The sequence below is a fragment of the Streptomonospora halophila genome, from assembly GCF_039542725.1.
GTDB classification, from domain to species: domain Bacteria; phylum Actinomycetota; class Actinomycetes; order Streptosporangiales; family Streptosporangiaceae; genus Streptomonospora; species Streptomonospora halophila.
This window is the reverse complement of the sequence record NZ_BAABIK010000007.1, coordinates 170495-211621: the sequence shown is the minus strand read 5'-3', so window position 1 is coordinate 211621 and position 41127 is coordinate 170495. Positions and strand designations below refer to the sequence as shown.

38 protein-coding genes and 1 pseudogene are annotated in these 41127 nt (G+C 75.3%); 23 read left to right on the top strand and 16 right to left on the bottom strand.

From position 1 onward, the window contains the following. A partial coding sequence (locus ABEA15_RS08825) for a sulfite exporter TauE/SafE family protein (protein ID WP_345556233.1) occupies positions 1-928 on the bottom strand: 928 nt, incomplete at its 3' end. Positions 929-1141: 213 nt separating this feature from the next. On the opposite strand from ABEA15_RS08825, the gene ABEA15_RS08820 reads away from it, so the two are divergent. Further along, positions 1142-2638 carry a carboxyl transferase domain-containing protein gene (locus ABEA15_RS08820; RefSeq protein ID WP_345556232.1) on the top strand — a complete coding sequence of 499 codons (1497 nt, stop codon included), beginning with the start codon at positions 1142-1144 and terminating at the stop codon, positions 2636-2638. Between the two features lie 150 nt (positions 2639-2788). Continuing rightward, on the top strand, positions 2789-3985 hold the full coding sequence (locus ABEA15_RS08815; protein ID WP_345556231.1) for a CaiB/BaiF CoA transferase family protein: 1197 nt from the start codon (positions 2789-2791) through the stop codon (positions 3983-3985). Positions 3986-4065: 80 nt separating this feature from the next. Here ABEA15_RS08815 and ABEA15_RS08810 read toward each other — a convergent pair whose 3' ends face one another. Together ABEA15_RS08810 and ABEA15_RS08805 are read right to left on the bottom strand one after the other, a co-directional pair. Further along, positions 4066-4290, bottom strand: a complete 225-nt coding sequence (locus tag ABEA15_RS08810) for a hypothetical protein (RefSeq protein ID WP_345556230.1) — start codon at positions 4288-4290, stop codon at positions 4066-4068. A gap of 73 nt (positions 4291-4363) precedes the next feature. Continuing rightward, positions 4364-5137: pseudogene (locus tag ABEA15_RS08805) on the bottom strand (glycoside hydrolase family 3 protein); the annotation flags it as partial. A 165-nt stretch (positions 5138-5302) separates the two neighbouring features. On the opposite strand from ABEA15_RS08805, the gene ABEA15_RS08800 reads away from it, so the two are divergent. After that, positions 5303-5983 (top strand): TetR/AcrR family transcriptional regulator, encoded by a 681-nt coding sequence (locus tag ABEA15_RS08800; RefSeq protein ID WP_344143227.1) that lies wholly within the window; start codon positions 5303-5305, stop codon positions 5981-5983. 11 nt (positions 5984-5994) lie between these two features. Beyond that, a complete protein-coding gene (locus ABEA15_RS08795; protein WP_345556229.1) occupies positions 5995-8052 on the top strand; it encodes a tetratricopeptide repeat protein in 2058 nt (685 codons plus the stop codon). A 22-nt stretch (positions 8053-8074) separates the two neighbouring features. On the opposite strand, the gene ABEA15_RS08790 is transcribed toward ABEA15_RS08795, so the two are convergent. Beyond that, positions 8075-8275, bottom strand: coding sequence for a DUF397 domain-containing protein (locus ABEA15_RS08790; RefSeq protein ID WP_345556228.1), 201 nt, complete (start codon positions 8273-8275; stop codon positions 8075-8077). A gap of 146 nt (positions 8276-8421) precedes the next feature. On the opposite strand from ABEA15_RS08790, the gene ABEA15_RS08785 reads away from it, so the two are divergent. The 3 genes from ABEA15_RS08785 (at position 8422) to mmuM (ending at position 10952) form a co-directional block, all read left to right on the top strand. Beyond that, entirely contained in the window at positions 8422-9069 is a 648-nt protein-coding gene (locus ABEA15_RS08785) for a ThuA domain-containing protein (RefSeq protein ID WP_345556227.1), read from the top strand. Positions 9070-9125: 56 nt separating this feature from the next. Continuing rightward, positions 9126-9974 (top strand): urea carboxylase-associated family protein, encoded by an 849-nt coding sequence (locus tag ABEA15_RS08780; RefSeq protein WP_344143223.1) that lies wholly within the window; start codon positions 9126-9128, stop codon positions 9972-9974. An 87-nt stretch (positions 9975-10061) separates the two neighbouring features. Next, complete coding sequence (gene mmuM / locus ABEA15_RS08775; protein WP_345556226.1) at positions 10062-10952, top strand: homocysteine S-methyltransferase; 891 nt, start codon at positions 10062-10064, stop codon at positions 10950-10952. A 46-nt stretch (positions 10953-10998) separates the two neighbouring features. Here the strand turns inward: mmuM and ABEA15_RS08770 are convergent, their stop codons facing one another. Continuing rightward, on the bottom strand, positions 10999-11664 hold the full coding sequence (locus ABEA15_RS08770; protein ID WP_345556225.1) for a sulfotransferase family protein: 666 nt from the start codon (positions 11662-11664) through the stop codon (positions 10999-11001). Positions 11665-11969: 305 nt separating this feature from the next. On the opposite strand from ABEA15_RS08770, the gene ABEA15_RS08765 reads away from it, so the two are divergent. The 3 genes from ABEA15_RS08765 (at position 11970) to ABEA15_RS08755 (ending at position 13706) form a co-directional block, all read left to right on the top strand. Then, on the top strand, positions 11970-12608 hold the full coding sequence (locus tag ABEA15_RS08765; protein ID WP_344143218.1) for an NAD(P)-dependent oxidoreductase: 639 nt from the start codon (positions 11970-11972) through the stop codon (positions 12606-12608). 67 nt (positions 12609-12675) lie between these two features. Then, positions 12676-13329: an endonuclease gene (locus ABEA15_RS08760; RefSeq protein ID WP_344143217.1), complete on the top strand. Its 654-nt coding sequence runs from the start codon at positions 12676-12678 to the stop codon at positions 13327-13329. Positions 13330-13424: 95 nt separating this feature from the next. Beyond that, positions 13425-13706 carry a DUF2277 domain-containing protein gene (locus ABEA15_RS08755; protein WP_344143215.1) on the top strand — a complete coding sequence of 94 codons (282 nt, stop codon included), beginning with the start codon at positions 13425-13427 and terminating at the stop codon, positions 13704-13706. A gap of 300 nt (positions 13707-14006) precedes the next feature. On the opposite strand, the gene ABEA15_RS08750 is transcribed toward ABEA15_RS08755, so the two are convergent. Next, positions 14007-15215 carry a cytochrome P450 gene (locus ABEA15_RS08750; RefSeq protein WP_345556224.1) on the bottom strand — a complete coding sequence of 403 codons (1209 nt, stop codon included), beginning with the start codon at positions 15213-15215 and terminating at the stop codon, positions 14007-14009. Positions 15216-15578: 363 nt separating this feature from the next. Here ABEA15_RS08750 and ABEA15_RS08745 point away from each other — a divergent pair, with 363 nt between their 5' ends. From ABEA15_RS08745 to ABEA15_RS08735, 3 genes are all read left to right on the top strand, one after another. Continuing rightward, entirely contained in the window at positions 15579-16547 is a 969-nt protein-coding gene (locus ABEA15_RS08745) for an ABC transporter ATP-binding protein (protein ID WP_345556223.1), read from the top strand. Next, positions 16544-17398 (top strand): ABC transporter permease, encoded by an 855-nt coding sequence (locus tag ABEA15_RS08740; protein ID WP_345556222.1) that lies wholly within the window; start codon positions 16544-16546, stop codon positions 17396-17398. Before ABEA15_RS08745 ends, ABEA15_RS08740 begins: the two co-directional genes overlap by 4 nt. A 151-nt stretch (positions 17399-17549) precedes the next feature. After that, entirely contained in the window at positions 17550-17762 is a 213-nt protein-coding gene (locus ABEA15_RS08735) for a helix-turn-helix transcriptional regulator (protein WP_344143272.1), read from the top strand. Positions 17763-18231: 469 nt separating this feature from the next. Here ABEA15_RS08735 and ABEA15_RS08730 read toward each other — a convergent pair whose 3' ends face one another. Beyond that, complete coding sequence (locus tag ABEA15_RS08730; protein ID WP_345556221.1) at positions 18232-19569, bottom strand: Dyp-type peroxidase; 1338 nt, start codon at positions 19567-19569, stop codon at positions 18232-18234. Positions 19570-19834: 265 nt separating this feature from the next. Continuing rightward, the gene (locus tag ABEA15_RS08725) at positions 19835-20488 is read right to left on the bottom strand and encodes an SCO family protein (RefSeq protein WP_345556220.1); all 654 of its coding nucleotides are present in this window, start codon (positions 20486-20488) and stop codon (positions 19835-19837) included. 490 nt (positions 20489-20978) lie between these two features. On the opposite strand from ABEA15_RS08725, the gene ABEA15_RS08720 reads away from it, so the two are divergent. Then, positions 20979-22163 (top strand): low temperature requirement protein A, encoded by a 1185-nt coding sequence (locus tag ABEA15_RS08720; protein WP_345556219.1) that lies wholly within the window; start codon positions 20979-20981, stop codon positions 22161-22163. A gap of 27 nt (positions 22164-22190) precedes the next feature. Here the strand turns inward: ABEA15_RS08720 and ABEA15_RS08715 are convergent, their stop codons facing one another. The 3 genes from ABEA15_RS08715 to ABEA15_RS08705 form a co-directional block, all read right to left on the bottom strand. Next, positions 22191-22730, bottom strand: coding sequence for a DUF1697 domain-containing protein (locus tag ABEA15_RS08715; protein ID WP_345556218.1), 540 nt, complete (start codon positions 22728-22730; stop codon positions 22191-22193). Between the two features lie 146 nt (positions 22731-22876). Then, a complete protein-coding gene (locus tag ABEA15_RS08710; RefSeq protein WP_345556217.1) occupies positions 22877-23992 on the bottom strand; it encodes an enolase C-terminal domain-like protein in 1116 nt (371 codons plus the stop codon). Next, positions 23989-27108 carry an FAD-binding and (Fe-S)-binding domain-containing protein gene (locus tag ABEA15_RS08705; RefSeq protein ID WP_345556216.1) on the bottom strand — a complete coding sequence of 1040 codons (3120 nt, stop codon included), beginning with the start codon at positions 27106-27108 and terminating at the stop codon, positions 23989-23991. The genes ABEA15_RS08710 and ABEA15_RS08705 overlap by 4 nt, the downstream gene beginning before the upstream one ends. 492 nt (positions 27109-27600) lie before the next feature. Between ABEA15_RS08705 and ABEA15_RS08700 the strand changes: the two genes are divergently transcribed. From ABEA15_RS08700 to ABEA15_RS08680, 5 genes are all read left to right on the top strand, one after another. Then, entirely contained in the window at positions 27601-28632 is a 1032-nt protein-coding gene (locus ABEA15_RS08700) for a sigma-70 family RNA polymerase sigma factor (protein WP_345556215.1), read from the top strand. A 102-nt stretch (positions 28633-28734) separates the two neighbouring features. Continuing rightward, complete coding sequence (locus ABEA15_RS08695) at positions 28735-29181, top strand: DoxX family protein (RefSeq protein WP_345556214.1); 447 nt, start codon at positions 28735-28737, stop codon at positions 29179-29181. Between the two features lie 284 nt (positions 29182-29465). Next, on the top strand, positions 29466-29669 hold the full coding sequence (locus ABEA15_RS08690) for a cold-shock protein (RefSeq protein WP_311545090.1): 204 nt from the start codon (positions 29466-29468) through the stop codon (positions 29667-29669). Positions 29670-29822: 153 nt separating this feature from the next. Further along, complete coding sequence (locus ABEA15_RS08685; protein WP_344143199.1) at positions 29823-30371, top strand: GNAT family N-acetyltransferase; 549 nt, start codon at positions 29823-29825, stop codon at positions 30369-30371. Between the two features lie 29 nt (positions 30372-30400). Further along, positions 30401-30817 carry an ACT domain-containing protein gene (locus ABEA15_RS08680; protein WP_345556213.1) on the top strand — a complete coding sequence of 139 codons (417 nt, stop codon included), beginning with the start codon at positions 30401-30403 and terminating at the stop codon, positions 30815-30817. Between the two features lie 14 nt (positions 30818-30831). On the opposite strand, the gene ABEA15_RS08675 is transcribed toward ABEA15_RS08680, so the two are convergent. The 3 genes from ABEA15_RS08675 to erm all read right to left on the bottom strand — a co-directional run bounded on the left by ABEA15_RS08675 (position 30832) and on the right by erm (position 35725). After that, on the bottom strand, positions 30832-31644 hold the full coding sequence (locus ABEA15_RS08675; RefSeq protein WP_345556212.1) for an SWIM zinc finger family protein: 813 nt from the start codon (positions 31642-31644) through the stop codon (positions 30832-30834). Beyond that, the gene (locus tag ABEA15_RS08670) at positions 31641-34739 is read right to left on the bottom strand and encodes an SNF2-related protein (protein ID WP_345556211.1); all 3099 of its coding nucleotides are present in this window, start codon (positions 34737-34739) and stop codon (positions 31641-31643) included. Before ABEA15_RS08670 ends, ABEA15_RS08675 begins: the two co-directional genes overlap by 4 nt. 95 nt (positions 34740-34834) lie before the next feature. After that, positions 34835-35725 carry an ErmE/ErmH/ErmO/ErmR family 23S rRNA (adenine(2058)-N(6))-methyltransferase gene (gene erm, locus ABEA15_RS08665; protein WP_345556210.1) on the bottom strand — a complete coding sequence of 297 codons (891 nt, stop codon included), beginning with the start codon at positions 35723-35725 and terminating at the stop codon, positions 34835-34837. Between the two features lie 768 nt (positions 35726-36493). On the opposite strand from erm, the gene ABEA15_RS08660 reads away from it, so the two are divergent. Beyond that, positions 36494-36796 carry a hypothetical protein gene (locus ABEA15_RS08660; RefSeq protein WP_345556209.1) on the top strand — a complete coding sequence of 101 codons (303 nt, stop codon included), beginning with the start codon at positions 36494-36496 and terminating at the stop codon, positions 36794-36796. Between the two features lie 7 nt (positions 36797-36803). Here the strand turns inward: ABEA15_RS08660 and ABEA15_RS08655 are convergent, their stop codons facing one another. Beyond that, entirely contained in the window at positions 36804-38006 is a 1203-nt protein-coding gene (locus tag ABEA15_RS08655; protein WP_345556208.1) for an erythromycin esterase family protein, read from the bottom strand. A gap of 57 nt (positions 38007-38063) precedes the next feature. On the opposite strand from ABEA15_RS08655, the gene ABEA15_RS08650 reads away from it, so the two are divergent. Beyond that, complete coding sequence (locus ABEA15_RS08650) at positions 38064-38795, top strand: TioE family transcriptional regulator (protein WP_345556207.1); 732 nt, start codon at positions 38064-38066, stop codon at positions 38793-38795. Positions 38796-39105: 310 nt separating this feature from the next. On the opposite strand, the gene ABEA15_RS08645 is transcribed toward ABEA15_RS08650, so the two are convergent. Continuing rightward, positions 39106-39882 (bottom strand): nucleotidyltransferase domain-containing protein, encoded by a 777-nt coding sequence (locus tag ABEA15_RS08645; protein WP_345556206.1) that lies wholly within the window; start codon positions 39880-39882, stop codon positions 39106-39108. 42 nt (positions 39883-39924) lie between these two features. Here ABEA15_RS08645 and ABEA15_RS08640 point away from each other — a divergent pair, with 42 nt between their 5' ends. Continuing rightward, on the top strand, positions 39925-40680 hold the full coding sequence (locus ABEA15_RS08640) for a HipA family kinase (protein WP_345556205.1): 756 nt from the start codon (positions 39925-39927) through the stop codon (positions 40678-40680). Then, positions 40677-41084 carry a DUF3037 domain-containing protein gene (locus tag ABEA15_RS08635; RefSeq protein WP_344143186.1) on the top strand — a complete coding sequence of 136 codons (408 nt, stop codon included), beginning with the start codon at positions 40677-40679 and terminating at the stop codon, positions 41082-41084. The genes ABEA15_RS08640 and ABEA15_RS08635 overlap by 4 nt, the downstream gene beginning before the upstream one ends. The last annotated feature ends 43 nt before the right edge of the window (positions 41085-41127 follow it).

The following is a 41127-nucleotide window of genomic DNA, read 5'->3' as shown; positions in this document are numbered from 1 at the left end:
GGGCGCGGCCGGGCCCGCCGGCGGCGTCCGCCGGGGAGCTGGGCGCCGGGGCGCCTTCGGGAGCGCGCTCGGCCAGGTGCGCACGCACCGACCAGGCGACCGCCGCCGCCCAGGCCGCGGCCAGTGCGACGTAGACCGCGGTGAGGGCGCCCGGCGCCGCCTCGGGCCACACCGCCTCCAGCAGGCTGCGGGTGTTGGTCAGCACGATGAGGCCGCCTACCGCCGAGCCGAGCACCCGCGGCGGCACCCGCCGCACGATCCACGCCGCGACGGGGGCCGCCACGACGCCGCCGATCAGCAGGCCGCCCGTCCAGAGGGGGTTGATCCCCGCACCGCCGAGCCCGACGAGAAACCCGGCGCTGGCGGCGAGGGCGACGATGAACTCGCTGGTGTCGATCGAGCCGATCACCTTGCGGGGCTCGATGCGCCCGCCGGCCAGCAGCGCCGGCGTGCCCACCGGCCCCCAGCCGCCACCGCCGGTGGCGTCGAGGAACCCGCCGGCCAGGCCCAGCGGCACCAGGAGGCGCCGTCGGACCGGCGTGCCCAGCCGGGCGCGCGAGAGCGGCCAGAGCGTGAATCGCACGAGCACATAGGCGCCCAGCACCAGCAGCACGACCGACATGAGCGGCGCCGCGGCCGCGGTGGACAGCCCGCTGAGGAAGGTCGCCCCGGCGAACGCGCCGATCGCCCCGGGCAGGGCGATGCGCCGGACCACCCGCCAGTCGACGTTGCCCAGCCGCCAGTGCGCGGCGCCCGAGGCCAGGGTGGTGCCGATCTCGGCCAGGTGCACCGTCGCCGAGGCGGCCGCGGGCGTGGTGCCCGCGGCCAGCAGCAGGGTGGTGGAGGTGACGCCGTAGGCCATCCCCAGGCTGCCGTCGACGAGTTGGGCCAGCAGCCCGACGAGGGCGAAGATGACGAGTGTCTGCATGCCGTGCCGCTTCCCGGTGAGGAACCAGATTTTCCCTATAGGCTCAGTGGGATATTAACCCCGTTTTTCCTACCGGACAATAGGGGAATTGGGGGTGCGGGGCCGCCGCGCCGCCTCCCGCCGCTGACGCCTCGGACGGGCCGCGGCTAGAGTCGATCACCCGGCCGTGCGCGGCCGGGGCGGCGACCGGCCGCGACTGCCGACGGAGGTGCCATGGGCCGCGGGTACGGCGCGCACGAGCTGCTGGAGGCGACACTGGACGCCGGCTCGTTCCGCTCCTGGGACGGACCGCCGCTGGACGTCGCGCCCGACCCCGGCTACGCCGCCGAGCTGGCCCGGGCCCGCGAGCGCAGCGGCTGCGACGAGGCCGTAGTCACCGGCGAGGGCCTGCTGCGCGGTCGCCGCGTCGCCGTCGTGGCCTGCGAGTTCGACTTCCTCGCCGGCTCGATCGGGGTCGCCGCGGCCGAGCGGCTGACATCGGCGGTCGAACGCGCCACCGCCGAGCGCCTCCCGCTGCTGGCCGCACCCGCCTCCGGGGGCACCCGCATGCAGGAGGGCACCGTCGCGTTCCTGACCATGGTAAAGATCTCCGCCGCCGTCGCGGCGCACAAGGCGGCCGGCCTGCCCTTCCTCGTCTACCTGCGCCACCCCACCACGGGCGGCGTCCTGGCCTCCTGGGGCTCCCAGGGCCACGTCACCGTCGCCGAACCGGGCGCGCTGATCGGCTTCCTCGGCCCCCGCGTCTACGAGCAGCTCTACGACCGGCCCTTCCCTGAGGGCGTGCAGTCGGCGGAGAACCTCCACCGCCGCGGCCTCGTCGACGCCGTGCTCGGCGTCGACGACCTGCCCGGCACCGCCGACCGCACCCTGAACGTGCTGCTCGCCCGCGCCGGCGCGCTGCCCGAGGAGCCCGCGGTCCCCGAGGAGCCGACCGCCGAGGTGCCCGCCTGGGAGTCGATCACCCGCTCCCGGCGCCCCGACCGCCCCGGCGTGCGCGAGCTGCTGCGGCGCGCGGCCGGCGACGTCGTCCCCCTCAAGGGCACCGGCGAGGGCGAGGCCGACCCCGGCCTGCTGCTGGCCCTGGCCCGCTTCGGCGGTGCGCCGTGCGTCCTGCTGGGCCAGGACCGCTCCCGGCAGACCAGCGACCACCCCCTCGGCCCGGCCGCGCTGCGCGAGGCCCGCCGCGGCATGCGCATCGCCGAGGAACTGGACCTTCCGCTGGTCACCGTCATCGACACGCCCGGCGCCGCGCTCTCCCGCGAGGCCGAGGAGCAGGGCCTGGCCGGGCAGATCTCCCGCTGCCTGGCGGAGCTGGTCACCCTGCGCGCGCCCACCCTGGCCGTGCTCATGGGCCAGGGCACCGGGGGAGGGGCGCTGGCCCTGGTACCGGCCGACCGCGTCGTCGGCGCGCAGCACGCCTGGCTGTCGCCGCTGCCGCCGGAGGGCGCGAGCGCCATCGTGCACCGCACCACCGATCGCGCCCCCGAACTCGCCGAACGGCAGGGGGTGAGCACGGCGCGGCTGCGCGCGAACGGCATCGTCGACCGCATCGTGGCCGAGCGCCCCGACGCCGCCGACGAACCCGCGGCGTTCTGCGCCCGGATGGGCGCCGCGCTGCGCCACGAGCTCGCCGCACTGCTGCGCGCCGACCCCGACCGGCGCCTGGCGTGCCGCCACGCCCGCTACCGCCGCCTGGGCCTGCCCGGCTGAGCCGCGCCCGGTCGGCCCGGCGCCTCGCCGGGGGCCCCGCTGTGATCACGCGCACAGCGCGTCGGCACAATGACCAGACAACACCGGACACCACGCGGCGGCGCGACCGGCGCGGAGCAGTCGAAGGGGGCCCGTCCTGTGGCGGAGCGAGTGAGCACATCCCAGGGGCCATTGAGCGGAATCGTGGTGGTCGACCTGTCGCGGGCCCTGGCCGGGCCGCACGCCGCCATGCTGCTGGGCGACCTCGGCGCGCGCGTGATCAAGGTCGAGCAGCCCGCGACCGGCGACGACACCCGCGGCTGGGGGCCTCCCTTCGCCGGGCCCGAGGACGAGCGGATCAGCACCTACTTCCTCTCCTGCAACCGCAACAAGGAGTCGGTCGAGCTGGACCTGAAGTCCGAGGACGGCGCCTCGGTGCTCACCCGCCTGGTGCGCGCCGCCGACGTGCTCGTGGAGAACTTCCGCCCCGGCGTGCTCGACCGCCTCGGGTTCTCCGCCGAGCGCCTGGCCGAGCTCAACCCGCGCCTGGTGCTGTGCTCCATCAGCGGCTTCGGCCACGACGGGCCTGAAGGCGGGCGCGCCGGCTACGACCAGATCGCCCAGGGCGAGGCCGGGCTGATGAGCCTCACCGGCCCCGGGCCCGAGGAGCCCACCAAGGTGGGCGTGCCCATCGGCGACCTCCTGGCCGGGATGAACGGCGCCTACGGCGTGCTCAGCGCCCTCTACGAGCGCGAGCGCACCGGCCGCGGCCGCGTGGTGCGCACCTCGCTGCTGTCCTCCATCGTGGGCGTGCACGCCTTCCAGGGCACCCGCTGGACCGTGGGCGGGGAGGTGCCCCGGGCGATCGGCAACCACCACCCCTCGATCGCCCCCTACGGCGCCTACACCTGCGCCGACGGCATGCTGCAGGTCGCGGTCGCCAGCCAGGGCCAGTGGTCGAAGTTCGCCGGGCTGCTGGGTATCGACGCCGCCGACCCCCGCTTCGCCGACAACGCCTCCCGGGTCGCCAACCGCCCGCAGCTCAACGAGGCCGTCGAGGCCGTGCTCGCCACCGCCCCCCGCGACACCTGGCTGGGGCGCATCGGCGCCATCGGCATCCCCTGCGGCGCCGTGCGCACCCTCGACCAGGTCTACGAGTGGGACCAGGTGCGCTCCCAGGGCCTGGTGGCCGAGGTGGAGCACCCGGTGCTGGGTTCCATCGAACTGCCGGGGTCCGCCGTGCGCTTCGCCGACGCCGGCGACCCCGCCTCCGAAACACCGCCCGACTACCGCCCGCCGCCCCGCCTCGGCGAGCACAACGCGTCCGTGCGCGCCTGGTTGGACACCCTCGACGGCTCCGGGGAGTAGGCCGCGGCGACACGCAGCCGGGGCGGGCCCCCGCGGGAACCCGCCCCGGCCACGGTGCCGATGCCGTCCTCGGCGCCGCCTCAGGTCTTCTGCTCCACCTCGACCCAGTCGACCTCGGCGCGCACGCCGCCCTGGGCGATGCGGTCTACGCTGGACTGCGGCAGCCCCCAGTAGGGCTCCTCGACCTGGTTGTGGCCCGCCGGATAGGCTCCGCCCAGCGCCAGGTTGAAGATCACGTACTGGTCGCCGTCGAAGACCCACTGGCCGCGGGTGGACTCCAGCTTCTGGCGCGTGGTCCTCTGCACGATGCGCCCGTCGGCGCTGAACCGCATCACCTCGGGACGACTCGGCGACCTCGCCCGCGCGCACGGCCGCGACGAGCGCGTCGCGCCAGGGCCCCAGCGGCCCGGGCATCACCAGGTCGAGCCCCGCCGCGGCGGACTCGGCGGTGGTCGTGGCGGCCGACCAGTCGCTGACCACGACCCCGTCGAAACCCAGCTCGCCCTTGAGCAGCCCGGTGAGCAGGCGGCGGTGTGCGGTCATCGGCGCGGCCTCGGTGCCGTCGTCGGCGCCGTTGTAGGCCGCCATCACCATCCACGCGCCGGCCCCGCACACCGCGTCCTCGAACGGCGGCAGGTAGACCTCGCGCAGGGTGCGCTCGTCGAGGCGGGCGAGGTAGGAGGTGCGCCGGTACTCGGTCTCGTTGCCGATGAATTGCTTCACGCACGCGCCCACGCCCTCGCCCTGCAGCGCGCGGACGAAGGCGGCGCCCATGCGCCCGGTCAGCAGCGGGTCCTCGGAGAAGCACTCGAAGTGGCGGCCGCCTGCGGGGGAGCGCTGGAGGTTGACCACGGGCGCCAGGACCGCGTCCACCCCCTGGCGCCGCGCCTCGGCGGCGAAGAACCGGCCCACCCGCTCCATCAGGTCCTCGTCCCAGGCCGCGGCGATCCCGGTGGGGCTGGGCAGGCTCGCGGAGTGGTCGGCCTCGGTGCGTTCGCCGCCCCGCACGCCCGCGGGCCCGTCGGAGAGGGTGACGGGCAGCAGGCCGGCCGCCGGGGCGCCGTGCAGGACCCATGCGGTGCGGCCCGTCAGAAGGGCGACCTTGTCCTGGAGGCTGAGCGCGGCCACGCGGGCGAGCAGGTCGTGGTCCATGTGTCCTTGCCTTGTGATGTACGTCTCTACCGCCCGGACCTTACTTACTGAACATTCATTAAGCAAGACTCCCGTGAAACACTCGGATAGCGTGAACCCGGGCCCTCCACCCGCTCGGGCCGCCCCAGCAGGTCCCCCGCGTGCGAAGACCAGGAGTTGAGCAGCATGAGCGAGCCGGCGCAGCAGACCCCGGCGGCCACGCCGGGCAACACGCCGGGCAAGCGGGTCAACCGGCGCGAGGAGATCCTGCGGGCCGCCGCCGACGTCTTCGCCTCGCAGGGCTTCCACAACGCCTCGCTCGCCGACATCGCCGCCACGCTGGGCATCACGCCCGCCGGGGTGCTGCACCACTTCGGGTCCAAGACCGACCTGCTCACCGCCGTGCTGGAACTGCGCGACAGCGCCGACCCGCCGCCCAAGGGCCGGCGGTTCCTGGACCACCTGGTCGACACCGCCGAGCGCAACGCCGCCCGGCCCGGCACGACCCGGCTCTACGCCGTCCTCTCCGCCGAGAGCGTCACCGAGGGCCATCCCGCCCAGGACTGGTTCCGCCACCGCTACGCCGAGCTGCGCGCCGACGTCGAAGCGGCCGTCGTGGACCGGCTGGACCCCGGCGCCGCCGTCCCCGCCGCCGACGGCGTGCCCGAGGCCGCCCGCCCCACCCGCGAGGCCGCCGCGGCGATCCTCGCGGTCATGGACGGCCTCCAGGTCCAGTGGCTGCTGGACCCCGACGCCGTCGACATGGCCGCCGTCACCCGGCTGGTCGCCGACGCCCTGGTCACCCACCTCGCCGGCACCGGAGACGGGCCCGCCGCCGGCCCCGGCGCCGCCGACCGCACCGCCTGAGGCGCCGCCCGGTGCCCGAACCCACGCCCGAGACCCCCGCGCCCCGGCAGCCGCAGCACAACACGGCAGCGGTCGCAGCCGTGCACGGCACCCTGCTGCAGGCCCGCGACATCCACGGCGGGATCCACCTGCACCCGCCCGCTCCCGCTGAAGCGCCCCCCGACGTCAGCCTCGACGCCCCCCGCCCGCCCGAGCCCCTGCGCGGGCGCGACGACCTGCTCGCCGAGCTCGAAACCGCCGCGGCCGAAGGCGCGGACCGCCCTGCCGTGCTCACCGGGCCGGGCGGTATCGGCAAGTCCGCCGTCGCCGCCGCTCTCGCCCGGCGCGCCGCCGACCGCGGCCGCGACGTGTTCTGGGTCCGGGCGGGCACCGTCGCCCCCGCCCTGCTGGAGGCGGCCGTCGAGGCCGGCGGCTCCCGCGCCGAGGCCGACCGGCTCGCGTCCTCGCCGCGGCGCGCCGCCCGCTGGGCCTGGCGGCACCTGGACGCCGCGCCGCGGCCCTGGCTGCTCGTGCTGGACAACGCCGACCGCCCCGACGAACTCGACCCCGACCACCGGCCCGGCGAGGGCCTGGGCTGGCTGCGCACCAGCCCCCGCGGAGGCGTCGTCGTCACCACCCGCATCGGCGACCCCGCCCTGTGGGAGCCCGCCCTGATCCGCGAGGTCGGCGAGCTCGCACCGGACGACGCCGCCGCCGTGCTGGCCGACCGGGCCGGCCCGGTCGGCGCCGCGGGCGCCCGCGGCCTCGCCGACCGCCTCGGCGGCATCCCCCTGGCCCTCACCCTGGCCGGCGGCGCCGCGGCCTCCCACCCCGCACTCTTCGCCGACCTCGGCGCGCTGGGGGAACACCTCTCGGCCTCGGTGCTGCGCGTGGACCGCCTCTCGCGCCCCCTCACCCACCCGGGCCGCCGGCCCCGCCGCAGCACACTCGCCGGCGTCTGGGAGGCCTCCATGGAGCTGCTGGACACCGCGCCGCACGCCACTGGTCTGCTGCGGCTGCTGTCCGTCCTGGGCGCCGACGGCCTGGAGGTCCCGCTGCGGCGCCTGCCCCTGTCCCTGCTGCGCGGTGGCGACTGGGGCAGCGGCGGCGAGCCGTACAACGAACACCTCGACGAGACCGCGCTGGCCGCCGCGCTCAACGCGCTGGCCGTCCACGGCCTGGCGGCCCTGACGTCCGTCGGCGGCGAGCGCGCCCTGCGCATCCACCCGCTGATCGGCGAGACCATCCGCGAGGGGCTCGGCGACCGCGCCGCGCCCGTCGCCCGCACGGTCGCACTCCTCCTCGACCACCAGCGCGACCGCGACCCCGCGATGGAGCGGGCCGCCCACCGCGCCCTGGTCGAGGTGTGCTCGGCCGCCCTGGGCCCGGACCACCCCGACACCATCGGCGCCGAGGTCGGCATCGCCCGCCGGCGCCTCCAGCGGGGCGACGCCTCCGGCGCTGCGGCGGAGCTGGCCGGACTCGCCCGGCGCGCCGCCGGCGCCCTCGGGGCCGACCACCCGGTCGGCCTGCGGGCCCTGCACCACCGCGGCGACGCCCTCATCGCCCTCGGCCGCCTCGACGAGGCCGACAGCCTGTTCCGCGACCTGCTCGCCGCCCGCACCCGCGCGCTGGGCCCCGACGCGCCGGATACCGACGAGGAGCGCCACCAGCTCGCCACCGTCGCCCTGCGCAGGCACGATTGGGAGACCGCCGCGGCCGAGCTGGAGACCGTGCTCGCCCACCGCGCGAGCGACCGGGCCGCCGCTTCTCCGGGCGTGCTGTTCGCGCGCGTCAACCTCTGCTACGCACGGCTGCGCCAGGGCCGGCACGCCGCGGCCGAAGAGGGCCTCCGGCGCGTCATCGCCGAGTCCGGTGCGCAAGAGGGGACCGAGGAGCCCGCCGTCACCCTCGCGCGGCTCTACCTCGCCGTCAGCCGGATGGAGCGGGGCGAGGCCGGGCCCGCCGAGGAGGGCTTCGCCGACGCGCTGCGCCGCAGCGAGCACCGGCTCGGCGCCGACCACCCCGAGCTCGCCGAGATGCGCGCCCTGTTCGACGGCGCCCGCGCCGCCGGCGGCGCGCAGGGCTGAACCGGCGCCGCCCAGAGCCCGCTCAGCCGCCCTCGACCGGCGCGGCGGCGGCGCTCCAGCGCACGAACTCCGCCCATGCGCCGGGCGCGAACTCCAGCTGCGGCGGATCCGGCGTCGCCGAGTCCCGCACCCGCACCGAGTCCCCGGTGAACGCCGCCTCCACGCAGTTGCCCACCGCCGACGAGCGGCGGCTGCGCACCCATCCCGCCTGAGCGACCAGCACGGCGCCTCCCCGGATCCGCCACGCACCGCGGCCTTTGCCGCGCACCCCCGAGTGCACCACGCCCCGCCCCGCCCCGCAACGGCGCCGCCGGGCGCCGCGTGCCCGCCCCGCGGGGCCGTGACCGCCCGCGAGTAGCGTGTGGACACATGGAACGAGTACTCGTGTTCAGCCGCACCGCCGGATACCGCCACGACTCCATACCGGCCGGAATCCGCGCGGTCGAGGAGCTCGGCCGGAGCCGCGGATTCGCGGTCGACGCCTCCGAGGACCCCGCCGCCTGCCACCGGTTGCACGGCTACAGCGCCGTGGTGTTCCTCAGCCCCTCCGGCGGCGTCCTGGACGAGACCGGACGGGCCGCACTGGCCGACTACGTCTGCTCCGGCGGCGGCTTCTGCGGCGTCCACGCGGCCTCCACCGCCGAGCGCGACTGGCCTTTCTACGCCGAGCTCGTCGGCGCCCGCTTCACCCGCCACCCCGAGGTCCAGCCCGCGCGGGTGCGCGTCGAGGACGGCGACCACCCCGCCACCGCCCACCTGGGCGCGACCTGGACGCTCACCGACGAGTGGTACGACTTCGACCGCGACCCGCGCGCGGACGTGCGGGTCCTGCTCGCCGTCGACGAGGCCAGCTACCAGGGCGGGGGCATGGGCCCGGGCCACCCCGTCGCCTGGTGCCGCGGCGTCGGCGCGGGGCGCTCCTTCTACACGGCCCTGGGCCACCCCGCGTCCGCCTACGACGACCCGGGCTTCCGCGCCCACCTGCTCGGCGGTATACGCTATGCCGCCGCATGGTAACCGCTGGTCGCAGCGCACGGCGTCCGGAACCGGGCCGATCCGAAGGGAGAACGACGATGGCATCACCGCCCGCCGCCTACCAGGGGTCCGGCCCCGGAGGGGCCCTCGACGTGGACCGCGCCTTCTACGCGCGGTTGGCCGCCGCCGAGTGCGCGACCGCGGAGTCGTTCACCCTGCCCATCCGCTCCGGCCGCGCCTGGGAGGTGCCCGCCGGCCACCTGTGCCGGATCAGCACCCCTGAAGGCCCCCAGGTGGGCGATCTGAACATCTGGAACCGGCACGACCCCCGCGAGCGCCTGTGGGCCTCGCGCACCCGGCAGCTGCAGGCCGCCCACATCACCACCTACGACCGCCTGTGGTCCACGCTGCCCTTCCTGCGGCCGCTGGCCACCGTCACCGCCGACACCCTCGCCGACCACGGCACCGACGCCGACGGCGGCCGCGTCCACGACCTGCTGGGCACCCGCTGCGACCCCTACGTCAACCGGATGCTCACCGGCGGGGACTTCGACTTCCACTGCCACTCCAACCTCACCCGCGCGGTCATGCCCTACGGGCTCACCGAGTTCGACGTGCACGACGTCCTCAACGTCTTCCAGTGCACCGGGCTCAACGACGAGGACCGGTACTTCATGAAGGCCAGCCCCGCGCGGGCGGGCGACCACATCGCGTTCTTCGCCGAGACCGACCTGCTGATGGCGCTGTCGACCTGCCCCGGCGGCGACCTGTCGGTGGACCTGTGGGGCCCGAACGCCGGCGACCCGCTCCAGGTGTGCCGCCCGCTGGCCGTGGAGGTGCTGCGCCCGCCGGAGGAGCTGCTCGACGGCTGGTCGCCGCCGCGACGGGCCGACTACGCCGGCCTGCACGGCCTGCACCGGCCCCAGTGGGGCGCGGACGCCGGCTGAGCGGCGGCGCGGGCGCCCGTGGACGGTCCGACCGCGGAGGACCGGTTGGCCGCGGCCGGACCGCTCGACGCCGCATACGCTGGCGGTATGGACGCCCTGCCCGGCGAGCGGACGCTCGTGCTCGACGGCGGACTGGCCACGCGGCTGGAGGACCTCGGCTGCGACCTGCGCGACGAGCTGTGGTCGGCGCGGCTGCTGCACGACGACCCCGCCGTCCTCCGCCGCGCCCACCGCGACTTCTTCGCGGCCGGAGCCGACGTCGCCATCACCGCGTCCTACCAGGCCTCGGTCCCCGGGTTCACCGCCCGCGGGCTGAGCCGCGGCGAGGCCCGCGCCCTGATCGCCCGCTCGGTGGAGGTGGCCGCCCAGGCCCGCGACGAGGCCGGAGGCGGGATCGTCGCGGCCTCCGTCGGGCCCTACGGCGCCGCCCGTGCCGACGGATCGGAGTACACCGGCGACTACGGCCCGCGGGCGGGCACCGCCGACGCGCTGGCCGACTGGCACCGCGAACGCTGGCACCTGCTCGCCGAAAGCGGCGCCGACCTGCTCGCCTGCGAGACCCTGCCCTCCTGCACCGAGGCGCAGGCCCTCGTCCGGCTGCTGGCGGAGACCCCCGGTGTGCGCGCGTGGTTCAGCTTCAGCTGCCGCGACGGCGAGCGCATCAGCGACGGCACGCCGCTGGCCGAATGCGCCGCCCTGCTGGCCGGACACGACCAGGTGGTGGCCGTCGGCGCCAACTGCACCGCGCCGCGCCACATCCCCGAGCTGGTCAGCGGGGTCCGGGGCGTGCCCGCGGTCGCCTACCCCAACTCCGGCGAGATCTGGGATGCCGGCGCCCGCACCTGGCGCGGCGCCCGCGCCCCCGCGGCGTTCGGCGCGGCGGCCCGGGAATGGCGGCGCGCCGGCGCGCGGCTGATCGGCGGGTGCTGCCGCACCACACCCGAGCACGTCCGCCGGATCCGCGCGCACCTGGACTGAGCGCCCGGTCCCGCCGAGCCGGGGACTGCGGGCCCGTGCGCCGCCCTCAGCCGAAGGGCGGCGCCACGTCCCCGCCCGCCCGGACCTCGCCCATCACCCGGTGCATCACCTCGGTCTCGTTGAGGTGCGGGAACGGGGTGGAGGGCTCGTCGGCGCCCAGGAACCCGCACAGCGGACCCCAGCCCTGGCCGAGGCGGTAGACCAGCAGCCGCTCGGCGGGCACCGCCTCGACGACCTCGGCGCGGTGCCGCTCGAACGCCGCGAGCGCCTGCTCCCGACCGGGGACGCCGGCCGCCTCGCCGAAGAGCGAGCTCCAAATCGGGTGCAGGATCTCAAAGAGCTCCGCCTCCCGCGGGCCGGCGGAGGTCCCCGCGAGCATCCCCTCGGCCATCCGGAAGATCGTCGCGGACATGCTCGCGTACCAGCGGCGCGGGTCGCGGTCGGTCAGCACCACCTTCGCCCGGGGGTAGGCCGCCGCGAGCTCGCGCCAGAAGTGGGAGAACGGCCAGTCCACGCCCGCCCGGTACCCCCGCACGACGGAGTCCCAGTCGACCGGCTCGGCCTCGAGCGCGTGCTGCCACCGGGAGAGGTGCCCGGGATGGGAGAGCAGCTCGAACATGTGGTAGCAGGGACCGTAGCCGAGCTGCTCCAGCGCCGCCTTCATCGAGCTGGTTCCGGTGCGGGGCAGCCCCGCACCGATGATCTGGACCATCGTCCGCCCTTTCCGTCCTGTCGGGGTTTCGCGCAGTCGTCCTTCCCGCCGGGCCCGCGCCAGGACGGTGCCGCACCGGCCGGATCGGGCCGCCGCGAACAGGTCTGGGCCGGGCCGGGGGAGGGTAGCCGCGGCCGGTGCGGCCTCCGCGGTCCGGACGGCTACCGGCGACGGTGCTGGGTAGCGGAACCGCGCGAGCAACGACGAGGGAGTTCCGCCCGCACGCGCAGGGGCCCGGCGCGGCGCCCGGTCCGCGTCCGCGCCGGGCCCCGCCGCGGGCGCCGACGACGAAAGGCAGGCCCGCCATGGCCAACATCGCCGTTTTCGGAGCGAGCGGGATGATCGGATCCCGCGTGGTCGACGAGGCCCTCGCACGCGGCCACGGGGTCACCGCGCTGGCACGCGACCGCACGCGCCTGCCGCACAAGGGCGAGCGGCTCGCCGTCGCGACCGCCGACGTGCTCGACCCGGGCGACGTGACCGCGGCGGCGCGCGGCCAGGACGTCCTGGTCAGCGCCGTGGGCGGCGACGGCCACCGCAGCGTCGTCGAGCCCGCGGCCCGCACGATCGTCGAGGCGCTGCGCAATCTGGAGGACCGGCCCCGGTTCATCATGGTCGGCGGCGCGGGAAGCCTGGAGGCCGCCCCGGGCAAGCGGGTGTGGGACACCCCCGGGCTGCCCGAGGACGTCCTGGCGACCATGCACGCCCACGGCGAGGCCCTGGAGTTCCTGCGCGGCGTCACCGACGTCGGCTGGACCAACATCAGTCCGCCGGCGGTCGTCGAGCCGGGCGAGCGCACCGGCGGCTACCGCACCGACACCCACCGGCTGGTCGCCGACGCCCAGGGCACCAGCCGCATCAGCGCCGAGGACTACGCCGTGGCGCTCGTCGACGAGATCGAGTCGCCCCGGCACCCCGACGAGCGCTTCACCGTGGGCAACTGAGCGATCCGGCGCCGCCCGGCCGGGCCGCCGGAGGCCGCAGGGCACCGACGTCAAGGAGGAGGCCGCCATGGCCGCCAAACGCGAGAAGGACATCGCACGACAGGTGATCAGCGAGGCCGGGGGCACGATGGCCCGCGAGGCCGGTATCCGCCTGGCGGACCGGCCGGCGCCGCTGTGGCAGCTGCTGGTACTGGCCAACCTGGCCTCGGCGCGCATTTCGGCCGACATCGCCGCGGCCGCCGCGCGGGAGCTGAACGAGGCGGGCGGCACCACGCCCGACGGCATGGCCCGGCTCACCTGGCAGCAGCGCGTGGACGCGCTGGGGCGCGGCAGCTACGTCCGCTACGACGAGAGCACCGCGACCAGGCTGGGCGACTGCGCCGAACTCGCACGTGAGCGCTACGGCGGCGACCTGCGCCGGATCGCCGAGGAGGCGGAGGGCAGCCGCACCCGCCTGGCCAAGGCGCTGCAGGAGTTCAAGGGGGTGGGGCCCACGGGCTCCGACATCTTCTGCCGCGAGGTGCAGCACGTGTGGCCGTGGCTGCGGCCCTACGTCGACAAGCTCGTCCGCAAGGGCGCCGCCCGCGTCGGTCTGCCCGACGACGGCGGCGCGCTGGCCGAGCTGGTCGGCGGCGACGAACTGGCCTCCCTCTGCGCGGGCCTGGTGCGCGTCGCCCGCCGGGACGACCTGGCCGAGCGGGTGGCGCCGCAGGCGGCCTGACCTGCTCCGGCACCCCGTCGCGGCGAGGCGGGCGCGCCGGAGCGGCCGCCTCGCCACAAGCGGCGAATGTCGGCGGCGCGGCGTAGCGTGGAGGCATGTGCCGCAACATCCACCGCCTGTACAACTACGAACCGCCCGCCACCGAGGACGAGGTCCGCGAGGCCGCGCTGCAGTACGTCCGCAAGATCAGCGGCAGTACGCACCCCTCGGCCGCCAACCGCGCGGCGTTCGACCGCGCCGTCGAGGCGGTGGCCGCCGCCACCGGCGAGCTGCTGGGGTCGCTGACCACCACCGCACCGCCGCGCTCGCGCGAGGAGGACGCCGCCCGCGCCCGCGAGCGCGCCCGGTCCCGCTACGGCGACGCGGCGTCGGCCTGAGGTACCGCCGCCGATCGGCGGTCGCCCGGCGGGCGGTCCCGGTTGCGGGTCGCGCACGGGTGGCGAGGCGCTCGCGGGGGCGCCGCCGTCGTGCTTACGCGCGCCCGGATCGGGCAAGCGGACGCCGGGGCCGCGCCCGGTGGCGCCGGCGGCGCGCTGACGCACCGCGCCGCGCGGGTCGTGCGCCGCCGCGACCGGTTCAGCATGCGCGCCCACGCGGTTTCCGGGGTGCCGGGCACGTGCGGCGACGATCGCGGCCGTCCTCCGCAACGCCCGGCCCTCATGCGCCGGGCGCTCCGCTCACCACCGCACGTCCAGGCGCTCGGGGGAGCGGTGGATCATGGTGGGCAGCATGCTGATCCGCGCGTGGGGATCGAGCCGCGCCCCGGGCAGCCGCCGGGTCAGCTCGCGCAGGACCGCGCTCAGCTGCGCGCGGGCCAGGCGCGCGCCCGGGCAGGCGTGGACGCCGTGCCCGAACCCCAGGTGGCGCTGCGGGCGCCGGGTGATGTCGAGGCGGTCGGGCCGGGCGAACTGCGCGGGGTCGCGGTTGGCCGCACCGAAGGAGACGAACAGGACGGCGCCCTCCGGCAGCGCCGTACCGCCCAGGACCGTCTCGCGCACGGCTCGGCGGCGGAACCCCTGGATGGGGGAGTCGAAGCGGGCGCACTCCTCGACCGCGTCGGGGATCAGCCCGGGGTCCTCGCACAGCGCCTCCCACTGCTCGCGCCGGCGCAGCAGGTGCAGCAGCATCGAGGCCATCAGCGCACTGGTGGTCAGGTGCCCGGCCAGCAGCAGGTTCTGCAGCGACGAGACGCACTCGCCGCTCTGCTCGCGGGTGAGCTCCTGCGCACCGGGAGCCAGCGCCCGGACGAAGGCCGTGATGAGGTCGTCGCGGGGCTCGGCGTGGCGGCTGCGCACGTAATCCTCCATCCGGCGCTGCAGCCGTGCGATCTCCTCCGCGGCCGCGACCTGGCCGCCGGTGTCCAAAGGGCGAAACGCCAGGTCGGTCGCGAGGTAGCCGCCGCGCACGACCGCCGGGACGTCGCCGGGGTCCAGGCCCATCAGGTGCCCGATCACCTCGCCGGGCAGCCGTCGTGCGAGCCGCTCCACCAGGTCGGCGCCCCCGTCGGCGGCGAGGCCGTCCACGAGACGGGCGGTGCGCTCGCGGATGAACTCCTCTGCCGCGTCGACGCGGGCCGCCGAGAGGCCGCGCGTGTGCGGCGCGCGGTAGCGGCGGTGCGCCGGTCCGTCGGAGGAGAGGACCACGCCGCCGGCTCCGGCGCCCTCGGCCAAAGCCGCCCGCGCCTCGGGCCCGGGGACGGCGTCGGGGCGCAGCGCTCCCGCCGAGGAGAAGTCGTCGGGGCGGGCCAGCGCCTCGCGGACGTCGGCGAAGCGCGCCACCAGCCACGCGTCCAGCTCGGGGACGAAGGTGAGCCCGGGCTCTCGGCGGGCCCTGGCGTAGTGGGGGTAGGGGTCGCGCTGGAAGGCGTCGAGCGCGGCGAAGTCCATGCGTCCTCACCTTTCTTCTGGGAGTCGGTCCCTGACCGCCGGGTGGGTCGGCAGAACCCCGGCGGCGCCGGGCTCGGCTGGTCTGCGTTCGCCGCGGGCAGGGCTGAAGCGGACGGGCCGCCCGGCGCTCCGCGACGCGTCGGCATCGGGGGTCTCCTTGCGGCGGCGGGCTGGGGGCGGTCTCGCTGCGGCGATGATGGCCGAGCAGCACGGCCCCGGCAAGCGCGCCGCCGTCTCGGCGGTGCGCGTGCGCCTCGTCTGCCGCCGGAGAACCCCTCACTTGCAGGTTCTCGTACACCTTGGCAATTACGTAGTAGGAGTGCTATAAACAGTAGTCGTCGATATATGGGAGATAGGAGTTATATGGCCATGGTGGACGAGGACACGCGCGCCGAGGCGCCGTCCGGCGCCCCTGGCGGCGCCGCCGCCATCGAGGTGTCGGGACTGCGGATGCGCTACGGCGACCACGACGTGCTCTGCGGTGTGGACCTGCGCGCCCGCCGCGGCGAGGTCGTCGTGGTGCTGGGGCCCAACGGCGCGGGCAAGACCACCACGGTGGAGATCCTGGAGGGATTCCGGGCGCGCTCGGCCGGCGAGGTCGCCGTGCTCGGCGCCGACCCCGCTACCGGCGACGAGCGCTGGCGCGCCCGGCTGGGCGTGGTCATGCAGTCCTGGCGCGACCACGGCCGCTGGCGGGTCGACGAACTGCTCGCGCACGTCGCCCGCTTCTACGCCCCCTACTCCGAGCCCGGCCGGGTCCGGCCGCGCCCCGTTGACGAGCTGCTGGAGACCGTCGGGCTGACCGACTGCGCGCGCCGCAGGATCAACACGCTCTCCGGCGGCCAGCGGCGCCGCCTCGACGTCGCCATCGGCATCGTCGGCCGCCCCGAGGTGCTGTTCCTGGACGAGCCCACCGCCGGGTTCGACCCCGAGGCCCGCCGCGACTTCCACGACCTCGTCCACGGACTGGCCGACGAGGACACCACGGTCCTGCTGACCACCCACGACCTCGACGAAGCCGAGAAGCTGGCCGACCGCATCCTCATCCTGGCCGGCGGCCGGGTGGTGGCCCAGGGGACCGCCGACCAGCTCGCCGCCCAGGTGCCCGCCGACGCGGAGGTCAAGTGGACCCGCGGCGGGCAGCGGTTCGTGCACTCCACCCCCGACGCCACCGCTTTCCTGCGCGGACTGCTGGCCGATTCCGGCGACGAGGTCGCCGGAATCGAAGTCCGCCGCGCCAGCCTGGAGGACGCCTACATGACCCTGGTACACCGGCACGAGACCGGCGACGCCCGCGCGGCCGCCTCGGCGTTCGCGGAGGAGGTCCGATGAACACCCCCGCCCTGACCGCCCTGCGCGCCGGGCTCGCCCGCGGCGTGACCGAGTTCCGCCACTCGATGACCAGCAAGGACGACCTGCTCAGCCACTTCGGCATGATCGTCGTCTTCGTGGCGGTGTCGCTGATGATGCGCGGCCGGCACGTCGCCGGCACCGACGTGCCCATCGCCAACATGTGGATGCCGGGCTTGATGGGCCTCACCGTGAGCATCAGCGGGGTGCTGACCGTCGCCTCGCTGCTGGCGACCGAGCGCGAGGACGGCACGCTGCTGCGGGCCAAGGCCGTGCCCAAGGGGATGGTCGGCTACCTGGTGGGCAAGGCGGTGCACATCGTGCTGGTCACCGCTTCGCTCGTCGCCGTGCTGGTCGTCCTGGCGACGCTGCTCCTGGACGGCTTCACCATGGGCGGCCCGGTCGGCTGGGCGACGGTCGCCTGGGTCACGGTCCTGGGGCTGCTCGCGACGGCTCCGCTGGGTGCGGTCGCGGGCTCGCTCATCACCAGTCCGCGGGCGGTGATGTCGGTGCTCATGCTCCCGTTCATGGCGGTGATGGGCATCTCCGGCGTGTTCTACCAGGCCGGCTCCCTGCCCGAGTGGATGCAGTGGATCGCCCAGGCCCTGCCCCTGTACTGGATCGCGCTCGGCATGCGCTCGGCGTTCTTGCCGGACTCGATGCTGGTCGTGGAGATCGTCCAGTCCTGGCGCCTGGACCAGGCCGCCCTGGTGCTCGCCGCGTGGGCGGTCGCGGGGTTCCTGGTGGCCGTGCCCGTCCTGCGCCGCATGGCCCGGCGCCAGTCCGGCGCCCGCGTCGAAGCCGGCCGCCGAAGGGCGATGCAGCGTGGCTGAGGTGCGCGGCACCGAGGAGTCTGCGGTGCCGGGGGCGGCGGAGGATCGGGCCGCGGAGAAGGCCCCTGCAGACGAGCCCGCCGGCGGCCGCGCCGGCCGGCGCAGCGGTGGCGGAGGGCGCGCCGGCGGGGGAGGGGCCGAGCCCGAGCGCATCCACAACCGCATCGCCGTCCTGCGCGCCGAACGCGGCGTCTCGCGGCGCCGGCTCGCCGACGCACTCGGTGTGCACTACCAGACCGTGGGCTACCTGGAGCGCGGGGAGTACAACCCCAGCCTGCACCTGGCGCTGCGCATCGCCAGGTACTTCGAGGTCCCCGTCGAGGTCGTCTTCTCCACCGAACCGTTCCCCCGCATCGGAGACTGACGCCGGCCCGGCCCCGCTCTGTCGGCGCGGGGCCGGGGGCAGGCGACCCCACGCGGGAGGAACGCACGAAACCATCCGAGCCCGCCGCCCGCGGGCGGCGGGGCGGCTGCCCGTCGATGGGCGTTTCCGGGTTCTGGGGGGCCGGGGGTGACGGGCGCGATGCGGTCTCGTGTGGCGGTCTTCTCGACCGGTTCGGGTCGGGAGGCGGCTGGGTGGCGGGTCGGGGGCCGCCTTCGGCGGCGGCGCCCGATGGCTGGGGGTTGCCCGGGTTCGGCCGAGCGTGTGTAAGAGCGCGTCTTCCCTGGATCGGGGGAGGCCGCGCCCGTGCGCGGCGGGCTCGGGCGGCGCGACGCCGGCCGGGCGTGATGCCGGCTCCCGCCCTCGGACGGGGCGCGTGCAGCGCGCCGGGGGGCCTCGGCGCGCGCCCGGCGTCGGCCACGCTCCGAGCTGCGCGGTCCCCGGCGCGCGCCTACGCCTCCAGCAGGTCCTGGCCGAGGTAGCCGCCGTTGCGCGCCGCCGGGGGCACGGCGAACAGGGCGCTGCCCTCGTGGCGGGTGTACTCGTTGAGCGCGTCGCCCGCGTCGGCCAGGTTCCGCTGGACCGCCGCGAAACCGCGGGCCGGGTCGGCCTGCCAGGCCATGAACAGCAGGCCCGCGTCGCGGGTGCCGTCGCCGCGCCAGCCCTCGTCGAAGCTGTAGCCGCGGCGCAGCATGCGGGCGCCCAGGTTGTTCTGCGGACTGGCCAGCCGGATGTGGGCGTGCTCGGGGATGCGGGGCCGGCCCTCGGCGTCCCTGGCGGTGAGGTCCACCTCGGCTCCGGCGCGCTGTTGCCCGAGCGGTGCGCCGGTAGGCAGGTCGCGGCCGATCACGCGCTCGCGGTGGCCGACGTCCTCGCCGAACCAGTCGTCCAGCAGCATCCGGATGCGGCGGACGACCAGGTAGCTGCCGCCCGCCATCCACTCGGGCCCGACGCCCCGGCCCACCTGCACGGTCCGCTGGAGCAGCGGGCTTTCCGGCGCGGGGTTGTTGGTCCCGTCGATCTGGCCCATCAGGTTGCGGGGCGTGGCGCCTGGGTCCTCGGCGGCTGCGGCGGTGCGCCGGAACCCGCGCACCGACCAGCGCACGCGCACGCGTCCGCCCGCCCGGCCCAGCAGGTGCTGCACGGCCGCGGCGGCCACCACCGGGTCCTCCGCGCCGACCTGCAGCAGCAGGTCGCCGCCGCACCACTCCTCGCGCAGCGCGTCGGTGGAGAACGACGGCAGCTCGGCCATCGCCTCGGGCCGGGCGTCCTGCAGGCCGGCGGCCGCGAGCAGGGACGCGCCGAGGCCCGCGGTCACGCCCAGCGACGCCGGCAGCAGACCGGCCGAGGGGGCACCGGGCAGCGCGGCGGCCGGACCTTCCTCGTGCAGCCGGTCGGCGGCCGCGGTCCAGGCGCGCAGCACCTCCGCCGCCCGCTCGCGGGTGTCGGCGGCCGAGGAGCCGCCCTCGCCGCCCGAGCCCGCCAGGTCGAGCGCGAGCACGTGCGCGAAGGCCGGCGGCGTGCCGGTGATCCCGGTCTGGAGGCGGCCGGGACCGCCGTCGGGGGCGTGCGCGCCGGACATCCGCAGCCGCGGCGGCGTCCCGGTGTCGGCGGCGGTGTCCGCGCGTGGCGACAGCACCTCGCCCGCACCCAGACCGGTCCCGGCGCCGATGAGCGCCGCGGCGCCCACGCGCGCGAGCAGCCCGCGCCGCGAGACGCCGGACCGCGGGTCCTGCTTCGGCGCTTCCTGCGGCGCACCGGCGTCCTGCCCGGACTCGCCCTCGCTCATCGCCTGCTGTGCTCCTCGCCTGCGGCTGCTCGTCTCCGCCGCCCGCCACCGGCCGGCCGTGCTCCACCGCCGGGGCGCCGACCCCGTTCCCGGTTCCTCCGCCGGCCACCCCGTGGTCCCGGGACGACGCCCGCGTCCGCCGGAAGCGCTCCAGTGCCGCACGCGTCCTGAGCCGGTGCAACGATCCCGCCACCCGTCAAGGCAACGGCAAGACCGACACCACCTCGAAGGCGCCGTTGGCGGCAGAGAGGTTGACCGAGCGAACTCACAGCCGCTCCTCGGCCAGCCCGGGCAGCACGTCGGTCATCCTCTCGGGCGGGGTCCCCTCGTCGAAGAAGCCCACGGCCGCGCCCTCGCCGTCGAGCACGGCCACGCGGCCGCCGTGGCTGACCTGGTAGTCGCCGTCGGTCCTCTTCGGCTTCTCGACCGGGATGCCGTAGGCCTCGGCGGCCGCGACGACCTCGTCGATGGGGCCGCGTACGCCGGTGAACTCCGGGTTGAACGAGTCGAGCCAGCCGCGCAGCTGCTCACCGGTGTCGCGCTCGGGATCGGTGCTGACCATCACGACGTCGAACTTCTCGGCCGTGCCGCCCATCCGCTGCAGCGCGGCGTCGATGTCGGCCATGGTGGTGGGGCACACGTCCGGGCAGCTGGTGTAGCCGAAGTAGAGCAGCGTGAGCCGGTTCTCGGCGACGTCGCCGAACGCCCACGGTTCGCCCTCGGCGGTGGAGAACTCGTACTGCGGCGCGGGCATCGCGCTCTCCGCGACCTCCATGAAGGGGCCCTCGCGCTGCTGGGTGCCCTGCGTGCCCTGCGCCTGCTCGCCCGTGCCGCAGCCCGCGGCCGCGAGCACGGCCGCCGCCGCCACCGCCGCCGCCCCGAGCCCGGCGCGGCCGACGCCGCGCTGCCGCTCACTCATCGTCGAGCACAACCCCTCTACCGTCTGACCCTCGATCGGCGCCGCGGGACGCACACACCCGCCCCGCCGGCACTGCCGCGCCCCGGCAGCCGCGCATCGCCGCACCCGCCCCGAAGGCGGCGGACGGGCGCCGCACCCGTGCGCAGAACCGGCGAAACCGCAGCGCAGCGCGTTCCGCCGGAGCAGATCCGCGTGCACGCGCGCCTCGGAGGCGACGCTACCGCCGCCGTCGGGCACCGGCGATCCGGGGTCGGTCTCCGCTCCGCGCCCGCGACCGGAGGCCCGCCACGCACGAGAGCGTCACCGGGGCGCCTTCCCGAGGGGCCGCGGAGCGCCGCCGCGCGGCCAGGCGCGCCCGGTACGGAACGGCGGGGGAGCGGTACACCGCGTCGGCGCCCCGCGGGCGCTACCGGTCGCCGGAGTGGTCAGCGCCCGGCGACACGGTCCGCGGACCGTGCGAACCCGCCGACGAGACACCACCATGGACGCCATGACCGCAGAATCCGCCGCACCCCCCTGGCGCGGAGTCGCCCGCCACGCCGACCGCCGCTCCGAAGTGGGACCCGTCGAGCTCTTCTTCGACCTCGTCTACGTCTTCGCGATCATCCAGCTCTCGCACGTGCTCATCGACCACCTCAGCTGGCACGGCTTCGCCGAGACCGCGGTCGTCTTCGCCGCGGTGTGGTGGGGGTGGAACTACACCGCGTGGGCGATGAACTGGCTGAACCCCTCCAACACGGCGGTCCAGCTGCTCAACGCCGTGCTGATGCTGGCGTCGCTGGGCATGGCCGTGGCCATCCCCTACGCCTTCGGCGACGCGGGACTGCTGTTCGCCGGCTGCTTCGTGTTCATGGGGATCCTGCGCCCGGTGTTCATGATCCTGGCGTTCAAGGGCGGGCAGACGGCGTCCAACTACCGGGCACTGCTGAGTTGGTCCGCGCTGGCCGGCGTCTTCTGGATCGCCGGCGCGCTGCTGCCGCCGGACGTGCGGCTGTGGGTGTGGCTGCTGGCGGTGGCGATCGACTACGCGGCGCCGCTGGTGGACTTCACGATCCCCGGCGTGGTCAGGGCGCCGATGGAACGCTGGGACACCGATCCCGGCCACCTCGCCGAGCGCAACCGGCTGGTCTTCATCATCGCCCTGGGCGAGTCCATCCTGCTGATGGGCGGCGCCCTGGCCGACGAGGGGGTGGTCGACGCGGGCAACCTGCTCAGCCTGCTGCTGGGCTTCGCCGGGCTCACGGTGCTGTGGTGGAACTACTTCGCACTGGCCGGCCACGACGTCACCGCGGGCCAGGGCGGCACGGGAGCGCTGCGCTTCGCGTTCGCCTACGCCCACGCGCTCATGGTCCTCGGCGCCATCGTGGTCGCGGTGTCCATGGAGCTGCGGCTCACCCACGACCACCTCACCCCCGGCCTCGCGCTCGTGACGGTCGGCGGGCCGCTGATCTACCTGGCGGGCAACCTGCTGTTCCTGCGCTCCCGCTTCGGCCGGATCGCCCGCTCCCGCTTCATCGCCGCCGCGCTGCTCGCGGTGATCGGCGCCGTCGCCGCGGTCTGGCACGACCACCTGCCCGTCGCCGCGGTCACCCTGCCGGTCCTGGTGGTGATGGCGTCGCTGGCGGTACTCACCGCGCGTTCGCGCTCGGCCGCCGGGGCCCGGTCCTCCGGCTGAGCCCGCCGCGCCGCCTCGGGCGGGGGATCAGGCGGGGGCACCGCGGGCGAGCTCCAGCAGCCGGGTGGTGGTGTTCCAGTTGCGGACGGTGACCGGGGCGGGCAGGTAGCGGTCCAGGAGCGGCGTCAGCTTGGCCCGCCCCAGGCCGTCGGGGAAGTACAGATACACCTCGCGCTCGCCCGGAACCAGCTCCTCGGGCGCGTAGGCGGCGCTGTCGAGGGCCGCCAGGCGCTCCCGGTCGACGGGTGAGTCCAGGAACGCCACCGCGCACTTGGCCGGGTCGCGGACCGCGAACGGGACGGCGCCGACGACGCGCTGCAGGTCGGCGGCGCTGCGCACGACGACCGCGACCGCAAGCCCCAGCTCGTCGGCGAGCGCCCCCTCGATCGCGGCGCCGATCGCGCGGGGATCGGCGCCGTCGGCGCTGAAGACGGCGTTGCCGCTCTGCAGCAGCGTCGCCGTGTCCGTGTAGCCCAGCCCGCCCAGCAGCGCGCGCAGATCGGCCATGCGGACCTTGTTGCGCCCGCCCACGTTGATCCCCCGCAGCAGGGCCGCGTACCTGGCCACCGCGTCCTCCCGTTCTCGGCTCCCCGGGCCGCCCCGGCCGGCGGCGGAGGAGGCAGACTATCAACCGGCGGTGACGATCCGCCTCGCCCGCACCGCTCAGTTAATCTACGGTGTAAAGGCGGGGAGTCGGCAGTCCGGTACGTCCCTCACGCGACGCGGTAGGGCTCGGCATCGGCCTCACGCAGCTCGACACCGTGGCCCGGCCGCTGCGCATCCAGCGGCAGCATCCCCTCCCGCGGCGCGTCGGCGCCGTCGAAGAACATGCGCTCGATGCGCACGTGGTCGTGGAACCACTCCACGTGCCGCAGCCGCGGCGCGGCCGCCGCCACGTGGCGGTGCAGGTAGGGGGCGCAGTGCGCGGAGTTGTCCAGGCCGTGGGCCGCCGCCACCGCGCACGCGCGCAGGAACTCCAGCACCCCGCCGCAGCGGGTGGCGTCGATCTGCAGGCAGTCCACCGCCTCGGCGGCGCACATGTCCTCGAAGTAGTCGACGGTACAGCCGTACTCTCCGGCCGTCACGTCCATCGCGACACCCTCGCGCACCTGCCGCAGCCCGCTGAGGTCGTCGGAGGAGACCGGCTCCTCCAACCAGCGGACGCCGGCCGCGTCCAGCCCACGCCCCACGCGGATCGCCTGCTTGGCGGTGTAGGCGCCGTTGGCGTCCACGAACAGCTCCGCGTCGTCGCCGACCGCGTCGCGGGCCAGCTCCACGCGGTGCAGATCGCGCCGCTCCCGCGTCCCCCACGACTCGCCGACCTTGATCTTGACCCGGGTGAAGCCCTCCTCGTGCACCCAGCCGCGCAGCTGCCGCCGCAGCTCGTCGTCGCCATAGGAGGTCAGCCCCCCGCTGCCGTACAGCGGGACCTCGTCGCGCATCGCGCCCAGCAGCCGGTGCAGGGGCAGCCCGAGCAGGCGCGCCTTCAGGTCCCACAGCGCCGTCTCGACGGCGGAGATCGCATAGCCCACCGCGCCGGGCCGCCCGGCGTTGCGCACCGACCGCACCATGGCCTCCAGGGTCGCGGGCACGTCCAGCACCGCGCGGCCGGCCACCACGCCGGCGAGCTGGTCGCGCACGATCCCGGCGCAGGCCGGCGGCCCGTAGGTCCAGCCGATCCCCTCGCGGCCGCCGCCCGTGGCGCGCACGACCACGATCGTGGTGGAATCCCAGGCCAGCGTGCCGTCGGCGGAGTGCCGGTCGGTGGGCACCGTGTAGGCCGCCGCACGTACGCCGTCGATCGCCGGGTCGCCGTCCACCGGGCTCACGCTCCCGCCCCGGTCCGTCCGGAACCGGTGGCGAAGGCGCCGGAGGAGCCCGCGCGCACCGCCTCCTCGCGGATCGCGTCGATGTCGTAGGCGGGCGCCCGCCGCCGCTCGGTCATGCGCGGCGCCCCCGACTCCGGCAGTCGGCCCGGCGCGCCGCCGCGCAGCCCCATGTCCAGCGCCTGCGCCAGGTGCACGGCCTCGCGTCCGGTGCCCGCGTGCTCGATCTGCGTGCGGCAGCTGAACCCGTCGGCCAGCACCAGCGCCTCGGGGTCGGCTCCGCGCACCGCGGGCAGCAGCCCCTCCTCCGCGCAGGCCATCGACACCGCGTAGTGCCCGTCCTCGAAGCCGAAGTCGCCCGCCAGGCCGCAGCAGCCGGCGTCGGGCACGTCCACGTCGGCGCCGGCCCGCTCCAGCAGCTCCCGGTCCGCCGAGAAGCCCATGATCGCGTGCTGGTGGCAGTGCGGCTGGGCCAGCGCCGTGCGCTCCAGGCGCGGCGGCTCCCAGTCGGGGGCGTGGGCGTTCAGGAACTCGGCGAGCGTGAAGGTCTGCTCGCGCAGCCGCGCCACATCCTCGTCGTGCGGGAACATCTCGGGGGCGTCGGCGCGGAAGACCGCCGTGCAGGAGGGCTCCAGCGCCACGACGGGCACCCCGGCCCGCACGTCCTCGCGCAGCGCCGCGACGGTGCGCGAGACGACCCGCCGCGCCGTGTCCAGCTGCCCGGTGCTGATCAAGGTCAGTCCGCAGCACAGGGTGCGGCGCGGCATGCGCACCTCGAAACCGGCGCTCTCCAGCACGCGCACCGCCGCCGCGCCGACCTCCGGGTGGAAGTTGTCGGTGAACGTGTCGGGCCACAGGACCACCTCGCCGCGCGTCGCCGGCCCGGTGCGGCCGGCCCGGCGCCGCCGGCGCCTGCGGAAGGCGTCGCGCAGCCGCACCGGCGCGAACGCGGGGATCGGCCGGTCGGCGGCGATGCCGCCGATGCGCTTGGCCGGCTTCGCCAGCAGCGGCGCCGCACTGAGCGCGTTCACCGCCTCCGGGGCGGCCGTGGCGAGCCGCGCCCACAGCGGCAGCCAGCCCATCGAGTAGTGGGAGCCCGGGCGCAGGCGCCCGGAGTAGTGGTGGGACAGGAACTCCGCCTTGTAGGTGGCCATGTCCACGTCGACCGGGCAGTCGCTCTTGCACCCCTTGCACGCCAGGCACAGGTCCAGCGCGTCGTTCACCTCCGCGGACCGCCACCCGTCGGTGATCACGTCGCCGCGCAGCATGTCGTTGAGGATGCGGGCGCGCCCGCGGGTGGAGTGGGCCTCCTCGCGCGTCACCCGGTAGCTGGGGCACATCACCCCGCCGCTGTCCTGGCGGCAGGAGCCCACGCCCACGCACCGCAGCGTGGCGCGGTGGAAGTCGCCGTCGTCGTCGGGATAGCCGAAGTGCGTCGGGGGATGGTCGGGGGAGTAGGAGGCGCCCAGCCGCAGGTGCTCGTCGAGCCGGGCGGGCCGGTGCCCCTCGGGGCCCACCAGCTTGCCGGGGTTCATCCGGTCGCCGGGATCGAAGATCCGCTTCATCTCGGCGAAGGCCGGCATCAGCTCGGTGCCGAACATCCTCGGCCACAGCTCGCCGCGCGCCTGGCCGTCGCCGTGCTCGCCGGAGAACGAGCCCCCGTAATGCGCCGCCAGGTCGGCGGCGCGCTCCACGAAGCCGCGGAAGTCGGCGATCCCGCGGGCGGTGGTCAGCTCGAAGGGGATGCGGGTGTGCAGGCAGCCGTGCCCGAAGTGGCCGTAGAACGACGAGCGCCGCGCGTAGCCGAACTCCTCCATCAGCGCGTGCAGGTCGCGCAGGTAGTCGCCGAAGCGCTCCGGCGGCACCGCCGAGTCCTCCCAGCCCGGCCAGGTGTCGTGCTCTCCCGGAACACGCGCCGTCGCGCCCAGGCCCCCTTCGCGCACCGACCACATCGCCGCGGCGGCGCCGGGCTCGTCGTAGATCTTCACCGCCGGCGCATCGTCGGCGCCGGCCATCGCGCGCTCGAAGTCCTCGGCGCGCCGCCGCGACTCCGCGGCGGAGTCGCCGCCGAACTGCACCATCAGCCAGCCGGCGCCGTCGGGCAGCATGCCCAGCGCCTGCCCGTTCAGCTCCTCGCGGCGCTCGAAGGACACCAGCTTGTCGTCGATGCCCTCCAGCGCCATCGGCTCGAACTCCAGGACGCGCGGCACCGCGTCGGCGGCGGCGAACACGTCGCGGAACGCGCACATCACCAGCGTGCGCTCCGGCGGCTCGTGCGACAGGTGCAGCTGGGCGCGCAGCACGGTGGCCAGCGTGCCCTCCGAGCCCACCAGGGCGCGGGCCACGTCGAACCCGTTCTCCGGCAGCAGCGAGTCGAGGCCGTAGCCCGACACCCGGCGCGGGATGTCAGGGAAGCGGCGCCGGATCGCCTGGCCGTGGCGCTGCGCGAGCTCCCGAAGCTCGCGGTGGATCTCGGCGCGCCGGCCGCCCTCGGCCTGGATGCGCTCGTACTCCGCGTCGCTCGTGGGCCCCACCCACATCCGGCAGCCGTCGTAGGTGAGGATCTCCAGTCGGCGGATGTTGGCCGAGGTCTTGCCGTAGGCCTGGGCCGTCGACCCGCAGGAGTCGTTGCCGATCATGCCGCCGAGGGTGCAGCGGTCGTGGGTGGAGGGCTGCGGTCCGAAGATCACCCCGCCCTGCTCGCGCGTGCGCGCGTTGAGGTCGTCGAGGACGATCCCGGGCTCGACGGTGGCGGTGCCGCCTTCCAGGTCGACCTCCAGCAGGCGGTTGCAGTACTTGGACCAGTCGAGGACCACCGCTGTGTTGCAGCACTGGCCCGCCAGGCTGGTGCCCCCGCCGCGGGAGAGCAGCGGCGCGCCGTGTTCGCGGCACACGGCGACCGCCTCGATGCCCGCCTCCACGCTGCGCGGGACGACAGCGCCGATGGGGATCTGGCGGTAGTTGGAGGCGTCGGTGGCGTAGATCGAGCGGGTGCCGTGGTCGAACCGGACCTCGCCGTCCACGCGGTCGACCAGGTCCTTGCGCAGCGCCTCGGCGTCGACGGGCGCCGCGGTCTCGGAGCGGTCGGCTCGGGCGGCTTCGGTGTCGTGCGCGGTCACCAGGTCCCCTTTCCGCTGGGCCGCCGCTGCCGGCACCGCGGCGACCGCCGGGCGGTGGCACGCGCACCGGCGGCCGCCGGACGTGCTCGATTCGGCGGAGCCGCGCGGCCGCGCACGCCGTCGGGCGGGCCGCGGGCTCCCACGGACGCGGCTGACCGCAGCGGGGCGCGGCAAACACCCCGCCCGCCGCGACCGCGGCAGCGGAGCGCCCCGGAAGCCATCGAATAAATCTACGATGTAAAGGTCGTTGTTTCGGTAAGCCTTTCACCAATGCCCCTACCGCTCCTGCGGCACCGGGCGGCGGCATCCGCCGCACCTGCGGGCGTTGCGCACTCGACCGGGTCCGCGGGGACCGCCGCGAGGGCGCATCCTCCACTCTTGTCACACCCCCCGGCTAGCGTGAGGATGGTCATAATCACAGCGGAGACCGCGCGGCCCACCGCCTGCGCCGGCGGTGACCCGCGTGTTCGGCTCTCTCCAAGGGACCAGTAAATGAGCGATCTCGCCGCCACACCAGAGCAGGACTCCGCTGCGGCCCCCGCTGCGGGGGGTGACGACATCGAGCTGAAGCTCGAGTCCTACCGCGTCGAACTCACCGGCTACTGCTACCGGATGCTCGGTTCCGCGTTCGAGGCCGAGGACGCCGTCCAGGAGGCGATGGTGCGCGCCTGGCGCAGCATCGACCGCTTCGAGGGGCGCTCATCGCTGCGGTCGTGGCTCTACCGCATCGCCACCAACACCTGCCTGGACATCCTCAACGGCCGTTCGCGCCGCGCGCGGCCGATGGACATGGGGCCCGCCCAGGGCACCGACGCCGTGCTGGGGCCCGCCTACCCCGAGAACACCTGGGTCGAGCCGTTCCCCGACCACCGCGCGCTTCCCGCCCTCGACGACCCCGCCGAGCAGGTGGCGCTACGCGACTCGGTGCGGCTGGCGTTCGTGGCGGCGCTCCAGCACCTGGCCCCGCGCCAGAGGGCGGTGCTGATCCTGCGCGAGGTCCTGGCCTGGCGCGCCCAGGAGGTCGCCGACCTGCTCGACACCACGGTCGCCTCGGTCAACAGCGCACTGCAGCGCGCGCGGGCCACCATGGCCGCGGTCGGCGACGCCGACACCACCGACCCGCTGCGGCCCGACGACAGCGCCCAGCAGGCGCTGCTGAAGCGCTACGTCGACGCCTTCGAGCACTACGACCTCGACGCGCTGGCGTCGCTGCTGCGCGAGGACGCCGCCATGTCGATGCCGCCCTACGCGCTGTGGTTGCGCGGCACCCGCGCCATCGCCGCCTGGATGACCGGGCCCGGCCACGGCTGCCGCGGCTCCCGGCTCGTCCCGGTCTCCGCGAACGGTACGGGTGCCTTCGGCCAGTACCGGCCCGGCGGCCCCGGCGGGACCTTCGAGCCGTGGGCGCTGCAGGTCATCGAGACCTCGGGCGAAAGCATCGTGGGCATCACCAACTACCTCGACACCGAGCGGATGTTCCCGCTGTTCGGCCTGCCGGACCACCTCGGCCCGCAGCCGGCCTGATCTCCGCGTCCGCCGCCCGCGCCGATTCGGGGCTCCGGCGGCGATGACTCCGGCGGGCCCGGCGGTCTACCCCTGCGACGACCCGCCCAGCCAGGAGGTCCCGTGTCCGAGCCGGTCCGCACTCCGCCGGGGTCCGAGCCCCGTGCCGCCACCGCCCGCCCGCGCCGCGCGGTGCACATCGCGCTGTGGGTGCTGCAGGTCCTCACCGGCCTGTTCTTCATCTTCGCCAGCGCCGCGCCCAAGCTCACCGCGTCGCCCTACGCCCTCGACATCTTCGAGGACATGGGGACCGGTGCCTGGCTGATGTACACGATCGGCGTCCTGGAGCTCGCCGGCGGGATCGCCCTGATGGTCCCGGTCCTGGCCGCGCTCGCCGGCCTGTGCTTCATCGGGCTGATGATCGGCGCGTTCCTCGTCCAGCTGACCTACATGGGCGGCGAGAACGCCGCCACCCCCGTGATCCTCGGCGTCATCGTCGGCCTCATCGCGTGGGGACGGTGGAGCGGCCTCGGCGACCTCGCCCGGCTGGTGAGCGGTCGGCGCCGCTGAGGCCGCGGGGCCGGCCACCGGAGCGGATACGCGCTCCCCGGGGCGGCAGCGGCGCCACGGCCGCCGCTGCCGCCCCCCGCGTGACACAGCACACTCCCCACACCCCCCGGCCGGGTGCTAACCTGGGTTTCGGGTTGCAGCAGTCTTGATTTCGCATGATCCACGTACGATCGCCCGCGGAGTTTTTGACCAGCGGGCGTTTTTCATTCCAGAGAAAGGTTCGCGGCACCCCCAGACGCCGCAGGGTGCGGGTCTGGACCGATCTCGGAATGGAGAGATCCGCCATGGCGCAGGGAACCGTCAAGTGGTTCAACAGCGAAAAGGGCTTCGGCTTCATCCAGCAGGACGCCGGCGGCCCGGACGTCTTCGTCCACTACAGCAACATCGCGGGCAACGGCTTCCGCAACCTTGAGGAGAACCAGCGCGTCGAGTTCGACGTCACGCAGAGCCCCAAGGGTCCGCAGGCCGAGAACGTCCAGGGCCTCTGAGTCCTGGCGGCATAAGCACGCGGCCGGGGGCCGCGCCGGGCGACCGGCGCGGCCCCCGCTTCGTGTCCGGGCCCCTTCTGCGAACGGCCCCGCGCCCGCCGCCATGGCGCGGCGCACGGTAGTACTGGGACGGTCTTGGCTAGCATGCCCGATATGACCCCGAGCCTTGAGGTGCACACCGAGCGGTTGACGATCCGCGACTGGAGCACCGACGACGCCGAAGCGGCCCTGCGGATCTACGGCGCAGAAGAGGTCGCACGCTGGCTGACACCGGAGATGCGCACCGTCCGCGACACCGAGGCGATGCGCTCGGTGCTGCACGCCTGGGTCGAGGCCCAGCCCAACCTCGTTCCGCCGGCCGGCCGCTGGGCGATCGTGCGCAGCAGCGACGGCGACCTGATCGGCGGCCTCTCGCTGCGCCTGCTGCCGCCCTTCGAAGAGGACTTCGAGCTGAACTGGCAACTGCGCCCCGACGCGTGGGGCAACGGCTACGCCACCGAGGCCGGCCGCGCCGCCGTCCAGTGGGCCTTCGGCCAGGGCGTCGAAGAGCTGTTCGCGGTGGCGCGCCCCAAGAACACCCGCGCCATCGCCACGGCGCGCCGGCTGGGCATGGAATGGGTCGGCGAGACCGAGAAGTACTACAACACCCGGCTGCAGGCGTTCCGGATCCGCCCCGCCGACACCCCCGACCGGTCGCGCTGAACCGCCCGGCCCCACGCAGAGGAAGCCGCATGCCCGCCCCCGCCCACGAACGCGACCTCGGCCGCATGCTGGCCGGCCTGGAGCCGCGGCTGCGGCCCGGTACCTACGTCTTCGCCCGCGCCGAAGCCCTGCCCCGCGGGCTGCGTCCGGCGGTCACCGTCGCCGAGGACGAAGGCCTGACCGTGGTCTGTACCCGTGCCGAGGCCGAGGCCGCCGGGCTCGAGTACGGCTTCGCCGCCGCCTGGATCACGCTGCTCGTGCATTCGGCGCTGGACGCGGTCGGTTTGACCAGCGCGGTCTCGGCGGCGCTCGCCGAGGCCGGCCTGGCCTGCAACGTGGTCGCCGGCTACCACCACGACCACCTGTTCGTGGCGGCCGGGCAGGGGGAGCGGGCCGTCGAGGTGCTGCAGACGCTCTCGGCCGCCGCCGCGGGCACCGCCGACTGACCGAGGCGGGGGCCTCAAAGCCCGCCGCGCTCGCGGCCCCGCGCGCGGGCCATGCGCTCGTACAGCGGCGCGAGCAGCGCCGCCAGGTCGTCGGCGCCGCCCCCTCCACCGGTGCCGTCCTCGGCCGCCGGCGGCGGTTCGGCCAGGTCGGCAGCGGGCCGCGCGGGGTCCGGCCGCGGCGGCTCCGGCAGCGCCGGAGCGCGCCAGAAGTCCCCGGGCCCCCGGAGGGCGTGCGGGTCGCGCACGCCCGGCGGGTCGGGTTCGGCGCAGGCCGCCGCCGGGTCCTCGGCAAGGACCGGGGTGCGGGCGTGGCGCCGCAGCTCCGCGAGCAGCTCGCCGCGCGGCCGCCCCAGCCACTCCACCAGCAGCAGCGGGTCCGCCGCCAGTGTCTCGGCCAGGGCGAAGAGCGCGGCCGCGGCGTGTTTGCACGGGTGCCCCCAGTCGGGGCACGAGCAGCTCAGCACCAGATCGTCCAGGCCGCCCGGCAGCATCCGCAGCCCCATGACGCCGAAGACCCGCTCCAGCTCCTGCGGGAAGGCGCCCGCCAGCAGCGCGGCGCGGAAGACCGGCTGGGTGCCCAGCGCTTCGGCCAGCGCCGCCCACTCTCCGGAGTCCAGCACGGGGGTGATGACACTGACCCGGTAGGGCCGCGCTCGCGATCCTTGAACCCGCGCCGTGGCCTCGCCCGGCCGCACCGCGACCGCCGACACCGCGCCCCGGGCGGCGTAGCCGCGGCCGCGCTCGACGCGGCCCGGGTCGCCGTCGCGCTCCACCGCCCCGCGCAGGCGGTGGGCCACCCACTCCGCGCGTCCCCGCCCCGCGGTCACGGCCCCACCGCCTCGGGCGCCAGCCGCACGACCTCGCGCAGCCGAGCGGTGGAGAGGTCGCCGAGCCAGTCCTCGCCGGTGCCCACCGCCGTGGCGGCCAGCCGCCGCTTGCGCTCGATCATCTCGTCGATCCGCTCCTCCACGGTGCCCACGCATACGAGCTTGCGGACCTGCACGTCGCGGCGCTGGCCGATGCGGAAGGCGCGGTCGGTCGCCTGGTCCTCCACCGCGGGGTTCCACCACCGGTCGATGTGCAGCACGTGGTTGGCGGCGGTGAGGTTCAGCCCGGTGCCGGCGGCCTTCAGTGACAGCAGCAGCACGAGCGGCCGCGGGCTCGTCTGGAACCGGTGGGTGATCTCCTCGCGCTCGGGGCGCGCGGTGCCGCCGTGCAGCCACAGCACCTCGCAGCCCAGGCACTCGGCCAGGTACGGAGCCAGCCGCGCGCCCAGCGCGGTGTACTGGGTGAAGCACAGCGCCTTGTCGCCCGCGGCCAGCGCGTGCTCCAAGAGCTCCCGCAGGCGCTCCAGCTTGCCCGAGCGCCCGGCCAGCGCCGAGCCGTCGCCGAGGAACTGGGCGGGGTGGTTGCAGATCTGCTTCAGCCGCGCCATCGCCGCCAGCACCACGCCCTTGCGCCGGATGCCCTCGGCGTCGGCCAGGCGCTCGGTCATGTCGTCCACGGCGGCCTGGTAGAGGCTGGCCTGCTCGGGGGTCAGGGTGCACCAGGCGCGGCTCTCCAGCTTCTCGGGTAGATCGGAGATGATCGCCTTGTCGGTCTTGAGCCGGCGCAGGATGAAGGGGCCGGTGATGCGGCGCAGGTGCGCCGCGCTGTCGCCGCCGGCGTCCGGCTCCGCGGCGCCGTCGGCGGCCGCCGCGGCCCGCTCCACCTGGGAAGCGATGCCGTCGCGGAACGCCTGCTGCGAGCCGAGCAGGCCCGGGTTGGCGAACTCCATCACCGACCACAGCTCGTCCAGGTTGTTCTCGACCGGGGTGCCCGTCAGGGCGATGCGCGTGCGCGCCGGCAGTTGCCGCACCGCCGCGGCCTGGCGCGTGCCGGAGTTCTTCAGCGCCTGGGCCTCGTCGCAGACCACCCGGTGCCAGGGCATGGCGGCGAGCTCGTCGGCGTCGCGCAGCACCGTCCCGTAGGTGGTCACCACCAGGTCGGCCGTGCCCGCGGCCCGGGCCAGCGCGTTGCCGTGCAGGCGAGCGGGGCCGTGGTGGACGTGCACCGCCAGCGCGGGGGCGAACCCGGCGCTCTCCCGCTGCCAGTTGCCCACCAGCGACACCGGGCAGACCAGCAGCGTCGGACCGGGGCGCTCGGCCGCTCCGGCACGGCGCTCGTCGGCCAGCACGGCCAGGAGCTGCACGGTCTTGCCCAGCCCCATGTCGTCGGCCAGCACCGCACCCAGGCCCAGCTCGCCGAGGAAGCGCAGCCACGCCGCGCCGCGGCTCTGGTAAGGGCGCAGCTTGCCCGTGAAGCCCTCAGGCGGCTCCAGCGGCGCCATACGGGAGTCGGTGTCGGCGCTGAGCAGCTCGCCCAGGGCGCCGTCGGCGTCGACGTCGGCCACCGGCAGCGGGGCGGCGGTCGGCGACACGAGCAGGCGCAGCGCGTCGTCACGGCGCATGGTGCCGCTGCCGCGCCGGCGCAGGTAGGCCAGCGCGGTGCGCAGGTGGGCGGGATCGACCTCGACCCAGCGTCCGCGCAGCCGCACCAGGGGCTGCTTGAGCCGGGCGAGCTCGGCGAGCTCGGCGGTGTCGACGGGCTCGCCGTCGCAGACGGCCTCCAGGGAGAAGTCCAGCAGGTCGGAGGCGCCGATTCCGCCCCCTCCGGGGCGTTCGCGAGCGGTCAGGTGCAGTGCGAGGGAGGTGCGGCCCGACCACGCGGGCAGCACCACGGCGAACCCGGCGGCGCTCAGCCGCGGGGCGGTGTCGCGGACGAAGGCGTACGCCCGGCCGGTGTCCAGGGTCAGCGCGGCCGGCGCCGGTTCGGTCAGGACCTCGCGCAGCGCGGGGTAGAGGCGTGCGGCCCGGTCGAGGTCGGCCAGCATGTCCGACTCGACGCCGAGCGGCAGGCGGTCGGCGCCCTCGCCCAGCCACAGCGCCGCGAGGGAGACCTGCAGGCTGGGGTCGGCGCCGGACTGCACCCAGAACTCGACCCGCCACTCCTCGCGGCCCGCCGCGCTCGCTCGGTCCTCGGGATCGGGCTCGACCAGGCGGAACACCAGCCGGGCCGCGGCGGCCTCGCGCTGGGCCGCGGTGTGCCAGGCGCTCAGCCGGGCGGCCAGGCGGCGGTCGGCGGTGTCGCCGCCGGGCCGCAACCGGGCGTCGTCGCCGGTGAGCGCGGCGGTCAGCCGGTGGACGCCCTGCTCGGCCGGTCCCGCCAACCGGGAGCGGGCCTGGGCGTCCAGCAGGTCGCCCAGGGCCCGGTAGACGGCGGTGCGCGCCGGCTGGGCGGCGTCGGCGGCCGACGGCGGCAGCGCCGCCACCAGTGCGGCGAAGTGCTCGGTGTCCGCCTCGGTGAGCACCGGCCGCCAGAGCGCCCGCGGCGGTTCGCCCACCAGGCGCGGCAGCAGCCGGCCGGCGTCCAGCAGCCGTTCGGCGAAGGCGTCGACGGCGGCGAGGTGGGCCGGGCCCGGGCCGGCGGCGACCGCGTCGCCGCCGCTCGGCACGCCGCCCGCCGGGGCCGAGCGCAGGGCCGCGAGCAGCGGGGGTGCGTGCGCGGCGGGCAACTGCAGGCAGGGCACCCGCCAGGTGCCCCACCTTGCGGCCTCGTCCGCGTCCGCGTCGTCGGCGCCGGGCGGGGGAGTGGGCCGCCCGTGCGTGCCCGACGCCGTGGAGCGCAGGGGAGCGCCGTCCGATGCGGGCAGGTGCAGTTCCGCCGTACCGGTGTCGCAGTCGGCCGCCGCGGCGCCGCCGGCGAGCGCGGCCGCGGCCGCGAGCAGCCGCTCCGCCGATGCGGCGAAGGGGTGGTCGGGTGCCGGGGACGCGGGGCGGGGCCCGGCGGCGGGGGAGGGGAGGGCGCCGTCCTCGGCCCAGAGCACGGCACCGGCCCGGCGGCCGGGCGCCGCGGTCCGCCACCGGCCATGCAGGATCAGCACGCCCGCCCCTCCTTACGCGTCTCGGCACCGCAGACGTTACCGCCCGGGTGCGACGGGCCCGGCGAGCCCGGCGGCGCACCGGGTCGGCCGCCGGCTCAGCGGGCGCCCGGGTGCGCCGCCCGTCCGTTCAGGCGCGTGTGCAGCAGGATCCACCCGTCGGGGGAGACCTCGGCGACCAGCGCCGAGCGCGCGACGCCGGCGGCCGAGAGTGCGGAGTCCACCCGCCGCGCGGGATGGGCGCGCAGCAGCGACGCCCGAAGGCTGCCCCCGACGCCGGAGAACCCCAGGTCCACCAGCTCCCGGTAGGAGTCCAGCTCACTGCGCGGCACCAGCGGATGGGGACGGCGGACCAGCCGCAGGATCGCCGAGTCGACGCCGGGCACGGGCCGGAAGCGGTCGCGGGGCACGCGTCCGGCCGTGGACCAGGCGATGAGGGGCCAGGTGTGCACGGTCAGCCGGCTCCAGCGCCCGAAGCCGCCGGTGCGCTTGCGCGCGTACTCCAGTTGGGTGATCAGCGTGGCCGAGACGAGGGCGGGCCGCCCGGTGTCGCTGCCGGCGGCGGCCGGGAACCCGGCCGCCGCCAAACACCAGCGCACGATGCCGGCCGTGGCGGAGTAGGGGATGTTGCCCACCACGTGGAACGGCTCCCGGGGCGCTCGGGCGCGGCGGAAGTCGGTCTGGACGACGCGCACGGTCGAGGCGAACCGCAAGCGCAGCGCTTCGGCCAGGCGCGGGTCGATCTCGTAGGCGGTGAGCCGGCCGCAGGCCGGCGCGAGGTACCGGGTCAGCATGCCCTCTCCGGCGCCGACCTCGACGACGTTGTCGCCGGGGCCGACACCGGATGCGCGCACCACGCGGCGGGCGACGCCGGTGTCGATGAGGAAGTTCTGCGAGTAGGCGCGGCGGCGCTGCCGCGCGGAGACGGGGCCGGTGCCGCGGCGCGGGCCGTCGGTGCCGGTCGGTCGCACGTGCCGGTTTCGTGCCATGGGGCGTTCCGCTCCAGCCGGCCCGGGGGGCCGGCGGACGGGACGGGCGGCGGGCACAGCACGGAACGGCCGCACGGCGGCGGCGAGCGCGGGGGCCGGGCCGCCCGTCCGATGGAGATCAGGACAGGTGGCGGGCCCCGGACCGGGATGCGGAGAAGGCGCGCGGACGCGCCGGCGCGGCGCGCTGTCAGCGCGGCGGCGAAGGGCTCGGCGGTCGTTCAGCCGAGCGTGTGTGCCGACCGGTCCGGGGACGCGGACCGGCGGGGACGGCGCACGAGCAGCGCCGCGGACCACCGGACCGTGCTCCGGCGGTCGACGATGGCGTGGAAGGCTCCCATAGTGCGTATGAGGCTATGCGCGGGCTCAGGCGCGGCGCAACGGGTTTTCACAGAAGGAATCTACGTTGTAAAGGTGGGTTTGACCGTGCCTGCGGAACCGCGCGGCATCGCGCAAGATCCGGGTGTCCGTTCACGCGAGCGGGCACCCGGCCTCCTCAGCCGGCCGCGGCATCGGCGGGTGCGGCCTCCCGCTCGCGCGAGCGGCCCGGTGGTACGGAGCGGCGGCCCTGCTTAGGGCACTGTTGACGGCTCTGTCCGTTGCGGGCGGCGCACTCGGGTGCGCCCCGCGCCCGGGGCGCGAAGCGCCGCTTCTCCGGCGCGGGGCGCTGCGATGAGAACCGCTGCTGCTCCGCACCGCCGGGGAAGGAGTCGGGGCGGGGCTCCTGCCGACGGACGAGGACGCACCCGGCCCGACCGGGTGCCGACCGATATGGCCTACTCCTCCCGGGGCAAGCGCGCCTACCGGCGGCGCGGGAGGATCCCCGCGACCATCGCCGAACCCGCCGACCGGCGGGCCCACCGCAAGGCCCGGGAACAGGCCGGCGGCCGTCCGCCCGCCTTCGACGCCCGGGCCGAGCGGGACCGCCGCGCGGTGGAGTGCGGCGCGGAGCCGCTCAAACTGGTCCGCGCGGTGGCCACGCGCTACGACGAGCTCGCCCTGCGCTATGAGGCCGCGGTCCAGACCGCCGTGGCCGACACATGGCTGCGCGGCCTCGCAACGGCACCTTTTTGAACAGGGCCTAACTCCGCGGGACCTCCTTGACGAACACGATCCCGTCGTTGCCGTCGAGATGGGCGGGGTCGACGGGGAAGTAGCCGTAGTAGGGGGACACGCGGCGAGCGGGCCGCGTGTAGCCGAGAGCGGCCGCCAGCCGGGCGGCGCCGAGGACGCAGTGGTCCCCCGGGAGCGCGTACAGGAGGCCTTCGACGGTGTCCGGCGGCGGGGTCTCGACCCCCTGGTGCCGGATCGTGCCGAGCGCCGTGGCTAGGAAGGCGTACTCCTCGCCGAGGCGGGCGCTCACGAGCGCGCCGGCGCTCCACCACTCCAGCGGCAGGCCGCCCATCCGCATCGCGCTCTTGTTCCGCTGGAGATGGAGGTTGTGGGCGTGGACGAGCGTCGGGCCCCGTTCGACGGCGGCCAGGAGGTTGTCGGCCATGATCCGGTCGCGCAGGCCCACCAGCCGCGTCATGCGGCCCGGTGAGGTGTCGGCCATCCACGCGTGGTAGCGCAGCAGGCCGGTCGCGGTGCGCGCGTACAGGCGCGCCCGCTCCCACGCGTCCCGCGATGTCGCCGAGATCAGGTGCGGCGTCTGCTCGCCGAGCAGGGCCGCGAGGTCGTCTGCGAGCAGACGCAGCCGTTCGGCCTCGGCCGAGCCCCCCGCGGACCGGGCCGGCTCCGTCATCGCGGCGGTGTCACACCACTGGTCGTCGGTGCCGAGCAGGCGGTCGAGCGTTTCCGCCGTGCAGGGGAGCAGATCCGCGTCCACCCGGGCTGCGAGGTAGCCGTGGAGTCCAGTGAGGGCCTGGCGGGGGCTCGCGGCGCCGCTGATCTCCAGCGGACCGTCGAAACCGGCGAAGCGCAGGCGCTCGGATGCGGGCCGGCCGTCGTTGTAGGCGCGCATCCAGCCCACGAGTTCGCGGTTGGCCGCGGAGGCGCCGAACCCGTGGCTGAATCCGCGCTCCATGGCCTCGTCGAGGGTGCCGACGCCCGAGGCGACGTAGTCGTCCACGACCAGGCCCTTCATGCAGTCGCTCTCGAGCGCGATCGTCCGGTAGCCCTCCTCCTCGACGAGCTGTCGGAAGAGGCCGTTGCGCATGTCGAGGAGGGTGTCCTCGCCGTGGGTGGGCTCGCCCAGCGCGAGCAGCCGCGGCCGGGCCGCAAGCTGCCCCATCACGGCGGACGCCTCGACGGCAGGGGCGGTGTCTTTGGAGCAATCAACCATACCTCAACGGTATCGTTGAACTTCCGGTTGAAACTTAATCGCGACACTGGCAGGACGATGGCGAAAAACCTTCAAAACGCAGATCGGCTCAGGCCGGTCGACCTGGCGCGCGGGCACGGTCTGTCCACGCAGGCGGTCCGCAACTACGAGCAGGACGGCATCCTTCCGGCCGCCGCTCGCACGCCCAGCGGCTACCGCGTCTACACCCCGTTGCACGCCCAGGCCCTGCGCACGTTCCTGGCCCTGGTGCCCGGCCACGGCCACCAGGCGGCGGCGTCGATCATGCGGGCGGTGAACGAGGGTGCGGCCGATGAGGCGTTCCGCCTTCTCGACGAGAGCCACGCCCGACTGCTCGAGGACCGCCGGACCCTCCAGGCCGTCGAGAGCGCCCTGCGCGACCTGGAGCCCGGCGCGGCGGGCGGGCCCCGTGCGGTCTCCGGGTCGGGCGGCACGTTCATCGGGCCGCTGGCGGGCAGCCTCGGCATCCGGCCCGCGACGCTGCGCCAGTGGGAGCGCGCCGGTCTGGTGCGCCCGCGCCGCGACCCGCTGACCGGCTACCGCGTCTACGACGAGGGCGACGTACGCGACGCGCGGCTGGTCCGCCAGCTGAGGAGGGGCGACTACCTGCTGGAGCAGATCGCCCCGCTGATCGAGCAGGTGCGGTCGGCCGGCGGGCTTGAGCCGCTGGAGGCCACGCTGCACGACTGGCACCGCCGGCTGTCCGACCGCGGGCGGGCGATGCTCGCCGGGGCGGCCCAACTGGAGGAGTACCTGCGCCGGCGCGGTTGAGACCCCGGGCGCGCCGGGCGAGGGGACCGGCTGCGCAGGCGGAGCGCTGGAGAGCAGGGGAGTGGGGGGAGGCGGCGACGACCTCGCGGTGCGCGCGGGACGGACCGATTCCGGGAACGAATCCGTCGGTACGCGGGCGAGTCGCGCCAGGGCGTTGCGGTCTCGAATAAATCTACGTTGTAAAGGTGCCCATTTTTTAACGAAAAAGCGTCCAAACATTAAGGAGCGGCTACGCCGCACCCATTTCTAGGGCGCAAAACGCAACCGCTCCCCGCCGTGCCGAGCGGATCCGCTCGGCACGCTTCCCGTGTCAGCCGTCGGTCGCTTCGGTGACCGCCTTCTCCAGAAGCTGGTTGGTGGCGTCGACGGCCGCCATGAGGGTGGCGGGCTCGGTGTCGAGCCCGGCGAGGACGTCGTCGACGTGGCGCAGGCCGGCGCGTTCGAGCAGCCGCTTCTCGTTGGTGACCCAGGTGGCGCGGGCGGCCATCACCGCGTGGGCGGCCTGGGTCGCCGCGGTGGCGACGGCCCCGGCGGTGCCGGTGAGGTTGCCGCGCTGGGCGTAGGCGCTGCGCCCGTAGGCGAGCTCGAACTTCGCCTGGGTCCACCAGCGCTCCGGGGCCAGGCGGCGCAGTTCCTCGGGGAAATCCGGGCGGGGCAGCTCTCCGTGCAGGACTTCGTCGAGGGCGAGTTCGGCGACGACGAGGTAGGTGGGGATCCCGGCGCGGTGGAAGGGCAGGAGCTCGACGTCGAACCGTCCCTTGCGGGCCTCGGCGATGCGGTATTCGACGTCGTCGAGGTCGCGGAAGTGGATGTCGACGCTTCGTCCGTCGATCTCCAGCCAGGCGCCGCCGTTGAACACGCCGCCTCCCCAGCCGCCGATCTCGGAGACCTCGCCCGGCCAGCCGACGGCGCGCAGGTCCTCGGGGTCGAAGCGGTGGCGGTAGTAGACGGCGAAGTCCCAGTCGCTGTCGGTGGTGTGGGTTCCGGTGGCGCGGGAGCCGCCGAGTGCGACGGCCTGGACTCCGTTGATTCCGGCCAGGGTGTGGGAGACGTGCTCGCTGAATTCGGTGTCGTCGCTGAGCCGCATGCGTGAAACGGTATCGCGGTCGCCTCCTCGTATGCTGACGGGGTGCTAGAGGAGATTTCGGCGACGCGGTATGTCCTTCCGCTTCGGGAGGGCGGTTCGCTTCCCGGGCTGGTGGAGGCGGACGACTGCGGTATGTACGTGGTGAAGTTCGTGGGGGCGGGGCAGGGCCGCAAGTCGCTGGTCTCCGAGGTGATCGCGGGGGAGTTGGCGCGGGCGCTGGGGCTGCCGGTGCCGGTGCTGGCCCTGGTTCGGGTGGATGCGGTGATCGGGCGCAGTGAGCCCGATCCCGAGGTTCAGGAGTTGTTGAAGGCCAGTGACGGTTTGAATGTGGGAATGGACTTCCTGCCGGGTGCTGTGGGCTTCGATCCGCTGGTGTTCGAGGTGGATCCGGGGTTCGCGGGCCGGGTGCTGTGGTTCGACGCACTGGTGGGGAACGTGGATCGGACGTGGCGGAATCCGAACATGCTGGTGTGGCACGGGAGGCCGTACCTGATCGATCACGGTGCGACGCTGATCTTCCATCACAACTGGCGCGGCGCGGAGCGGGCGGTGTCGCGGTCCTATGACGCGGATGATCACGTGATGCTGCCGGTGGAGCCGGATCTCGCGGCGGCGGACGCGGAGTTGGCGCCGTTGGTCACGGAGGAGTCGTTGCGTGGGGTTGCGGATTTGGTTCCGGACGACTGGTTGGTGGATGAGCCGGGATTCGGTTCGGCTGCGGAGGTGCGGGACGCGTATGTGGCTCATCTGCTGGCGCGGGCCGGTGAGCGTTCGTGGCTGCCGGAGGTGCGGCGGTGAGCGGCGGGGCGTCGGGCGTGCTGGTGGATCGGGATGTGTTCGAGTACGCGCTGGTGCGTGTGGTTCCGCGCTTGGAGCGGGGTGAGCAGGTCAATGCCGGGGTGATCGTGTACTGCCGTGCGCGGCGGTTCTTGGGTGCGCGGTGCGTGCTGGACGAGGAGCGGTTGCGGGCGCTGGATCCGGGTGTGGACGTGACGGGTGTGGCGCGGGCGCTGGAGGCGGTGGAGCTGGTGTGCCGGGGCGGTGCGGGTGCCGGGCCGGCGCGGGACGAGGACTCGGGGCGGCGGTTCCGGTGGTTGACGGCGCCGCGGAGCACGATCGTGCAGCCGGGGGCGATCCATACGGGGTTGACGCGTGATCCGGCGGGTGAGCTGGAGCGGTTGGTGGGGCGGCTGGTGCTGTGAGGCGCGGTGCGCGGTGTTCGCGCGTGGGGGCGGTGGTGCGGCT

Excerpts from the sequence above, each read along its gene's own strand:
- ABEA15_RS08820 (WP_345556232.1), top strand. The coding sequence starts at position 1,142 with ATGGGCCGCGGGTACGGCGCGCACGAGCTGCTGGAGGCGACACTGGAC.
- ABEA15_RS08800 (WP_344143227.1), top strand. The coding sequence starts at position 5,303 with ATGAGCGAGCCGGCGCAGCAGACCCCGGCGGCCACGCCGGGCAACACG.
- ABEA15_RS08785 (WP_345556227.1), top strand. The coding sequence starts at position 8,422 with ATGGAACGAGTACTCGTGTTCAGCCGCACCGCCGGATACCGCCACGAC.
- ABEA15_RS08780 (WP_344143223.1), top strand. The coding sequence starts at position 9,126 with ATGGCATCACCGCCCGCCGCCTACCAGGGGTCCGGCCCCGGAGGGGCC.
- mmuM (WP_345556226.1), top strand. The coding sequence starts at position 10,062 with ATGGACGCCCTGCCCGGCGAGCGGACGCTCGTGCTCGACGGCGGACTG.
- ABEA15_RS08770 (WP_345556225.1), bottom strand. The coding sequence starts at position 11,664 with ATGGTCCAGATCATCGGTGCGGGGCTGCCCCGCACCGGAACCAGCTCG.
- ABEA15_RS08765 (WP_344143218.1), top strand. The coding sequence starts at position 11,970 with ATGGCCAACATCGCCGTTTTCGGAGCGAGCGGGATGATCGGATCCCGC.
- ABEA15_RS08760 (WP_344143217.1), top strand. The coding sequence starts at position 12,676 with ATGGCCGCCAAACGCGAGAAGGACATCGCACGACAGGTGATCAGCGAG.
- ABEA15_RS08755 (WP_344143215.1), top strand. The coding sequence starts at position 13,425 with ATGTGCCGCAACATCCACCGCCTGTACAACTACGAACCGCCCGCCACC.
- ABEA15_RS08750 (WP_345556224.1), bottom strand. The coding sequence starts at position 15,215 with ATGGACTTCGCCGCGCTCGACGCCTTCCAGCGCGACCCCTACCCCCAC.
- ABEA15_RS08745 (WP_345556223.1), top strand. The coding sequence starts at position 15,579 with ATGGCCATGGTGGACGAGGACACGCGCGCCGAGGCGCCGTCCGGCGCC.
- ABEA15_RS08740 (WP_345556222.1), top strand. The coding sequence starts at position 16,544 with ATGAACACCCCCGCCCTGACCGCCCTGCGCGCCGGGCTCGCCCGCGGC.
- ABEA15_RS08730 (WP_345556221.1), bottom strand. The coding sequence starts at position 19,569 with ATGAGCGAGGGCGAGTCCGGGCAGGACGCCGGTGCGCCGCAGGAAGCG.
- ABEA15_RS08725 (WP_345556220.1), bottom strand. The coding sequence starts at position 20,488 with ATGAGTGAGCGGCAGCGCGGCGTCGGCCGCGCCGGGCTCGGGGCGGCG.
- ABEA15_RS08720 (WP_345556219.1), top strand. The coding sequence starts at position 20,979 with ATGACCGCAGAATCCGCCGCACCCCCCTGGCGCGGAGTCGCCCGCCAC.
- ABEA15_RS08700 (WP_345556215.1), top strand. The coding sequence starts at position 27,601 with ATGAGCGATCTCGCCGCCACACCAGAGCAGGACTCCGCTGCGGCCCCC.
- ABEA15_RS08690 (WP_311545090.1), top strand. The coding sequence starts at position 29,466 with ATGGCGCAGGGAACCGTCAAGTGGTTCAACAGCGAAAAGGGCTTCGGC.
- ABEA15_RS08685 (WP_344143199.1), top strand. The coding sequence starts at position 29,823 with ATGACCCCGAGCCTTGAGGTGCACACCGAGCGGTTGACGATCCGCGAC.
- ABEA15_RS08680 (WP_345556213.1), top strand. The coding sequence starts at position 30,401 with ATGCCCGCCCCCGCCCACGAACGCGACCTCGGCCGCATGCTGGCCGGC.
- erm (WP_345556210.1), bottom strand. The coding sequence starts at position 35,725 with ATGGCACGAAACCGGCACGTGCGACCGACCGGCACCGACGGCCCGCGC.
- ABEA15_RS08660 (WP_345556209.1), top strand. The coding sequence starts at position 36,494 with ATGGCCTACTCCTCCCGGGGCAAGCGCGCCTACCGGCGGCGCGGGAGG.
- ABEA15_RS08655 (WP_345556208.1), bottom strand. The coding sequence starts at position 38,006 with ATGGTTGATTGCTCCAAAGACACCGCCCCTGCCGTCGAGGCGTCCGCC.
- ABEA15_RS08650 (WP_345556207.1), top strand. The coding sequence starts at position 38,064 with ATGGCGAAAAACCTTCAAAACGCAGATCGGCTCAGGCCGGTCGACCTG.
- ABEA15_RS08645 (WP_345556206.1), bottom strand. The coding sequence starts at position 39,882 with ATGCGGCTCAGCGACGACACCGAATTCAGCGAGCACGTCTCCCACACC.